This is a genomic window from Peribacillus asahii (assembly GCF_003570725.1).
In the GTDB taxonomy this organism is placed as follows: Bacteria; Bacillota; Bacilli; order Bacillales; family DSM-1321; genus Peribacillus; species Peribacillus asahii.
Genome location: NZ_QWVS01000025.1, coordinates 1 through 51,321 on the forward strand (window position 1 = coordinate 1; position 51,321 = coordinate 51,321).

At 38.1% G+C, this 51,321-nt stretch carries 52 protein-coding genes and 2 tRNA genes; 3 read left to right on the plus strand and 51 right to left on the minus strand.

Features of this window, described 5'->3' with window-relative positions:
* Nucleotides 1-319 precede the first annotated feature (319 nt).
* From lysS to spoIIE, 16 genes are all read right to left on the minus strand, one after another.
* On the minus strand, nucleotides 320-1,804 hold the full coding sequence (lysS, locus tag D1953_RS13570; protein WP_119117738.1) for a lysine--tRNA ligase: 1,485 nt from the start codon (nucleotides 1,802-1,804) through the stop codon (nucleotides 320-322).
* A gap of 210 nt (nucleotides 1,805-2,014) precedes the next feature.
* Nucleotides 2,015-3,013 (minus strand): tRNA dihydrouridine synthase DusB, encoded by a 999-nt coding sequence (gene dusB / locus D1953_RS13575; protein WP_119117739.1) that lies wholly within the window; start codon nucleotides 3,011-3,013, stop codon nucleotides 2,015-2,017.
* A gap of 5 nt (nucleotides 3,014-3,018) precedes the next feature.
* A complete protein-coding gene (locus D1953_RS13580) occupies nucleotides 3,019-3,252 on the minus strand; it encodes a helix-turn-helix domain-containing protein (protein ID WP_119117740.1) in 234 nt (77 codons plus the stop codon).
* On the minus strand, nucleotides 3,204-3,731 hold the full coding sequence (gene folK, locus D1953_RS13585; RefSeq protein WP_119117741.1) for a 2-amino-4-hydroxy-6-hydroxymethyldihydropteridine diphosphokinase: 528 nt from the start codon (nucleotides 3,729-3,731) through the stop codon (nucleotides 3,204-3,206). Before folK ends, D1953_RS13580 begins: the two co-directional genes overlap by 49 nt.
* A 2-nt stretch (nucleotides 3,732-3,733) precedes the next feature.
* Nucleotides 3,734-4,093: a dihydroneopterin aldolase gene (folB, locus tag D1953_RS13590; RefSeq protein WP_119117742.1), complete on the minus strand. Its 360-nt coding sequence runs from the start codon at nucleotides 4,091-4,093 to the stop codon at nucleotides 3,734-3,736.
* The gene (gene folP / locus D1953_RS13595; RefSeq protein WP_119117743.1) at nucleotides 4,086-4,931 is read right to left on the minus strand and encodes a dihydropteroate synthase; all 846 of its coding nucleotides are present in this window, start codon (nucleotides 4,929-4,931) and stop codon (nucleotides 4,086-4,088) included. Before folP ends, folB begins: the two co-directional genes overlap by 8 nt.
* A 133-nt stretch (nucleotides 4,932-5,064) precedes the next feature.
* Nucleotides 5,065-5,991 (minus strand): cysteine synthase A, encoded by a 927-nt coding sequence (gene cysK / locus D1953_RS13600; protein ID WP_119117744.1) that lies wholly within the window; start codon nucleotides 5,989-5,991, stop codon nucleotides 5,065-5,067.
* Nucleotides 5,992-6,108: 117 nt separating this feature from the next.
* Nucleotides 6,109-6,996, minus strand: a complete 888-nt coding sequence (locus D1953_RS13605; RefSeq protein WP_119117745.1) for a peptidyl-prolyl cis-trans isomerase — start codon at nucleotides 6,994-6,996, stop codon at nucleotides 6,109-6,111.
* A 21-nt stretch (nucleotides 6,997-7,017) separates the two neighbouring features.
* Nucleotides 7,018-7,896: an Hsp33 family molecular chaperone HslO gene (hslO, locus tag D1953_RS13610; RefSeq protein WP_119117746.1), complete on the minus strand. Its 879-nt coding sequence runs from the start codon at nucleotides 7,894-7,896 to the stop codon at nucleotides 7,018-7,020.
* Between the two features lie 26 nt (nucleotides 7,897-7,922).
* Nucleotides 7,923-8,702, minus strand: a complete 780-nt coding sequence (locus D1953_RS13615) for a type III pantothenate kinase (protein ID WP_119117747.1) — start codon at nucleotides 8,700-8,702, stop codon at nucleotides 7,923-7,925.
* 166 nt (nucleotides 8,703-8,868) lie between these two features.
* Nucleotides 8,869-10,851 carry an ATP-dependent zinc metalloprotease FtsH gene (ftsH, locus tag D1953_RS13620; RefSeq protein ID WP_119117748.1) on the minus strand — a complete coding sequence of 661 codons (1,983 nt, stop codon included), beginning with the start codon at nucleotides 10,849-10,851 and terminating at the stop codon, nucleotides 8,869-8,871.
* A gap of 105 nt (nucleotides 10,852-10,956) precedes the next feature.
* Entirely contained in the window at nucleotides 10,957-11,496 is a 540-nt protein-coding gene (gene hpt / locus D1953_RS13625) for a hypoxanthine phosphoribosyltransferase (RefSeq protein ID WP_119117788.1), read from the minus strand.
* 32 nt (nucleotides 11,497-11,528) lie between these two features.
* Nucleotides 11,529-12,923 carry a tRNA lysidine(34) synthetase TilS gene (gene tilS / locus D1953_RS13630; RefSeq protein ID WP_119117749.1) on the minus strand — a complete coding sequence of 465 codons (1,395 nt, stop codon included), beginning with the start codon at nucleotides 12,921-12,923 and terminating at the stop codon, nucleotides 11,529-11,531.
* 97 nt (nucleotides 12,924-13,020) lie between these two features.
* Nucleotides 13,021-14,001, minus strand: coding sequence for a serine/threonine protein kinase (locus D1953_RS13635; RefSeq protein WP_119117750.1), 981 nt, complete (start codon nucleotides 13,999-14,001; stop codon nucleotides 13,021-13,023).
* Entirely contained in the window at nucleotides 13,970-14,704 is a 735-nt protein-coding gene (locus D1953_RS13640; RefSeq protein ID WP_119117751.1) for a vWA domain-containing protein, read from the minus strand. The genes D1953_RS13635 and D1953_RS13640 overlap by 32 nt, the downstream gene beginning before the upstream one ends.
* A gap of 66 nt (nucleotides 14,705-14,770) precedes the next feature.
* Nucleotides 14,771-17,245: a stage II sporulation protein E gene (spoIIE, locus tag D1953_RS13645; protein WP_119117752.1), complete on the minus strand. Its 2,475-nt coding sequence runs from the start codon at nucleotides 17,243-17,245 to the stop codon at nucleotides 14,771-14,773.
* Between the two features lie 325 nt (nucleotides 17,246-17,570).
* Between spoIIE and D1953_RS13650 the strand changes: the two genes are divergently transcribed.
* Nucleotides 17,571-17,644, plus strand: a tRNA-Met gene (locus tag D1953_RS13650).
* A gap of 18 nt (nucleotides 17,645-17,662) precedes the next feature.
* A tRNA-Glu gene (locus tag D1953_RS13655) sits at nucleotides 17,663-17,734 on the plus strand.
* A gap of 189 nt (nucleotides 17,735-17,923) precedes the next feature.
* Here the strand turns inward: D1953_RS13655 and D1953_RS13660 are convergent.
* From D1953_RS13660 to metG, 26 genes are all read right to left on the minus strand, one after another.
* Entirely contained in the window at nucleotides 17,924-18,370 is a 447-nt protein-coding gene (locus tag D1953_RS13660) for a S1 domain-containing RNA-binding protein (protein ID WP_119117753.1), read from the minus strand.
* 81 nt (nucleotides 18,371-18,451) lie between these two features.
* On the minus strand, nucleotides 18,452-18,838 hold the full coding sequence (locus D1953_RS13665; protein WP_119117754.1) for an FtsB family cell division protein: 387 nt from the start codon (nucleotides 18,836-18,838) through the stop codon (nucleotides 18,452-18,454).
* Nucleotides 18,839-18,849: 11 nt separating this feature from the next.
* A complete protein-coding gene (yabQ, locus tag D1953_RS13670; protein ID WP_119117755.1) occupies nucleotides 18,850-19,482 on the minus strand; it encodes a spore cortex biosynthesis protein YabQ in 633 nt (210 codons plus the stop codon).
* On the minus strand, nucleotides 19,479-19,787 hold the full coding sequence (yabP, locus tag D1953_RS13675) for a sporulation protein YabP (protein WP_119117756.1): 309 nt from the start codon (nucleotides 19,785-19,787) through the stop codon (nucleotides 19,479-19,481). The genes yabQ and yabP overlap by 4 nt, the downstream gene beginning before the upstream one ends.
* A 72-nt stretch (nucleotides 19,788-19,859) precedes the next feature.
* Nucleotides 19,860-20,126 (minus strand): RNA-binding S4 domain-containing protein, encoded by a 267-nt coding sequence (locus D1953_RS13680; protein WP_119117789.1) that lies wholly within the window; start codon nucleotides 20,124-20,126, stop codon nucleotides 19,860-19,862.
* A 24-nt stretch (nucleotides 20,127-20,150) separates the two neighbouring features.
* Nucleotides 20,151-21,626: a bifunctional methyltransferase/pyrophosphohydrolase YabN gene (gene yabN, locus D1953_RS13685; RefSeq protein ID WP_119117757.1), complete on the minus strand. Its 1,476-nt coding sequence runs from the start codon at nucleotides 21,624-21,626 to the stop codon at nucleotides 20,151-20,153.
* A 1-nt stretch (nucleotide 21,627) separates the two neighbouring features.
* Nucleotides 21,628-23,226, minus strand: a complete 1,599-nt coding sequence (locus tag D1953_RS13690; RefSeq protein ID WP_182480609.1) for a putative polysaccharide biosynthesis protein — start codon at nucleotides 23,224-23,226, stop codon at nucleotides 21,628-21,630.
* Nucleotides 23,227-23,410: 184 nt separating this feature from the next.
* Nucleotides 23,411-23,947 carry a stage V sporulation protein T gene (gene spoVT, locus D1953_RS13695; RefSeq protein ID WP_119117759.1) on the minus strand — a complete coding sequence of 179 codons (537 nt, stop codon included), beginning with the start codon at nucleotides 23,945-23,947 and terminating at the stop codon, nucleotides 23,411-23,413.
* A 176-nt stretch (nucleotides 23,948-24,123) separates the two neighbouring features.
* Nucleotides 24,124-27,663 carry a transcription-repair coupling factor gene (gene mfd, locus D1953_RS13700; RefSeq protein ID WP_119117790.1) on the minus strand — a complete coding sequence of 1,180 codons (3,540 nt, stop codon included), beginning with the start codon at nucleotides 27,661-27,663 and terminating at the stop codon, nucleotides 24,124-24,126.
* A gap of 272 nt (nucleotides 27,664-27,935) precedes the next feature.
* Complete coding sequence (fin, locus tag D1953_RS13705; protein WP_119117760.1) at nucleotides 27,936-28,166, minus strand: anti-sigma-F factor Fin; 231 nt, start codon at nucleotides 28,164-28,166, stop codon at nucleotides 27,936-27,938.
* A gap of 90 nt (nucleotides 28,167-28,256) precedes the next feature.
* Complete coding sequence (pth, locus tag D1953_RS13710; RefSeq protein ID WP_119117761.1) at nucleotides 28,257-28,817, minus strand: aminoacyl-tRNA hydrolase; 561 nt, start codon at nucleotides 28,815-28,817, stop codon at nucleotides 28,257-28,259.
* Nucleotides 28,818-29,159: 342 nt separating this feature from the next.
* Nucleotides 29,160-29,804 (minus strand): 50S ribosomal protein L25/general stress protein Ctc, encoded by a 645-nt coding sequence (locus D1953_RS13715; protein ID WP_119117762.1) that lies wholly within the window; start codon nucleotides 29,802-29,804, stop codon nucleotides 29,160-29,162.
* 129 nt (nucleotides 29,805-29,933) lie between these two features.
* Nucleotides 29,934-30,887: a ribose-phosphate diphosphokinase gene (locus D1953_RS13720; RefSeq protein WP_119117763.1), complete on the minus strand. Its 954-nt coding sequence runs from the start codon at nucleotides 30,885-30,887 to the stop codon at nucleotides 29,934-29,936.
* A 15-nt stretch (nucleotides 30,888-30,902) separates the two neighbouring features.
* Nucleotides 30,903-32,276 (minus strand): bifunctional UDP-N-acetylglucosamine diphosphorylase/glucosamine-1-phosphate N-acetyltransferase GlmU, encoded by a 1,374-nt coding sequence (glmU, locus tag D1953_RS13725; RefSeq protein WP_119117764.1) that lies wholly within the window; start codon nucleotides 32,274-32,276, stop codon nucleotides 30,903-30,905.
* A 254-nt stretch (nucleotides 32,277-32,530) separates the two neighbouring features.
* The gene (gene spoVG, locus D1953_RS13730) at nucleotides 32,531-32,833 is read right to left on the minus strand and encodes a septation regulator SpoVG (RefSeq protein WP_119117765.1); all 303 of its coding nucleotides are present in this window, start codon (nucleotides 32,831-32,833) and stop codon (nucleotides 32,531-32,533) included.
* 144 nt (nucleotides 32,834-32,977) lie between these two features.
* Entirely contained in the window at nucleotides 32,978-33,355 is a 378-nt protein-coding gene (ridA, locus tag D1953_RS13735) for a 2-iminobutanoate/2-iminopropanoate deaminase (RefSeq protein WP_182480610.1), read from the minus strand.
* A 17-nt stretch (nucleotides 33,356-33,372) separates the two neighbouring features.
* On the minus strand, nucleotides 33,373-34,194 hold the full coding sequence (gene purR, locus D1953_RS13740) for a pur operon repressor (RefSeq protein ID WP_119117767.1): 822 nt from the start codon (nucleotides 34,192-34,194) through the stop codon (nucleotides 33,373-33,375).
* Nucleotides 34,195-34,254: 60 nt separating this feature from the next.
* The gene (gene ispE / locus D1953_RS13745) at nucleotides 34,255-35,124 is read right to left on the minus strand and encodes a 4-(cytidine 5'-diphospho)-2-C-methyl-D-erythritol kinase (protein ID WP_119117768.1); all 870 of its coding nucleotides are present in this window, start codon (nucleotides 35,122-35,124) and stop codon (nucleotides 34,255-34,257) included.
* A gap of 270 nt (nucleotides 35,125-35,394) precedes the next feature.
* A complete protein-coding gene (locus D1953_RS13750) occupies nucleotides 35,395-35,568 on the minus strand; it encodes a small, acid-soluble spore protein, alpha/beta type (protein WP_119117769.1) in 174 nt (57 codons plus the stop codon).
* 117 nt (nucleotides 35,569-35,685) lie between these two features.
* A complete protein-coding gene (veg, locus tag D1953_RS13755; RefSeq protein ID WP_119117770.1) occupies nucleotides 35,686-35,937 on the minus strand; it encodes a biofilm formation stimulator Veg in 252 nt (83 codons plus the stop codon).
* 226 nt (nucleotides 35,938-36,163) lie between these two features.
* Nucleotides 36,164-37,045: a sporulation peptidase YabG gene (gene yabG, locus D1953_RS13760; protein ID WP_119117771.1), complete on the minus strand. Its 882-nt coding sequence runs from the start codon at nucleotides 37,043-37,045 to the stop codon at nucleotides 36,164-36,166.
* Nucleotides 37,046-37,313: 268 nt separating this feature from the next.
* Nucleotides 37,314-38,192, minus strand: a complete 879-nt coding sequence (gene rsmA, locus D1953_RS13770) for a 16S rRNA (adenine(1518)-N(6)/adenine(1519)-N(6))-dimethyltransferase RsmA (protein ID WP_119117773.1) — start codon at nucleotides 38,190-38,192, stop codon at nucleotides 37,314-37,316.
* Nucleotides 38,185-38,748 (minus strand): ribonuclease M5, encoded by a 564-nt coding sequence (gene rnmV / locus D1953_RS13775; protein WP_119117774.1) that lies wholly within the window; start codon nucleotides 38,746-38,748, stop codon nucleotides 38,185-38,187. Before rnmV ends, rsmA begins: the two co-directional genes overlap by 8 nt.
* A 232-nt stretch (nucleotides 38,749-38,980) precedes the next feature.
* The gene (locus tag D1953_RS13780) at nucleotides 38,981-40,174 is read right to left on the minus strand and encodes a resuscitation-promoting factor (protein ID WP_119117775.1); all 1,194 of its coding nucleotides are present in this window, start codon (nucleotides 40,172-40,174) and stop codon (nucleotides 38,981-38,983) included.
* Between the two features lie 243 nt (nucleotides 40,175-40,417).
* A complete protein-coding gene (locus D1953_RS13785) occupies nucleotides 40,418-41,185 on the minus strand; it encodes a TatD family hydrolase (protein WP_119117776.1) in 768 nt (255 codons plus the stop codon).
* 178 nt (nucleotides 41,186-41,363) lie between these two features.
* Entirely contained in the window at nucleotides 41,364-43,334 is a 1,971-nt protein-coding gene (gene metG, locus D1953_RS13790) for a methionine--tRNA ligase (protein ID WP_119117777.1), read from the minus strand.
* A gap of 594 nt (nucleotides 43,335-43,928) precedes the next feature.
* Here metG and D1953_RS13795 point away from each other — a divergent pair.
* On the plus strand, nucleotides 43,929-44,213 hold the full coding sequence (locus D1953_RS13795) for a transition state genes transcriptional regulator AbrB (protein ID WP_119117778.1): 285 nt from the start codon (nucleotides 43,929-43,931) through the stop codon (nucleotides 44,211-44,213).
* 44 nt (nucleotides 44,214-44,257) lie between these two features.
* Here D1953_RS13795 and rsmI read toward each other — a convergent pair whose 3' ends face one another.
* From rsmI to D1953_RS13840, 9 genes are all read right to left on the minus strand, one after another.
* A complete protein-coding gene (gene rsmI, locus D1953_RS13800) occupies nucleotides 44,258-45,136 on the minus strand; it encodes a 16S rRNA (cytidine(1402)-2'-O)-methyltransferase (protein WP_119117779.1) in 879 nt (292 codons plus the stop codon).
* Between the two features lies 1 nt (nucleotide 45,137).
* Entirely contained in the window at nucleotides 45,138-45,395 is a 258-nt protein-coding gene (locus D1953_RS13805; protein WP_119117780.1) for a GIY-YIG nuclease family protein, read from the minus strand.
* Complete coding sequence (locus D1953_RS13810) at nucleotides 45,382-46,125, minus strand: tRNA1(Val) (adenine(37)-N6)-methyltransferase (protein ID WP_119117781.1); 744 nt, start codon at nucleotides 46,123-46,125, stop codon at nucleotides 45,382-45,384. Before D1953_RS13810 ends, D1953_RS13805 begins: the two co-directional genes overlap by 14 nt.
* Nucleotides 46,126-46,243: 118 nt before the next feature.
* Nucleotides 46,244-46,618: a DNA replication initiation control protein YabA gene (gene yabA / locus D1953_RS13815; RefSeq protein WP_119117782.1), complete on the minus strand. Its 375-nt coding sequence runs from the start codon at nucleotides 46,616-46,618 to the stop codon at nucleotides 46,244-46,246.
* A gap of 16 nt (nucleotides 46,619-46,634) precedes the next feature.
* Nucleotides 46,635-47,462, minus strand: a complete 828-nt coding sequence (locus D1953_RS13820; RefSeq protein ID WP_119117783.1) for a PSP1 domain-containing protein — start codon at nucleotides 47,460-47,462, stop codon at nucleotides 46,635-46,637.
* A gap of 1 nt (nucleotide 47,463) precedes the next feature.
* A complete protein-coding gene (gene holB / locus D1953_RS13825) occupies nucleotides 47,464-48,462 on the minus strand; it encodes a DNA polymerase III subunit delta' (protein WP_119117784.1) in 999 nt (332 codons plus the stop codon).
* A 109-nt stretch (nucleotides 48,463-48,571) separates the two neighbouring features.
* Nucleotides 48,572-49,210 carry a dTMP kinase gene (gene tmk / locus D1953_RS13830; RefSeq protein ID WP_119117785.1) on the minus strand — a complete coding sequence of 213 codons (639 nt, stop codon included), beginning with the start codon at nucleotides 49,208-49,210 and terminating at the stop codon, nucleotides 48,572-48,574.
* 42 nt (nucleotides 49,211-49,252) lie between these two features.
* Nucleotides 49,253-50,707 (minus strand): aminotransferase class I/II-fold pyridoxal phosphate-dependent enzyme, encoded by a 1,455-nt coding sequence (locus tag D1953_RS13835; protein WP_119117786.1) that lies wholly within the window; start codon nucleotides 50,705-50,707, stop codon nucleotides 49,253-49,255.
* Nucleotides 50,708-50,848: 141 nt separating this feature from the next.
* Entirely contained in the window at nucleotides 50,849-51,055 is a 207-nt protein-coding gene (locus D1953_RS13840; RefSeq protein WP_245980129.1) for a sigma factor G inhibitor Gin, read from the minus strand.
* Nucleotides 51,056-51,321 lie beyond the last annotated feature (266 nt).

The window sequence follows — 51,321 nt, forward strand, 5'->3', positions numbered from 1 at the left end:
AACGTTGGCGCTTTGTTTTGTTCAGTTTTCAAAGAGCAATTTCTCTGCTTCTTAGAGAAGCAACTTTTACATAATATCATTTTCACGAATCCTTGTCAACACTTTTTTAAAATTTGTTTCACTTTCTTAATCAGCGTGTGACCCGCTCGTAACAACAGATATAAATATACCACCATTGTATCTTCGTTGCAATACCTTTTTTAAAAAATTATACAACTAGTTTTTGTAACTTAACTAAAGATATTAAATAAAAAAATCGAATACGAAGAAGTCTTTTTAAAAGACTTTTCGTATTCGATTTAGTTTATCTCCTTTTCTATTAACGGTGACGCATTAATGGGAATAATAGAACGTCGCGAATCGATGGAGAATTTGTTAATAACATAACTAAACGGTCGATACCAATTCCTAAACCACCAGTAGGAGGCATACCGTATTCTAATGCTTCAACGAAATCCTCATCCATTTCATGTGCTTCATCGTTCCCTTGTTCGCGTTCTAATAATTGCGCTTCGAAACGCTGACGTTGATCAATCGGGTCATTTAGCTCTGTGAAAGCATTTGCGTGTTCACGAGCTACAATGAATAACTCAAAACGATCTGTGAAACGTGGATCCTCTGGATTTTTCTTCGCTAATGGCGAAATTTCAACTGGATGACCATAAATAAAAGTTGGCTGGATTAATTTTTCCTCTACCACTTGTTCAAAGAATTCATTTACAATATGGCCGAATTCCATCGTATCTTTTATTTCAATATTATGCTCTTTCGCTAATTGTTGAGCTTCTTCTTTCGTCATGTGCTTCCAGAAGTCTACTCCTGTATATTCTTTAACGGCATCAACCATGTGAAGTCGTTTCCACTCAGGTTTTAAATCAATTTCGTACTCACCGTATTGGACGGTTGTTGTACCTAGTACCTCTTGTGCTACATGTGCCACTAAGTTCTCTGTTAAACTCATAATGTCTTTGTAGTCTGCATACGCTTCATATAATTCAATCATTGTAAATTCAGGGTTATGTCTTGTTGACACCCCTTCGTTACGGAATACACGACCAATTTCATATACCTTCTCCATTCCGCCGACGATTAAACGTTTCAAATGAAGCTCGATCGCAATACGAAGGTGCAAAGGCATATCTAATGCATTGTGGTGTGTATTGAATGGACGAGCAGCCGCTCCACCAGCAACTGAATGCAACATTGGTGTTTCTACTTCCAAGAATCCTTGTCCATCTAGATAACGACGGATTGCTTGAATAATTTTACTGCGCAAAATAAAAGTATGCTTGCTTTCTTCATTCGTAATTAAGTCGACATAGCGTTTACGATAGCGCTCCTCAACATCCTTTAAACCATGGAATTTATCAGGAAGCGGACGAAGAGCTTTTGTTAAAAATACATACTCTTTTGCCTTGATCGAAAGCTCTCCTACATTTGTTTTAAACACAACACCTGTTACACCAACAAGATCTCCTAAATCTGTTTGTCCGAAATCTTGATACTGTTCTTCACCGACTGCATCTTTTCTTACATAGATTTGAATTTGTCCACTAATATCTTGAATATGCGCAAATCCAGCTTTTCCTTTTCCACGTTTCGTCATCACACGTCCTGCAATCGTTACGTGGATTTCTTTTTCTTCCAGCTCTTCCTTAGAAACGTCACCATACGCTTCTTTAATTTCTGCTGCTGTATGCGTACGATCAAAGCGACTGCCAAATGGATCCTTCCCACTTTCTTGCATCGCTTGCATTTTATCTCGTCTTACTTGCAATTGGTCATTTAATTCTTCATGACTCATCGAATATCATCTCCGTCTGTATTTTTCAGCATTATATAACCGTATGCGATTGATTGTTTAACATCCTTATTTATTCTTACATAAAACAAAGAAATCGAACAAGCCTTTTAACTGAAATATTTACGTTTTCAGCCCATATAAAAACTGCCAGAAAATCCGGCAGTTGAAGTTAAGCGTATTATAGGGAAACGCCGACACAAAGTCAAACGCTTACACCATTTGTATATTTTGTTCTTTCGCTTCAATCTCTTCTACAAGGCCGTATAGAAGCTTCACAACATCTTCTCGTGTATTGCATTCGTTAATCTCTTTACGTGCTTTTGCATTCCCTTGAACACCTTTTAAATACCAAGCAGCGTGCTTACGCATCTCACGTACTGCAATTTTTTCATTTTTCAAGGCAATAAGGCGGTCCATGTGGAGTACGCATACATCCATTTTTTCACGTACATTTGGCTCCGGCGTTAGTACACCTGATTCTAAGTATTTAACAGTTTGATAAATCATCCATGGATTTCCAAGTGCAGCACGGCCAATCATAACACCATCAACACCGACCTCGTCTAGCATTCTTTTAGCGTCTTGAGGCGTTACAACATCCCCATTGCCGATAACCGGAATGCTCACCGCATTTTTCACATCCCGAATAATATCCCAGTTTGCTTTTCCTTCATACATTTGAACACGTGTTCTGCCGTGTACAGCTACCGCACTGCCACCAGCACGTTCTACCGCTCTTGCATTCTCGACAGCAAAAATATGATCGTCATCCCAACCGATACGCATTTTCACCGTAACTGGTTTGCCAACTGCATCCACAACGGCTGATACCATATCATAAATTTTATTTGGGTCAAGCAACCATCTTGCTCCTGCTTCACACTTAATGATTTTAGAAACGGGGCACCCCATATTAATATCAATAATATCAGCATTTGTGTTTTTATCTACAAACTTAGCCGCTTGCACAAGTGATTCTTTTTCGCTGCCGAAAATTTGTAAGCTTAATGGGTTCTCACGTTCATCTATATACAGCATCCCCAATGTTTTTTTGTTCTTAAGATTAATCCCTTTGTCACTAATCATTTCCGCACACACAAGTCCTGCGCCAAACTCCTTTACTGTTAAACGGAAAGCAGAATTGCAGACGCCTGCCATAGGAGCTAGCACAACAGGATTACTTATTTCAACATTTCCAATCTTCAACAAACCTACTAACCTCCCTTACTTTTATTTTCCTTATCATCTAGTGGCTGCAGCTCTTCTAACGAAACACAGAGCATATCCGCCACATCTTCTAAAAAATAATCTGGTGGTACTTTGTTCCCTCTTTCTACTTCACCTAAAAAAGAAACAGACACACCTATTTCTTTCGCAAATTGTTCTTGTGTAAACCCCTTTAACTTTCGAAAAGCGCGAATACGCCGTCCCCATTTTTCCGCTTCCATAATCGTACTCCTTCTTTATCCGTTATCTGATTTAAAATATCGTGCAAAGATGCGTTTACGTTCGGAAGTTTGATGTCTGGGTCTAGCTCCAATAACGGAACTATCACAAATGCTCTTTCTTGCATCCGAGGATGTGGAACAGAAAGACTCTCTGTCTCAATATTTTCTTGATTATACAATAAAATGTCAAGGTCTAAGGTACGAGGTCCCCATCTAATTCCCCTTTTTCTTCCTAATTTTACTTCGATGTTCAAACAAGTTTGGAGCAATTTTTCAGGGCTTAAAGAAGTGGAGACTTTGATTACTGCGTTTAAAAAGCAATCCTGATCTGTATATCCTACAGGCTCTGTTTCGTACAAGGATGAAATACCAATAACATTTATCCATTCATTACCATCTAATAATTGAAGCGCTTCATGAAAAGCAGCAAGTCGATTGCCGATGTTGGACCCAATCGAAAGGTATGCGATATTCTCCATCATTATCTCCCTCTCGTAATTTCAATTGCAACCGATTTATAATGCCCTCGTATCGGCGGATTAGGCTTGATTACTTTTACCGTACAAGTTTGAATGCTAGGGAATTTGTCCAATAGCTTTGTTGAAATAGTTTCAGCAACTGCTTCAAGCAGCTTCATCGGCTCTCCTTCCATAATTCCTTGAACTACTTCAAATAATTCACCATAGTTAATAGAGTCATCTAAGCAATCCGTTTGACCTGCTTTTGCTAAGTCCGTCTCGACTACTATATCAACAATAAATCGTTGCCCAAGTTTTGTTTCTTCTGGAAACACACCGTGATATCCATAAAACTCCATTTCATTCAAATAAATTTTATCCACTGTATTCTCCTTTTCCAACAAGCGCATCCATCATCTTTGCTGTACGCGCCATTTCTTTCACATCATGCACTCGAACAAGCTGGCATCCTTGTCCAATACCGAAACAAATCGTAGCAGCAGTTCCTTCTACACGCTCTGCCGGCGGCAAATCTAGTACATGTCCAATCATAGATTTACGAGATGTAGCCAGCAAAACCGGATAACCTAATGCCACAAGCGTATCAAGGTTTCGCATCATTTCTAAGTTCAGTGTGACATCTTTAGCAAATCCAATCCCTGGATCCAAGATAATTTGTTCCTCTCTTACACCGGCTGCTTTTACAAGAGCGATGCTTTCATACAAGTCTTGCAGTGCATCACGCATAAAATGTTGATAGGTTTGCCCCTCACGATTGTGCATAAGGATAATCGGCACTTGATATTGAGATGCGACCTTTGCCATTTCAGGATCGGCCTTCGCTCCCCATATATCATTAATAATATGAGCACCTGCTTCAATCGCCGCTTTTGCAACCTTCGATTTATACGTATCAATTGAAAGCGGGACATCAATCCGTTTAGAAATCGCTTCAATAACAGGTGCAACACGTTCTATTTCTTCTTCATCCGAAATTCGCTCATAGTTCGGCCGTGTTGACTCTCCTCCGATATCGATTAAATCTGCTCCATCCTCTACCATTTGCTCCGCATGTCGCAAAGCTGCATCAATATGATGGTAGCGACCGCCATCTGAAAAAGAATCTGGTGTAACATTTAAAATGCCCATAATATACGTTTTCTTTTGATAATCAAGCGTATAAGGGCCACATTTTGTTTGCAAAGTACTTATTCCCGACATGTCTTACTCTCCCTCGTCTCGTCAAAAAATTCACATACTGAGTGTACTCACTTTCAAAGGTAAAACGCAAGTTACACAATAAAAAAAGCAAAGCCCCTAAAGGAACTTTGCTTTTTTACTATTCCTATCAAGATCATTCAAAGTTATAAAGAGGTGTACTTAAATAACGCTCTCCGTTACTTGGAATAATAGCTAGTACTTTTTTACCTTTACCTAACTCTTTAGCTACTTTAATTGCAGCACTAATTGCAGCTCCTGAAGAAATACCACCTAAGATTCCTTCTTCTTTCGCAGCACGGCGAGCATATTCAAATGCTTCTTCCGTTGTAATTTGAATAATTCCATCATATAACTCAGTATTCAAGATGCTTGGTACAAAACCTGCACCAATTCCTTGAATTTTGTGAGGGCCTGGTTTTCCACCTGATAAAACTGGAGAATCTTTCGGCTCCACTGCGTAAATCTTAATGTTTGGATATTTCTCACGTAACACTTCACCAGCACCTGTAATTGTTCCACCTGTACCAATACCAGCAATGAAAGCATCTAATCCTTCATCACCAAAAGCTTCAACAATCTCAGGACCTGTTGTTTGACGGTGAACTTCAGGGTTTGCTGTATTGTTAAATTGTTGAGGTAAGAAATAGCCATTCTCTTTTGCTAATTCTTCTGCTTTAGCAATAGCACCTTTCATACCTTCTGGTCCTGGAGTAAGAACTAATTCCGCACCATATGCACGAAGTAAGTTACGACGCTCTAAGCTCATTGTTTCTGGCATAACAAGAATTGATTTATATCCTTTAGCAGATGCAACTAATGCTAGACCAATTCCTGTATTTCCACTTGTAGGCTCAATAATCGTATCGCCCTCTTTTAATTGACCGCTTTTTTCAGCTGCCTCAACCATTGCAAGTGCAATACGATCTTTTACACTGCTTCCTGGGTTAAAATACTCTAGTTTTAAGTAAATATCTGCGATGTTTTCTTCTGGAATTCTGTTTAATTTTACAATTGGTGTTTGACCAATTAATTCAAGTACAGAATTAGCAATACGTGCCATTTCGTTCACTCCTTTAATTTTGAATACCTAGTAAGTATATTGGTTTTATTAATTTAAAATTATCAGATTGTATAGACTATTGTCAACTGTTTTCTGCTTTTTTCTAGTAATTTTTACTTATTTCGCATCATAAAGCCAGTCAACTTCCAGTTCATTCCAAAACGCTTCACTAGATACAGATGTTTGAATATGTTCCATAGCTAATTGACGACGAATCTGTTGTTTCACTTCATCATAAGAGAATTGCTCTCCTTTAATTTTTTCATGAAGATATAGAACCGCCCATCCTTCTTCAATTTGAACCGGCTGACTCCAATGATTGGTTTTCATTGATGCCGCCGTCTCAATATAGACCTTTGGCACTCGTTCATTATCTTCAGAAATGAAACCCATCGCTCCGCCTTGATTAGCTGTAAACTCATCAAGAGATTTCTCCATAGCTAACACCTGAAAAGAAACGCCCTTCGTCAGCTCTTTCACCACTTTGTCCGCTTCACTTTTTGTCGCTGTTGTTAAGTGAGAAATTCGATAAGTAGTCGGGATTCGAAATAAATCCTGATTGTCGTTATAATAGTTTTTTATTTCTGTTTCCGATATGCTGACATCTTTCGTCAAAATCTCTTCTAACAATAAGTCCGCTTTGATTTGAGCCTTCCTTTGGTCTTCAGACTGACTTTGTGATTGTTCGTAGGTCCCATATAAGGTTTTCATTATCTTATATTCGCGCTCAATTTCCTGGTCTGTAACGCTTACATCATATTTCTCAGCCATTTGTTTTACGACTTCCTCATTAACCATCTCTTTGAGCACATCTTTTCCGTACCGTTGCTCTAGCTCATTTATCCAATGCTCTCTTGAGATACCTACATCACCAATTTGAGCTACCGTTTCTCCTCCGCCGACCGTTCGAGAGTTAAACATCGGCCAAATCGCAAATACGACAATCGTAATCAGATTTAACAAAGCAAGACCAGCAACCATAGATCTTAACCGCTTCTTCGACAACTATCTTTCCCCCGTTGGCCTTTATTTTGCTTCTGCCGCTAATTCCTCAAGCTCTTCTTTAGAAAATTGATATTTTTCATTACAAAAGTGACACTGCGCTTCCGCCTTACCTTCTTCTTCAATAATGTCCTGAATTTCTGCTTTTCCTAGGCTGATTAAGGCATTTGAAATTCTCTCTCTTGAACATTGGCATTGAAATGATACTGGCATTTTCTCTAACACCTTTACATTTCCTTCTCCTAAAAGTTGGTCCAAAATTTCTTCAGGCGTTAATCCCGCTTGAATCATTTTTGAAACAGGTGGAATGCTCTGTAATCGATTTTCAATTTCTGTAATAGTTGAATCGTCTGTTCCGGGCATTAATTGAATAATAAAACCACCAGCTGTTTGAATCGAGTTATCCGGATTCACAAGAACGCCTACACCTACTGATGAAGGAACTTGCTCTGAAGTAGCAAAATAATAAGTGAAATCTTCACCAAGCTCTCCTGATACAATCGGAACTTGACCAGTAAAGTGATCACGTAATCCAATATCCTTTACAATCGTTAGCATCCCATCGGTACCAACTGCTCGTCTTACATCCAATTTGCCATGCTCATTTAAATCGAAATGAACGTGTGGATTCGTTACATAGCCACGCACTTCACCTTTTGCATTGCTATCCACTAGAATGGCACCGATTGGCCCGCCACCTTCGATTTTAATCGTGAGCTTTTCATCACCTTTTAACATAGCTCCCATCATCAAACCCGCTGTCATAGCACGACCTAATGCAGCAGAAGCAGTTGGCCATGTATAATGACGGCGCTGAGCTTCTCCCACTGTTTCTGTCGTAGAAACGGCATACGCACGCACCTGTCCATTATATCCCAATGCTTTTACTAAATAATCTTTCACTACTTTTGCCCCTTTCCTAGCTGCCTTTAATTCTTTACTTGTTCACGATTCCGCTTATAAATTAATTGAAGTCCCTTTAACGTTAAAAACGGCTCTACAATATCAATCGCCGTGGATTCATTAGCAATTAACGGCGCAAGTCCTCCTGTCGCGATAACAAGCGGCTCAATTTTACTTTGCTCCTTAATTCGAGCAACAATGCCTTCTACTTGTCCTACATAGCCATATAAAATACCAGACTGCATGGCTGAAACAGTATTTTTACCAATGACACCCTCTGGACGGCTAATTTCAATTCTTGGTAGCTTCGCTGCTTTTGAATAAAGAGCCTCCGTTGAAATATTAATCCCAGGGGCGATTGCTCCACCCATATATTGTTTGTCTTCATTAATGTAACAATAAGTTGTTGCTGTTCCAAAATCGACAATAATGAGAGGGCTTCCAAATTCGTGAATACCAGCAACAGCATTCACAATTCGATCCGCACCTACTTCACGCGGGTTTTCATATTTAATGTCTAACCCTGTCTTAATACCTGGTCCAACAACTAACGGCTTAATACCAAAATATTTCTTACACATTCTCTCTAGCGCAAACATAATAGGAGGCACAACAGAAGAAATAATCATGCCATCAAATTGATCAAAAAATAGTCCCTCATGCTGTAATAAAGATTTAATGACCATTCCATACTCATCTTCTGTCTTATGACGATTTGTCTCAATTCGCCAATGATATTTCAAAATATCATCCTCATATACCCCTAAGACTGTATTTGTATTTCCAACATCTAATACAAAAATCATCGTTCTATCCCCCTAATAAATTATTCTCCTACGTCACACTTAATCATTATTTTACACGATAATTGGAGTAAAACGAAAGTATCTTGTCATATTCTGAGAATAAGATAAGTAATTACTAAGAGAAAAAGGTATTCCATCTAGGAATACCTTTTTCTTCGTTATACAATCATAACTTATTATCTGTATCTTTTGGACCCTTTTCTAAAGAAGGAGCTTGATTCTCTTCAAAAGGTGTTGAATCTTCTTTTTTGACGTTAATCTTTACCTTTACATCATCGTCTGAAGAAAGATTTCCATTAAGGGCTACATAATCACGATCTGGTAGTTTCCCCTCATGGTACAAACTTTTAATTTGTTCTTGGTCTAGTGTTTCCAAATTAAGTAACGTTCTTGCTACTAAATCTAGCTTCTCACGATTTTCCGTAAGAATTTGCTTACATCTTTCGTAAGACTCATTAATGATTCGTTGTACTTCTAAATCAATTTCATAAGCAATCTTATCGGAGTAATTTTGTTCGTTATTAAAATCACGACCTAAAAATACTTGACCTTGAGAGCTTCCGAATTGAAGCGGACCTAACTTACTCATCCCGTACTCCATAACCATACTGCGAGCAATACCAGTAGCACGTTGGAAATCGTTATGAGCACCTGTACTTGCCTCACCAAACGTAATTTCCTCTGCTACACGTCCACCAAGCAACCCAACAATTTTATCCTTCAGCTCTGGCTCTGTCATAAAGAAACGATCTTCCTTCGGCAGCATTACCGCATACCCGCCTGCTTGACCACGTGGAACAATCGTTACTTTATGCACCACTTCTGCATCATCCAATACTAAACCAATAATTGTATGCCCTGCTTCATGCCATGCTACAATATTACGCTCTTTCTTGGAAATAACACGCGTTTTCTTAGCAGGTCCTGCAATAACGCGGTCAGATGCTTCATCTAAGTCAGACATATCAATTGTTTTCTTATTCTGACGAGCTGCCACAAGAGCCGCTTCATTTAATAAGTTTTCAAGGTCTGCTCCTGAGAATCCTGGTGTACGTTGTGCAATAGCTTTTAGATCGACACTATCTGCTAACGGTTTATTACGAGCATGTACTTTTAATACTTCTTCACGACCTTTTACATCTGGTCGACCAACCGTAATTTGACGGTCAAAACGGCCCGGTCTTAATAACGCAGGGTCAAGAATGTCTGCACGGTTTGTTGCAGCAATCATGATAATGCCTTCATTTCCGCCAAAACCATCCATTTCAACAAGCAATTGGTTAAGGGTTTGTTCACGCTCATCATGTCCGCCGCCAAGTCCTGCACCACGTTGGCGTCCAACAGCATCAATTTCGTCAATAAAGATAATACATGGCGCATTTTTCTTAGCATTTTCAAACAAATCACGCACGCGCGAAGCCCCTACCCCGACAAACATCTCAACGAAATCTGAACCACTGATAGAGAAGAATGGAACACCTGCTTCACCAGCTACTGCTTTCGCAAGTAATGTTTTACCCGTACCAGGAGGTCCCACTAAAAGCACCCCTTTTGGTATACGAGCACCTAGCTCAGCGAACTTTCGAGGGTCTTTTAAAAATTCAACCACTTCGACAAGCTCCTGCTTCTCTTCATCTGCTCCTGCTACATCATTGAAGCGGACTTTCTTCTTATCATCATTGTATAGCTTCGCTTTACTTTTCCCAAAGTTCATTACACGGCCGCCGCCGCCACCTTGAGCTTGGTTAAGTAAGAAGAAAAAGAGAATGAAGATGATAACAAATGGAATAATTCCTGTAAAGAACGTTACCCAACCACTTGTTTTTTCCGCAGGTTTTACATCAAATTTTTCAATTCCTTGCTTATCAACAATCTCACCAATTTTTGCTTGATAATATTCATTTGGTGGGATATATGTCACAAAATATTGGCCTTCTTTATACCCTTCAAGCTGCCCTATAATTTCATAAACGCCACTTTCAGGCTGCATGGTTAATGATTTTACTTTCCCATCTTCCAAGTTTTTATAAAGCTGGTCTTGGGTAATAGTCTCAGTCGGTTCATTGTTATTGTTAAAAATACTAACGATCCCAATAATGACCAAAAAGATCAATAAATAAAATATCGTATTACGAAAGATCCGATTCATACCCTACCTCCTCCCATGAGTCAAGAAACTATAGTAAATAGTATCATAGAAAATTATTCGTTTACAATATTTTAACACCGCTGTTTTTATTGGTGTTCAGCTGAATCAGCTGTTGTAAATCTCGGGCTTTAATACGCCGATATAAGGTAGATTACGGTATCTTTCTGCATAATCCAAACCATAGCCAACAACAAAGGCATCTGGCACGATAAAACCTGCATAATCTGGTTTTATATCTACTTTTCTTCCTGTAGGCTTATCTAACAATGTTACGATTCTGACCGATTTAGCTTTGCGGTATCGGAATAATTCCGCCAAGTAGCTTAACGTTAAACCGCTATCAATAATATCTTCAATAATCAAGACATCTCTGCCTTCTACAGATGCATTCAAATCTTTAACGATTTTCACTTCGCCGGAAGATATAGTCGAATTACCATAGCTTGAAACATCCATGAAATCCATTTCTAAATGGGTATCCATTCTTTTTAACAAGTCACTCATAAATGGCAGAGCTCCTTTTAACACTCCAACAGCTAATGGAAATTTATCTTGGTAGTCATTTTCAAGCTGTACTGCTAATTCCTTAATTTTACTTTGAAGTTCTTCCTCAGTTATTAACACTTTTTCAATGTCATTTTGCATGGTCATTGTTATTAATTGCCCCCTATGAAGAATTAAGCTTTCTTATATTGTAAATAAATTAAAGACGATTCATCGATTACACTTTCTGATTCTATGTAGGATTTTTTTAGACCCGGAAGCCAAATGATGTGTCCCATTCCATCGACAACAATAGGCCAATCATTTCGTTTAAAAATAGGGACCTTCTCATCAATAAAAATATCCTTTATTTTCTTTGTCCCGCATAAACCTTTGACTTTCATGCGATCCCCCGTATGTCTTGTACGGACCGTTAAAGGAAAAGTAACCATTGAGTAAGGAATAATACAAGAATCATTTCCACTTATAGCAGGGATGTCTCCTTCTATATACTGTGCTTTAATCTTATATCCATTCGGAAGAAACGTATCACCAGGAATTTGTAATAAAAGGGAATAATTCACGGTTTCCCGTTTAAAAAAACGAAAGGTACATATATGATACGATTTTTCTACAATGAGGCCCTCCGGAAGATGCAATTCAGCAGATGGTTGAGGATTCAAAAATAAAGCTAAAAGCTGATCAATATGTAGTGCTGAAAGCGATGATGGTCTATCTAAGTAGAGATAATTTAATATTAGTTGAATCGCTCTCCTTTGTAAAGGCTTAGGCATCGCAAGTATGGAATCAACCTGAATAGATGCATAACCTCTCTCTTTTTCCAGCCAAACCCCATCCATTTTTTTTAAAACCAAGTCATACAAAAAAGCTTCATCCTCGTAAATTTCTTCACTGAAACGTTGAAATTGTTCATGAACAAGCGGATTTTCTTGCTTTAAAAAAGGCAATACCTCATGTCGAAAGCGATTTCTTACATAATCGTTTTTGGCATTACTAGGATCTATCCTCGGCTGCAAAGAATGAGTTCTAGCATATCCATAAATATCTGCCTTTGTTACAGCAAGAAATGGTCGAACAATTTCCCCGTTCTTAAACGGACGTTTCAATGGAATACCCGCTCTTGCTGTTCCCGTCGCTCCCCTTGTCATACGCATCAGCATCGTTTCTACTTGATCATCCCCGTGATGACCAAGAACAAGCGTCGAACACCCGTATTTCTTCATCAATTCCGCGAAAAATTCAAAGCGTAATTTCCTTGCGGCAAGCTGCGTGCTCTCACCTGTCTGTTTCATATATGCCGGTACATCGATTCGACGCCCTTCAAATACAAGGTCCCATTCTTTACAAATCTTCTCTACAAACAAATAATCTTCATAAGACTCTTCTCCGCGGAACATGTGATCGACATGAGCCACAAAAAGGTCCCACTCCATTACCTTCTGCAATTGTTTCAGAACATGTAACAATACAAGTGAATCAGGGCCTCCTGAAACCCCTACTAATAACTTTGCATTCTTTTCTATTAACTTATGCTTATGAATAACATGAAGCACTCTATGCTGTAACATGCATTCTTCCTTCTTTGTTGACAGTTTGCCCATCTCCCTCTATGTATACGATTCAACAGGAAAATTGTTTCAATTTTTTTGTATATAATTTACTATATCATAACAATTGATCATACATGTAAAGAGCGTACAACAAAGAAATAATTGCCACAAGGACAAACGTTTCCAAAAATCTCCCTTTCTTTTTTTGTCTTGTCTTTTGCTGTAGGCGACTTACTTGTTTTGTTGATTGAGCTTTTTGCACTTTTTGCGTTTTGGGAATAGGTTGATTACTTGGCTGACTTAAAATAGTAATTAAATCTTGACGCATTTCTTCTGCTGATGTATATTTCCCAAGCAATGCTTTTTCCAACATCTTTCGATAGGGCTTCAATACTTGCTTCTGAATAATCCGCTCTTTTAATTGCATATACCCTTCCCCTTTTTTAAAAAAACGAGTTGGATAAACAGCATTAATCATAATCATTGCTACAGCAAACAAATCATATGATGGATCTGCTTTACGAGAACCTAATCCCCAGTATCCCCTATCAAAAAATTCGGTAAACTCCTTAATAGCACGTCCTATCGCTGTTGTTCCTCCTACATCGACACAACGTATTCGGTAAGCAGGCATGGAGACAATTAAATTCTCCGGTTTTAAATCCCCAAACACCCAGCCATGTTTATGTAATTCCACTAAACTTGTTAGAAGCTGCAGCATGAGCACACCAATCCAAGCTGCTCCTTTCTTCTCTATAAACTCTAAAAGTCCTTCTCCTTTAATATACTCCATTACATAAAACGGCAAAGTAGAACCTTGTCGCTGAAAATCATCCGCTTCCAAAAAATAAGGTCCAATGGCAGACCCATGGACCTTAGAAAAGGATTTAAGAGTATTCATCTCAGAAATAATGGACGTACCATTGTCACTTAGTTTTAAGGCAAATGGCTGATTTTTACTTTCAACTAAGTAGACAACTCCATTTGCACCGTATCCTAACTCCTTGATAACTGTGTACTCATTCGCATTCCATTTTCCGGTAATGCGATCACCTTTTTTAAGTTTACATTGAGTCCTCATAGTATTGTTCATCATGTGATAATAAGCCCCTTAATGAACGCTTTTTATTAAAATATGATAATGCTTCACGAATAGCTGGACCTGTTGGCGTAATCCCTCCTGTTGTTAACTTCGGGAAGATTTTTGATAATGCACTAAGCTCTGGCGTCCATTCCAGTAATTTTTCAACGTCTTTCTTTTTCCCGGGAAATACAAAAACAGAAAAGCGATTTTCACCTATTCTCGCATTCATACTGAGTGATAAGTCGAGCAGCGAATCCTTTACTGTTGGCAATTTATGTTTCATGCTGGCACTTGTATCCACAAGCACTAATACTTCAAGCTTACTCGTTTCTCCAAGTTCATCGACCACCTCCATCACTTCTCCTCGTGTATCTGGCGGTAAATCCTCAAGCTTCTTGGACTCTCCTAATATGTGCTTAAGCTCTCGATTGATCACCCCTTGTATCGTTTGAGTCATCGCTTTTTGTGTTACCATTTGAACAGTTTGTGATAATTGCTGTGCATACACAATTTGACTTACACCACCACCTGATAACGCAATATTTTCAATTTCTTTTATCCCTTTTTCATCAATGACATCATTTTCTACAACACCAATCACATTTACTGTAATTCCCCGCTCGCGAGCCAATGCTGCCATCGCTGCAGGATCTTCCCCTTGATTTGAGCAACCATCCGTAATGAGCAATATTTGACGCAATGTTCCTGCTTCCATGTGTCAGTCTCCCTTCTTTCAGTCTTTTAACATAATTGACTAAAATAGGGTTATTTATACAAACTATCACTGTGCTTTTTTACGTTTAGATGCGACCGGAATAGATGCCCACTTCGGTGTATTGTGCTTAATTTTCGCTGTCACAATCGTCATGTCATCGTCAATTACTCCTTTCGTTCGAATGACTTCTTCTAAAATTAAATCGGAAATCTCTTGTGGATCATCTGTTTTCAGCTCTTTAATTTTCCGCTTCATCCAAAATTCAATATTTTCAATATGATCTGGTCCTTCAAAAATACCATCGCTCATCATGATCAGCACATCGCCTGCTTTTAGCTGTTCTGATACTACATCTACATCAAAGTCTTCAATAATCCCCATTGGTAAGTTACTAGATTCAATTTTAATAATTTTATCTCCTCTTTTTATGAAACTTGGAATTGAACAGACTTTTAAAAATTTTGCTTTGGCATCTTGTAAATCAATCATGGCTAAATCCAGTGTTGAAAAAATTTCATCGGTCGTGCGGAGAGATAATACGGAGTTTACTGATTTAATAGCAATTTTCTCTTCAATCCCTGACTGTAAAAACTTTTGTAACAGCTTTAATGTTTCCATGCTTTCGAAGTGCGCTCTTTCTCCGTTACCCATTCCATCACTAATAGCTACTGCATATTTACCACTCCCAATCTCAAGTGTTGTATAGCTATCTCCTGAAACAAGACCGCCTCCTTTAGCCGCATGGGCAACACCCGTTTCAACTACAAACTTTTTAGCTGAACGAAAAACGACTTCGCATTCCCCAGCTGGATTCATTGCACATTGCTCTGAATGAACAACTACAGTTTCCCCCAATATATCTGATAGCATTGGTGCTATTAACTTTTCACACTCTCCTCTCCCTTGGCAATAAGGTACTCTCATTTCAATATCGACATTCCCTTGATCTAAGTTATAGATTTCAATATGGCCAATATGAAGGCCGAAATCTTGAATCGCCTCCATAATTAATTCTTCATGTTGATGATGGCTTTGCCTTTCTCTTTGAATTTCTTTAGCGAAGTCCTCCATAACTGCGGATACTCCCCGCAATTGATCTGCAACTAATCTTCTGCTCTCCCTTACCTTTCTTTTTAATTTTTGATTAGCCTCATAAAAAGTAAGCTCATGTGCAATGGCCGCAATGACTTTAGGACCTGAGCGGCAATATTTCCCCCACTCATTCGCAACTTTTTGTGGAAGCTGCCCATCATTTTCACTAAGTTGATACATAATTTCGTGCATGCCTTCATATGTTGTATTAAAGTTTTTTACCCAACATTGTTCTTTTCTAAAGCACATTTGACATGTCTTTTCAGTCACATTCCCTAAAAAGTAATCAAATTCTTTTTCTTCTTCCTCCTGTATTCCATATTCATCTATTTGTGAGAAACTGTTAGACAGAGCCTCAAACACGTGAGAAAATTGCTCGACCCTTTGAGCTGTTACATCACGAACTTTACGAGCATATTGCTGCTGTTCATCCAGATGCTCTGTCGTCCCAGGGATATGTTTAGAAATTTTATGAATTAATGAAGTAGGAGTTAAGAGAAATAACGCCACCGCAACTAATGATTCATAGAGGGTGATCATAATATTACCTGTCCCTTCACCGTATAAACCAATTAATAGCGTCGCAATTAATAAACCAATTGCAACCCCGGCTTTTTTCCCTTCCTTTAATAGGCCCCCAAGTAAACCTGCAAAAGCAAGTAAACTCATCTGATAGAGACTAGCTATACTCGCTAAACTAAATATCAAACCAGTGACGACTCCTACGGTTGAACCGATAGCCGCACCACCTGCTAGTCCAAATAAAAGTACAAGGTATCGTGAAAGAACATGGTCTAATGATATATCGTAAAGGACCCAACCTATCGTTCCTGTCATCACAGAAGCCAGCAAAATAATAATGCTAATAATTTCCTCTGTTTTTAACGTTGGTGATCTTTTTCTAATCGATAGAAGTGGAATAGACTGAATAAAGATTAACGTTAAAATCATCGCTAATCCTGCTTCAACGCCAATCATCATAAGATCGTAGAGTTGAATGGATTGAAAGATAAGATAATGTTCGGCTAAATTGACCAAAAATAAAGAAGTAAATACATACAGTGCGATTGTCTTAAATTGCCCCTCGACATCCGGCTTCCTTATTTTATGAAGGATAAGGAATAAAAAGACCGACGCAAAGATGACAAGACTGTTAGAATAATGAAGAGTGAGCGCTCCTGCAAGTAAACCAATGAGAGCTAATGGTGCATGATCTCTTCTTACTAAGAAAACAGCTGCGAAAAATGGTAGTGCAAATGGAGCTAGTTGTGACAGAATTAAGGCTCTTCCTAAAAGAAAGCCAATAATAGCTACTGGAATTCCTTTATTTGAAAATAAATCTTCCATTTTAACCTGTAGCCTTTGAAACCAATTAATAGCCCCTGTCTTCACATTCTTCAGTTGAACTTCACCTAAAGGTTCTATTAAGCTTCGATTCACTTTTTCCATTACACACACTCCTATCCTTCTTAGTGTGTTTTATTATAAAGAGTGCTTGTTCAATTTTTTGTCATAATTTTAAAAGTGGCTATAAAAAATGTTCGACGGAATTCTTCTCGAATATCCACATGTATACAGGTTTTTAAAAGCGTATGGGCCCTTTCCAAACATTCACATCCATTTCCTATTCAAAATCCCCCTCTTTTTAGCTGATTTTCGCAAAAAATCATTAGTATATTTTCCCTAATGCTAGAAAACGACAAAAGGTTAATTTTTTATTGACAATTTTATAAGGCGATTGTAAGATATATCTTGTGCTCAAAAAGAGTATCATGGCGGTGTAGCTCAGCTGGCTAGAGCGTACGGTTCATACCCGTGAGGTCGGGGGTTCGATCCCCTCCGCCGCTATCTTTCATTTTTTAAAAAGGCCCCTTGGTCAAGCGGTTAAGACACCGCCCTTTCACGGCGGTAACACGGGTTCGAATCCCGTAGGGGTCATCGTCAAAAATGCCTTAGGCTCATTCTCTACTATTAATAGAAGAAAGCCTAAGGCATTTTTTATAGCTTTATAAAACAGACTTATAGAAAGTTTGACCATAAAAAAACAAGCCCTTTAAGGCTTGCCTTTATATAAAATATGAAATGGTTTCACAGGATCATTGCTAGAATATGATTTTCAGCAGCAGTCTATCCGCGTCTTCCTCCTCTGCCTCCCCGTTTTGTTTCGGTATTGCGTTTGAGGGAAGCTAAGCGGTCTTCACTATCTTTTAAGAACTTTGCCATTTTTGTCTCAAAAGTTTCCTTTGGACGGAAACTATCTTTAGAACGAAAATCCTTAGAACGGTCATTTCCTCTATTTTGGCGCGGACGTTGTGAATAAGATGATTGTCCTTCTGGACGATCTTTTGCTTTCTTAATAGATAAGCCGATTTTACCATCTTTCTCAACATTAATGACCTTTACCTCTACAGCATCGCCTACTTTAAGATGATCATTAATATCTTTTACATAGTTATCAGCTACTTCACTGATATGGACAAGTCCCGTTGCACCTTCAGGTAATTCTACGAACGCACCAAAATTTGTAATGCCTGTTACTTTACCTTGTAACTTGCTGCCTACTTCGATTGACATAAAAAAAATGTTCCTCCTTAGAAATGTTCAAAATCGCTTCACTATCTATTATAATACGAAAGGAAAAAAACAGTGTCAATATTAGTCACTGTCTTCATTATTTTTTGGTAAATTAAAAATAATTTCTCCCTCTTCTGATAAGAAGTAATCCCGTCTTACGATTTTCGCTATATACTCATCATCATTCAACTTTACAATTTCCTCTTTAAGTACCTTTTCTTCCTTCTTAAGCGTCGCTAATTCGTTATCGATTTTTTCCTTCTGTTGCGCTTTTTCATTCAATGCAGCATTTTGAGATACGATAGTCACTACAGCAAAAATGAAAAAAATGAACAAGCAGATTCCATATAACGTTAATCGCCGCCTTAACCCGCGCTTCTTTTTCTTCATGGACTGAGCTTTTTTTTCTTGTTGGGCAACATACTCATTTTCCATTTTTGTTACGTTTATTTTGCGGAGGCCCTTCATTCCCTTCCACCTCAATCTTTTTCTTTTCTCCACCTATTAAAGAATGTCTTTATTACATTCTTGCATTTCATTAAAATTCCTGTCAATTTTTTATAAAACTTTACGACCTTTTTTGTAACAGTATCCGGCAGCATCTTCCACAGTTTTATCAAAATCCACTGAAGCGGTTTGAAAATGATCCGTAAAATAAGGAAAATAAACTTACCCAACCACTTTAGACAAACAAATATCATTTTGAAAATGCCTATACACAGGGTGAAAATTGTGACTACTATCCATTTTATCGGAAGGAATAGTAAATAGTGAAATGCCTTTAATGTAAATTCGTATAATTTAATTACGATAGTAATAAGCATTTCTAATCCGCGTTGATACATATTTTTAAATAAGGCTTGGTAAGCAGAAAAGCCGCATAATAAAGCAAGAAATAAATAAAAGCGAAATTCCCCTTCATTCACTAAAAACAGAACATAAAAAATGAGTAACCCTTGGATCACCCAAAATAATACATCGTGAATAAATACAATCCAGCGCTTTCGTTCAGCACGCTTTAAAAATCGGCTATACGTATCGAGGGCAGCTCCAAAAAAACTGCCCATTCCTACCATTACTAGTAACGTATAAAATTGCGTCGTTAACGTCATTTGAACAACTTGCCAAAGAAGCCTTTAGCTTTCTCCCCTGAATGTTCATCCAAGTAAACAAGGTCAAAAATCTTCCCTTTAATTGAGACAATACCTTTATCGACGTCTAAATTTTTCATTTGTAAATTTTGCCCGCGGATCGAGAGAAATCCCATCGATGTTTCAAGCAAAAATTCTTCATTATCAAAACTTTCTACTTGCTTCACACCTGTAATATCTAGTAAGCGTCGACCTCTCATCGTCACATCATGTTCTGGTACAGTTCCTTTAGAATAGCTCGAGTTCGGGTCTACATATTGACTCATTCTCATCCCTCACAATAACACTAGTTTTCTAAAATGTATGTAGGGATGAAGAGAAATAGAACAAGCCTCCTTTTACTGTTCACTTCCTAGCTTTTCTTCCTTTACGACTGTATACATTTCGGCAGCCGCTTCCTTCTTTGTTGTCTCTTGAATTTTATCAATGCGAACCGTAACAAGTTTTTGTCCAAAGCGAACCGTCAGCTCATCTCCTTCTTTTACATTCGAGCTCGCCTTCGCTTGTACGCCATTAATAGAAATACGGCCTTGATCGGCCACCTCCTTAGCTAACGTACGGCGCTTAATTAAACGTGATACTTTTAGAAACTTATCTAATCTCATTGACATCGCAGATTCCTCCTTCTCTTACAATCCTTTTTTCTTTGCCTCATTCCAAAAATGATCAAGCTCAGCCAATGTATAATCTGAAAACTTTTTCTTATCTTGGCGAACACGATCCTCAATATAAGTAAAACGACGGTAGAACTTTTGATTTGCTCGGTATACAGCTTCTTCAGGCTCGATTTTATAAAAGCGCGCCACATTTACGAGTGCAAAAAAGACATCGCCCAGTTCATCTTGAATGTGGGTAATATTTGGTGTTTGGTGTTTTATTTCCGCCTCCACTTCTTCTATTTCTTCACGAACTTTCTGCCACGCTTCCGTTGCCTCATCCCAATCAAATCCAACTTTTGCTGCTCGCTTTTGATACGCTTCTGCACGCATTAAATTTGGCAAGGATTTCTCTACATCTGCCAGTAAAGAAACAAACTCTTCTGCTTGTTCTCCCTTCTCTTCTTCCTTAATTTTTTGCCAATTAACAACAACTTCTTCTTCCCCGCTTACTTGAATATCACCAAATACATGTGGATGGCGACGAATCATTTTTGCAGAAATACTTTCGACAACATCATCAACCGTAAACATGCCTTCATCTTCTCCAATTTGTGCATGAAGCATTACTTGCAGAAGAACATCTCCTAATTCTCCAATCATTGCCTCATCATCTTGCTCATCAATAGCATCAATTAGTTCATAGGCCTCTTCGATTAAATATTTCTTTAAACTCTCGTGTGTTTGCTTCTGATCCCACGGACAGCCATTCGGCCCTCTAAGCTTAGCAATAATTTGACGCAGCTTAGAAAACTCACGATATTGCAATTCGTCCTCTTTAACCGGTGGTACATATACACTCGTTAAATTACTTAACTCCATTTGACGGTCAAGCTCATATAACGGGACTTTCATCACTTTTTCCTGTGTACTCCCTGCAGCTGTCACGATATATACATTATAATCATCCGGAAGCTTCTCCATCAGTGTCAGCTTCACTTCGGAAGCAGTAAACATATCGTATACTTGTCCAATAATCATATGTTGAGTAATCTGCAATTCATCCCGATGAAGGGCCGTTCCATCCAGCAATTGAAATCCTTCAATAGGATCTATTTTTACTGCCTGAAACAACGCATCTAAAAAGCTTTGTCCCCCTTCTACCTGAATGGTAATGCCGCGCTCCGGTCCTTTTTCTAATAGTAATTGCACGGTTTTTTCTGCAACCATTGGATGTCCTGGTACCGCATATAAAATAGGTTGAGTAGAAGCCTTTTGTAAAAGCATTTCGGATATTTCCTCATAAACAGCTTCAAATCCATCATGCTTTTCATAAACGGCATCAAAGCTAATAAACTCCACTCCTTCAGCTGTTAACTCTTTAATAACGGGATGATCCATTGTTCGAACCAAGCATGTCTTTTCCTGCTTAAGCTTCTTATAGATCCCGAGTGGGAGCTGATTTAAATCCCCCGCGCCCAGACCAATGATTGTAATCATATTTGTCATGTTATTCATTACTCCTATTCCATTTATTCAATCGCTCTAATTGATTACCAAATGGCAAAAGCGTCAATTCGTCTTGTTTAAACAAGCCTGTACGTAAGATAATAACACCAAAAACAAGGGCACCACCAACAACACCAAACAGCGCTTGAATTGTAGCTATCATTCTTGTTTCACTTGGAACAATCCAATCCGCTGCCATATTAAATCCCCATAATGTAAATGCCATACATCCAACACTAAGCATAACAATTCCTATATCTTTTCCTATCCATAATGATTGTTTCACATCATTTTTTAAGACGCAAGAAAAACCAATTGTCATTCCTAATAAGGAAAGGACAGTTGCCAAAGCGGCTCCATTTATATAATAATGCGGAATCAGCCACATATCTAAGAACCACTTTCCGACAACTCCTGCTGCCACAATGAATATAGGGGCTATATAGTGTCCTAAGCTTTGAATGACAGCAGCCATGGTCATAATAAGGGATGAAAGTACAATCGATACAGAAAAAATAGCAAGTGTCACTGAACCAAGACTATCAGTATATAACATCTTATTCACGGGTTTAATTAGACAAATTAGCCCTACTGTTGCAGCTGAGCCAATCATCAGGCTTACTCGCAATGATAATCGGATTTTTGAAAGCAGCTCCTGCTCATCTTGATTCTTACCATACCTCGCAATCAATGGAACAAGTGCTAATGAGAGAGAGTTTGCTACAACCGTCCCTAATTGAAGCAGCGGTTGACCGCGATCATATATCCCCTTCCACTCTTTTGCTGTCATCTCAGCAATTCCTGCTTGCCTTAGTAAAGCATATAAATGCAGTGAATCCACCAACTGAAGGAAAACGAGGATTAAACTAGATATACAAAAGGCCAAGCCTTGAAATATTAATACTTTCATAATCAGCGGAAACTGTTGAAACTGAAGTGCATTAAACTGAACTCTTTTCCTTTTTTTATATCGCACAAAAAAAATCAGTAAAAGAGTAAGCCCCATCAGTCCCCCTGTGATTGAACCGAAAACGGCTCCTGCTCCTGCATCATACAAGGAATACCCTTGGTGAATTAAGACGGGTGTAAAAACAAGAATAGTAAGCACACGAACAAACTGCTCAGCAACTTGTGAACTTGCTGTTGGGAGCATCTCATGATTCCCTTGAAAATACCCGCGAAAGACAGCGGCTAAAGGCATCAATAAGTAGGAAAGAGAGAGAATCTTCAGTAGTTCAGCTAAATGAGGATCTGCCATTTTACTTGCTAACCAATCCGCTCCTAAAAAAAGACTCGTGGAACTCACGAGTGCGATTACACCTAGCATAAGAAAAGAGGCAGCCACTATATCCCTTTGAGCAAACTTTCCTTCAGCAATAAGCTTTGAAATAACAAGGGGAAACCCGAGTGTCGACAACGTAAGCACAATTCCGTAAAACGGATATACTTGCTGGTATATGTAAAAGCCGATATCCCCTACAATATTTTGGTAAGGTATTCGATAAGCTGCGCTTAATACCTTTACCATAATAGCCGCAATACTTAAAATAAATGCACCGCGAAAGAACTCTTTCGATGCTGAATACGGCTTATTCACCATGCTAATACCCCACTTCATTTCTATGTGGTTGTTATTATAGCATATTTTAGCAATCAAAAAGCAGCTCCAGCCAAGCAACTCGCTTAACTTAGACATTTGTATGCTTTCATACTCTACAGAAAAAGGACAGCTCTATATCGCTGTCCCTTCTCCCTATTTAATCAATAGTCTGTCTACTCTTATTTTATTGCTCCATTTGACGTGCAAGGAAGCTAGCCGCCGTCTCAACAGATTTCTGCTCCACATCGCCTACTGCCGTTTCTTTAGCAAGAATCAAAACAGCACCGATTGGGTCACCGTTCGCAATAATTGGAGCTACTGCATATGATTGCACTTCTTCATGAATGCCATCGACGAACGAAATTTGACCTTTTGGAGAAGCAATTGTAGAATTGCGATCCTCCATAATCTTCTCAACTAGTTCACTGACACTTTTATTTAGATACTCTTTCTTAGAACCACCTGCTACAGCGATGTATGTATCACGGTCGCATATTAATACAGGGTTCCCTAAACTATCATATAGCGCTTCCGCATATTCTTTAGCAAAGTCACTTAATTCACTAATCGGCGAATATTTTTTCAAAATTACTTCTCCGTCGCGATCGACGAAGATTTCCAAAGGATCTCCTTCACGAATACGCAAAGTTCTTCGGATTTCTTTCGGAATTACGACTCTTCCTAAATCATCAATTCGGCGAACAATACCTGTTGCTTTCATCTTATGTTGCCTCACTTTCATCTAAATTGATTTGGATGTATATCTTAGTAACCATTGTGCGGAGCGCTATAGCACTAGTATTTTACTAATGGAAAGTTCTATACATATTGAAGAAATATTTCTTTCCTATATAGATTATTCTAAATGAGTAACTAAGACAGAGTCGGTCGTTCCGATTAATTTTTTTCCGCTGTTTGTACCTCTTGTTTGGCCTGCTGGAGTCCCTCCACAAGCTCAAATAACACCTTAAACCATTTAGATTGCTCGATACCTTTCGTATGAACAGCAAGCTTTAAGCATTTCCCTTCCATACCTAAGCTAATCATTCTACTATGTTTCGCGGTAAGTTCGCTCACTTGTTTTAAATTAACTTTTTGTGTATCGTTTTCTGAAAATAAGATGGTAATAACCTGTTTTAATTGTTTAATGCTTTCAATACCAGCTTTCATCGCATAAACTTTCATTTCAGCCATTAAAAATAAATAATGAACTTCTTCTGAATATTCACCAAAACGGTCTCTCATTTCCTCTTGCAGCTCTTTCACTTCTTCAATTGAAGTAATACCTCTAAATCGTTTATACATCTCGATTTTTTGATGGCCATCAGCAATATACGCATCTGGTATATAAGCATCCACTTCAATATCCATATCCAATGATACTTTCTCTTCTGCCGGTTGCTCATTACGTTTTGCTTCTACCGCTTCTTTTAACATTTGCGAATACAAATCAAAACCGACTGAATCAATAAATCCATGCTGTTGGGCTCCAAGCAAGTTCCCCGCTCCACGAATGGATAAGTCGCGCATCGCAATCTTGAATCCGGAACCAAGTTCAGTAAACTCTTTAATCGATTGCAGACGTTTTTCAGCTACTTCTGTCAGCACTTTATCTTTTCGGTACGTAAAAAAAGCATACGCCACTCGATTTGAACGCCCAACTCGACCGCGAAGCTGATACAGTTGGGAAAGACCCATTCGATCTGCATCATACACAATTAACGTATTTACGTTCGGAATATCAACACCGGTTTCAATGATCGTCGTACTTACTAATACGTCGTATTCTCCTTCTAAGAAACCAAACATCACGGCTTCCAATTCCTGCTCTGACATTTGGCCATGCGCAAATGTCACACGAGCATCGGGAACGAGCATAGCAATTTCCTCTGCTTTACGTGCGATATCTTCCACACGATTATAGAGGAAGTAGACTTGGCCATCTCGAGCCAGCTCTCGCTCAATTGCCTCCTTCACCAATCCTCCGTTATATTCCATCACATAGGTTTGAATAGGGAAACGATTTTCAGGCGGTGTTTCAATAACCGATAAATCTCGAACTCCAAGCATCGACATATGAAGGGTACGCGGAATAGGTGTTGCTGTTAACGTTAGCACATCTATATTGGTTTTCAATTGCTTGATTTTTTCTTTATGTGTCACTCCAAAGCGTTGTTCTTCATCAATAATCAAAAGACCTAAATCATGATATTGAATATCCTTTGATAAAATGCGATGTGTACCGACAACGATATCAATAGTGCCTGTCTTTAACCCTTTCACGGTTTCCGTTTGTTGCTTTCTCGTTCGAAAACGACTCATCAAACCTATGGAAATCGGAAAATCCTGAAAACGCTCTCGTAATGTTTCATAATGCTGTTGAGCTAAAATCGTTGTTGGAACAAGAAAGGCTACCTGTTTTCCATCTGCAATCGCTTTAAAAGCAGCACGAATAGCCACTTCTGTCTTCCCGTACCCTACATCGCCGCAAAGCAAACGGTCCATCGGTCTTTCCCGCTCCATATCTTTCTTAATTTCAGCGATCGACCGCAACTGATCTTCCGTTTCATTGTATAAAAAGGATAATTCAAATTCTCTTTGCATATCTCCATCTGGTGAGAATGCGAACCCTTTTGCCGCTTCTCGCTCGGCATACAATTTAATTAAGTCATCTGCAATATTTTGCACAGAGGAGTGAACCTTACTTTTCACTCGTTTCCACTCTGTTCCACCCAGTTTGTAAAGCTTTGGTTCTTTCCCTTCCGAACCGACATACTTCTGAACAAGGTCAATTTGATCAACAGGTACATACAACTTATCGTCTGCTTGATAACGGATATGGAGGTAGTCTTTATGAACGCCATTAATAACTAATGTTTCAATCCCTAAATACTTCCCAATTCCATGATTCACATGAACGACATAGTCGCCTACTTTTAACTCAGAATAACTTTTAATTCGTTCTGCGTTCGATAATTTCTGCCTGCGACTCGATTTTTTTGCCCTTTTATTAAATAGCTCCGTTTCTGTAATAATCACGATTTTTTCCATCGTCATTTCAAAACCACTATTTAAACTACCACGTAGGATTTGAACTTGGCCTGGCTGTAAATGACTAGAATCCTTTAATTCAGCAGCTTCGATGTCGTAATCTGCCAGCACCCCCTGAATCTTCTTCATGCGGTCCTCATCCTGACCAAGAATCACAACGGTGTACTGTCCTTTTTTCCAATGCTCAACCTCTGCTTTAAATACATTCATTTGTCCATAAAAGTTCTGCATTTGCTTACAAGCCACGTTCACAATATTCTGTGGGTTTGTATGGGGTACATGGCGTAAAAACAATGATAAATAAATAAATGGATAAGAAGAATGCGTAATTAAACTCGGCAGGTCATGAGCTAGCTTCACATCATGAACAATTTTCCCCTCACCTAATAAATCGGTGTACCACTGGGCTTCTTCTTTCTCTAATGATTCATTAATTTCTTGAATCCGACTGATTTCATCCAAAAGAACAATTCCATCGCCGGGAAGGTAATCTATTAAACTAGCCGGTTTATCGTACGCTAAACTGAAATACTTAAAAATTTGATCCGGCTTCTGTCCTTGTTTTAATTGCTCTAATTCATGCCCCACTGTCTCAGCAAGCTGTTCCTTCACTTTATCATCTTTAAACTTTTTCAAACTCTTGCTTAAGTTGCTTTCAAGCTTTGTGATCATATTGTTAAGATGCTCATCTTCCAGTAAAGCTTCACTTACTGGTCCAACGGTCACTCGAGAAAGCTTTTCAATAGAACGTTGGTCATCAGAAGAAAATGTTCGAATCGACGTAATTTCTGTATCAAATAATTCAATTCGAATTGGATTCATTTCGGTAATCGGATACAAATCTATAATCCCACCGCGAATACTGCATTCACCTGGTGAAGAAACCATCTCCGTACGACTATATCCCATAGTAATTAATTTATGTAATGTTTCCTCCAGCTCAATATCAGCCCCCACTTGAAAGGACAACTGATACTTCTTCCATATCTCTTTTGGTGAAAGGAACTTACGGATACCAGGAATCGGGACAATAACAACACCTTTCTTCCCTTGCGACCAAAAATTCAATGCCTCTACTCGCTGAGCCCTTAATTCGGGGCTGGCAACACTCAAATCTGCTGCGATTAACTCATTTGCAGGAAACACATAAAGCTCTTCTTCCGGAATAAAATTCAATAAATCCTCTTGAAATTTTTGCGCTTGTAGAAGATTATGTGTCACTAACAAAATGGACTTATTCGTTTTCTCATAGATAGATGCGACAAGCATCGACCTTGATGAACCAGTTAAACCAGAAACCAATTGTTCCTTTAATCCTTCATCAATACCCGCTATTAACGAATGGACATTATCGTGTTTGGAGAACAAATTTTGTAATCCATTCACCATCTTTGCCCCTCCTCCCTATAAAATAAAAATTATACTTTTTTCTACTCAATCATTTACCCTGTTTATTTTGTTATAGAAAGCCTTTCAGTTTTAGCCTATTTCATGGAGCAGAGCTAAAACGTGCCAAATATAAAGTCACTAACAAAGCTTCACACAGTCAATATACTAACTGAAAGAATCCTTTATATGATGCTATTGATTTTTTTGCAATATTAGTAAATGAAAACAAACGGAAAAATGCTTTGGAATTTATCCAAAGCTCCTCCCGCTTAATGAATAATATAATCGTTTTGATATAACTCTGGATTTCTTTGCAATGATTCGTAACAATCTTCGCAAATGGATTTAACCTTAATGTTTCCAGAGGAGTCATAAACGATCATCTCTTGCCTTTCTTCATCACTCAGCTGGTTAAACCCTAACTGTGCCGCTTGTACCTGCTGTTCTTCAATAGTGCCCAGCTTGATTCCACAATGACGGCAATGATAATGGAGAGCCATATAGTAACCCCCTATACTGTATTGCCATTAGTATGAACAGAAATAAGGGATTTTTATTCATTAAGCAAGAAAGATATTTTTCCTCATACATTATTGATTATATACATTCATTACTTGTAAAAAGGGCGTCGTTAACCAAGCTTCGCATGCATTAGCACTTTTTTCAACGGTGTTCATAACATCGGGCCATTCCTCAGACGTAAATTTCCCCAATACATAATCTGAAATAGCCATTGGTACAGAAGGCCGACCAATACCAATTCGAATTCGATTAAAGTTTTGTGTACCAAGATGAGCAATAGTTGATTTAATCCCATTATGCCCACCAGCACTTCCCTTTTGACGCAGACGAACTTTCCCAGGAGGTAAGTCCAAATCATCATATAGCACGACAACATCATCCACTTCTACTTTAAAGAAACTCATAACAGCTGAAATAGATTCACCAGATAAATTCATATATGTCAACGGTTTAAGCAGAATTACCTTCTCGTTATTGATTACACCCATCCCATATATTCCTTTATGTTTTGCTTGATTTAAAGGAATAGACCATTTATCAGATAATGCATCTATTACTTCAAACCCGACATTATGTCGCGTTTTTTCATATTGTTTTCCAGGGTTACCTAGACCTACGATTAACTTCATTTTTCACACTCCGTTACAACTAAGTTTCATGGAGTCACCTTTTATTATATACATTTTTGGAAACATTAGTAAAAATAGTATCTCATATCTCTAGAGGAATGCAAGCTTCACAAGACCTAAAAGGATATATCTCTCCCCTTTTATATAACAAGATTATATGAAGCTATTGATTATTTACCTTATCTTTCATAATAGGCTATGTAAAACATTAATGTGAATCCAAACGCTGCATCACAGTATAACAAAGCCTTCATATAAAAAAGCGCAACCCATAATGTGTTACGCCTATTATACCATGTTTATTTTTTTATCTAAAATAAAGAAAGAAAGCCGACATAATCTCTACGCTTGAGATTCTGGAGAAGCGGCTGTTTCACGCCCTTCCTCATTCGTCGGTATGCCGCTTTCTTGTTGTTCACCTGTACTAATTTCTCGTTCTTGGCGAGGAGCTAAGACAGAGGCCACTACTTCGTCACCACTATGATTAAGTGTTACACCTTGTTTCATATTTAAATCAGAAATATACAGTGTTTCATTCACTTCAAGTTCTGTCACGTCAACATCAATCGACTCTGGAATGTTACCTGGCGTTGCAGTAACGGTTACTTCATGGAGAGACTGCTGAAGTACTCCGCCATCTTTTACACCAATTGATTGACCAACGAGATTAACTCGTACATTTGCTTGTACTTCCTCCGACATATCAACGATTAGAAAATCAGCATGATACATCTCGTGTTTTAACGGATCAGATTGATATTCTGAAAGCATGACTTGATATTCTTCACCTTGGCACTGTAATGAAATAATGCCATTTCGGCCAATTTCCTTCAATGTTTTTTTCAAATCCGCATAATTCACGGAAATTGCTTGACTGCCATTCTCGCTTCCGTAAACTACTGCCGGTATTTCTCCATTTTCACGCAATTCTCTTAATGTAGATTGTTTGAAGTCTGTCCGCTCTTTTGCTACTAGTACATGGCTCATCTTCATCTTCACCTTCCCAGTTTTATAAAAATTCAAGCTAGTCTACATCATCTTTCCCCTTATGTATCCAATTTATGCATAAAAAAACAGTAAGCGAAGCCGCTCACTGTTTTTTACACCTATCTATCATCAATCAAACAATGTACTTACTGATTGCTCTTCATGAACACGAATAATTGCTTCAGCAATTAAAGGTGCTACAGATAACTCAGTAATTTTTTCGATTTTCTTTTCTTCCGGAAGGGAAATAGAGTTTGTTACAACTAGTTCTTTAATCGTTGAATTTTGGATACGTTCAATAGCAGGACCTGAAAGAACTGGATGTGAACAGCATGCATATACTTCTTTCGCACCGCTCTCTACTAATGCATTTGCAGCAAGTGTAATTGTACCCGCTGTATCGATAATGTCATCGATTAAGATCGCTGTTTTCCCTTCAATATTACCAATGATGTTCATAACTTCTGCTACGTTCGGTCTTGGACGACGTTTATCAATAATAGCAATTGGTGCTTTTAAACGATCTGCCATTTTACGAGCACGTGTTACACCACCATGGTCTGGTGAAACAATTACGATATCTTCTAATTCTTTTCCACCAAAGTAATCAGCTAAAAGTGGCACAGCTACTAAGTGATCAATTGGAATATCGAAGAAACCTTGAATTTGCGGTGCATGAAGATCTAACGTCACAACACGGTGTGCTCCAGCTGTTTCTAAAAGGTTTGCAACTAATTTCGCTGTAATTGGCTCACGAGAACGAGCTTTACGATCTTGACGCGCATATCCATAGTAAGGCATAACAATATTAATAGTCTTTGCTGACGCACGTTTTAAAGCATCGATCATAATTAAAAGTTCCATTAAGTTCTCATTAACTGGCTGGCTAGTAGATTGAATAACGAAAACGTCACAACCACGGATACTTTCTTCAATGTTAATTTGAATTTCACCATCACTAAAACTTGTTACCGTACACTTACCAAGCTCTACTCCAATAGCATCAGCAATTTCTTGAGCTAACCCAACATTCGAATTCAATGAAAACACTTTTAAATTAGGATCTAAATACTGGTTTGACATGATGACCTCCATAGGTTAATTATTAGAATTTAAGTTTTTCACATAATCTTCTTTGTTAATCTGACGAGCGCGGGCAATAGACAATGCTTCACCTGGTACGTCTTCTGTAATCGTTGAACCAGCTGCCACATAGGCACCCTTCCCAACCGTTACAGGTGCTACAAGGTTTGAATTACAACCAATAAATACATCATCTTCAATTTTCGTCAAATGCTTCTTCTTACCATCATAATTGACCGTAATCGAACCACATCCGATATTGACGCCTTTTCCTACCTCTGCATCGCCAATATAGCTTAAATGAGATGCTTTGCTTTCTGCACCGAAAACTGTCTTTTTAATTTCAACAAAATTACCGATTTTAACGGAATCATGGATTTCAGATTGTGGTCGAATATGAGCAAACGGACCAATGTTCACATTGCTTCCAATGCTGCTAGAATGAGCAACAGATTGATGAATATGCGTTCCCTTGCCAATTTCGCAATCTTTAATTTCCGAATGCGGTCCAATCACACAATCTTCTCCAATCACTGTTTGACCCGCAATCGTTACACCTGGGTAAATCGTTGTATCTTGACCAATACTAACACCGGATTCAATATACGTTGTTGCAGGATCGATAATCGTCACTCCATTACGCATATGGGTTTCATTAATTCGCTTACGCATAATCTGCTCTGCCTGTGACAAAGCAAGACGATCATTCACACCTAAGGTCTCTTCGAAATCTTTTGTTTGGAATGCAGTTACAGTCTCTTGTGCAGATTTCAAAATTTCAATAACATCAGGCAAGTAGTATTCATTCTGCACGTTGTCATTTGAAACTTGCTGTAACGCTTGGAATAACGCCTGATTGTCAAAGCAATACGTACCTGTATTAATTTCTTTTACAGCACGTTCCTCTTCCGACGCATCCTTATGTTCGACAATTTTTTCGACAAGTCCATTGGCATTGCGAATAATTCGACCATATCCATCAGGGTTCTCTGCGTAGGCTGTTAAAACCGTCGCCTTTGCTCCTGTTTCTTCATGCAAAGTAACAAGTGCCTCCATCGTTTCCGCTTTGATTAAAGGCGTGTCTCCGCAAATGACAAGAGTTGTTCCTTCTTGCTTAGCTAAAACGCTTTCAGCCTGCATCACTGCATGCGCTGTTCCAAGCTGCTCAGCCTGCAAAGCATATTGACATACATCACCAAGTTGTTTTTGAACTTGCTCGGCACCGTGTCCAATAATAGTTACGATCTCTTCTATTTGAAGTTGATTGACTTGTTCAACAACATGCTGTACCATTGGTTTTCCGCAGACTGGGTGCAAAACCTTGTATAGTTTTGATTTCATTCTTGTACCTTGTCCCGCGGCCAATATTATTGCATACCGATTCCTCATAACAGGCCTCCATTTTAACCTTTTTATCCATTAAAAATATTATCTTAAATAGCGACTCATTTCAAGGTAACAATTAAAAGTACCTTTTATTATCAATTTTGGGGGAGATAAATTATTGGTATTTTTCAAATAAATAGGAGTTATTTGAATAGTAGGGGGATAAATGGAGGTCCATGCCGATGACTGTAATTTATATACATATAAAAAGAGCCTTACTAAGTAGTAGGCTCCTAGATGCAAATTTTATTGATTTGTTAAGCTAAAGAAGCGCCAGCTCCTGCTTCCTCTAATTCTGTTTCAAGTTCTCCTAAACGGTGATATTCTGTTAAGACAGCTTCTTGAATTTTACCGCGTGTAGAGGAATTAATTGGATGAGCAATATCACGGAACTCTCCATCTGGAGTACGTTTACTTGGCATTGCAACAAATAAACCATTGTTTCCGTCAATCACACGAATATCATGAACAACAAATTCATTATCCAATGTAATTGATGCAATTGCTCTCATGCGTCCATCCGTGTTTACACGGCGTAATCTTACGTCAGTTACTTCCATTAAGTTCACCATCCCTATTTGTTGTTATGAAACTTTAAATAAGTAATTCAACAAAAAAAGGCGAACTCCTTCTAAGAATTGTAAGTTTTTTAGAAAATTTAGAATTTACTTATATATTTTTCTAATTATTAAAGAAAGCTTGTCTTATTTGACGAGCGCAACTACTTCAATTTCAACTAATGCATCTTTTGGAAGGCGAGCTACTTCTACACAAGAGCGGGCTGGCTTATGTGTTGAAAAATACTCTCCGTACACTTCATTAATTGCTCCAAAATCATTCATATCTTTAATAAAAACTGTAGCTTTAATAACTGTTTCAAATGACGCTCCAGCTTCTTTTAAAACGGCTTGTAAGTTGCTGAACACCTGATGAGTCTGTTCCTTTACATCGCCTGTTACCATCTCTCCAGCCGGAGTAAGTGGAATTTGGCCCGAGCTGTAAAACACATTATTAACAATAATTCCTTGTGAGTATGGACCAATAGCTGCTGGTGCTTCATTTGTATGTACTGCTTTCATAATTCATTTCCCCCTTTAATTTAACTGTTTAAAAAATAATTCCCGCGGCTTACATTAATTTTTTTATCTCTTTCATCAACCTCTGACAATCTAATTAATGATATATAATCTTCAATCAGACGTTCCTCATTATGTTCAGACTCAACAAGTACAGCAATACCTGCTACCGTTGCTTTAAATTCTTCCAGCAAGCTTACCATGCCCTTCATGGTTCCGCCAGCTTTCATGAAATCATCTACAATTAACACATTAGAACCTTCCACTAAGCTTCTTTTTGAAAGAACCATCGTTTGGATTCGCTTAGAGGAACCAGAAACGTAGTTAATGCTCACCGTCGAACCTTCCGTTACTTTATTGTTTCTTCTAACAATCACAACGGGAACATTCAAATAATTCGCAACCGCATAAGCAAGCGAAATTCCTTTTGTAGCCATCGTCATAATAACAGAAACATTCGCTTTCGCATATCTAGCCGCAATAATGCGCCCCACTTTATTTACCGTTTGCGGATCGCCTAGAATATCTGTCATATATAGGTAGCCGCCTGGAAGTAATCGCTCCGGACTTGCAATCGTCTCACACAGCTCGTCAATAAAGGTAGCTGCATCCTCTTCTTTGATAGATACCATGTATTTCACACCGCCCGCAGCACCTGGAATGGTCGTTAATGAGCCAATGCCTCGCTGTTCAAACGTTTCTTTAATAATCGTTAAATCTTCGCTTATAGAAGACTTCGCTGACTGATATCTTTCAGAGAAAAAAGTTAGTGAAACGAGTTCTCCTGGATGCTCTAATAAATAATTAGTCATATCGACAAGTCTTTCACTGCGACGAAATTTCACAAAAACACCCCCGTTCTATTTCCGAATATTCTATAGTAACTATAACACTAATGTACGTATTTATTCAAGGCGGTTCTGAGTTCCAAGCAAACGAACAGCGTATACCTGATCACAAAAGCCGCGCAAACCATTATAAATTCTTTGCATACGAGAATCATGCTCCACTAGCCCAAAAACTGTCGGACCACTTCCACTCATTAGTACAGCATCTGCTCCAAACGTTTTCATCTGATTTTTAATGTTTGCTACTTCTGGATAAAGCGGTAACGTCACTTGTTCTAATACATTCCCTAAACCACTGCATACTTTTTGGTAATCATTATTTTCAATCGCTGCAATCATTCCGTACACATCTGGATGCTCCATATCAGAAAGCTGTAAGCGTTTATAAACATCTGCTGTCGAAACACCAAGCGTTGGTTTAGCTAAAATAACCCAACAATTCGGAGGCGGTGGTAAATGAGTAATTTTCTCACCTCGACCCTTTGCCAGCGCCGTGCCTCCATATACACAAAAAGAGACATCAGAACCAATTTCTGCGCCAATCTCCGCTAATTCATCTAATGAGAGACCAAGCCTCCATAATCTATTCAATCCTCTTAATGTAGCAGCTGCATCACTACTTCCTCCAGCAAGTCCAGCTGCAACCGGAATATTCTTTTCAATGGTAATCGAAACGCCTTTATTCACATCGTACCGTTCTTTTAATATATGTGCAGCCTGATAAGCTAAATTGCGATGATCGTCTGGCACAAAACGATTATGAGATAGAATTCTGATACTTTTTCCAGGGATCTCTTTCAATTCAATTCTATCGGCAAGATCCACCGTTGTCATAATCATTTCTACTTCATGATAGCCATCAGGTCGCTTAAAAAGCACATCAAGCGCCAAATTTATTTTAGCTGGTGCCTTCTCCATGAGCTTCACTATTTCCACCTACTTTAACGTTCTTAAAAGTTCTTGTCCTATTCTATCATATCTGAATCTATTCTAAAGGTTTTTTCCGTGTAATTTCAATGAAATGAAATTTAAGTATTTCTTCAAAGAACCTAAAGGAAAAGCGGACTTGCCTAAAGAAAGAACCAAACTCTATTATTCACAATGTAAACATAAATGATTATGCTTATACATGGAATAAGAGTTTGGTTCTGATTAGATGTGTAGATAGCATGAAGTCGTATAGTCAGACTAAGATTGTTATTGTCCCATCATTTGACGCTGCGCTTTTTCAATGGCGAGTTTCACCATGTTTCCTGCATCACGAGCTCGAATACCGCCCCAGCCTTCTTTCTGAACAACATCGTAAAAACCAAGTTCCTTTGCCAGTTCTTCCTTTAAACCTTCTGACATAATCCCTTTTCTTCTACTCAATTGAAACAGCTCCTTTTACATGCTACTACATCTATAGTCTGCACATGAAACTTTATTATCATGAGCTTTTTATAAAAACTAAAAAGCAGCAAACATAGCGTTTACTGCTTACTCTAATTACATTTCTTGTTGTTTGTTTAAAAACGTTAATTGTACGGTTTCCGTTAATACATCCGCATAGCTGTAAGATACTCTTTCAAACGCATTTTCCTCTTGGTCAAGCTCAATTACAAAAACAGCCGGGTAAGTTTCCGCCAACGTTCCAAAACGTTCTACAGTCTTTCTTCTTCCACCATTCGCCTTTAAAAGCAACCTCTTTCCTAGGTTTGAATCAAGTGCCGTTTTAATATCAGCTAAAGTTTTTGGCATTTTCGGTCCACCTCACTAAGTATAGTATATCACATTCTGGGTTGAAACGCAAATAAAATATTAAATTATATCAGCACTTAAAAATGTTTGTCAATAATTTTTATTATAAAATCCATTAAAAATATTGGCTAACCATAGTATGGCACTATTATTGAAATATTATGTAAAGCTGTTACAACTGTTTTGCTCTACATGAAAATAAGCTACATCTGTATGAGAATGCAGCTTATTTTTCTTCTTGAATGGGTTTAAACGGCAAACCTGTTCGCAGAACCCCTCTTGTTTCAATGCCACCTAACCCTTTTTCCCCCGTTAATGTATTACGCAGTACATCCCATACATGTATATACTCACGAAATGGTGTAAAACTAATCTTCCCTACTATATAAACAGGATCTAAAGCATGGATATTAACCCGCGAAGGAGAACTTGCAAAATTGGCCCCCGCTTGAATGATAGATTCAAAATGGGACTGACAAGCTCCTGCAAAAATAATAAGATGATCTAAGCTTGCTACTTTTTTGCGCGCTTCACGAACTGTCTCGACAAATTCCTTCGAATGGCGATAGGCCTGTAGATCCGTTATACTGCCTTTCGATTTCGAATAAGAATCATGCCCTGTAATAACGAGAATATCAGGTCGATAATGATCCAATAAGCCGCCGATTTTATATGGCATCTCTTTCTCATTACAAAATACACCGTTTACAGGAATATGAAATTTTGCATATAAGTCCAAACACTTGCGTAAATAAGATGCATCTCCATCAACATGAAGCACCTTGCCTGGTATTTGGAAATAATCCCCATCGTATCGATATCCGTTACTCGATTCGTAACCGCTCTTTTGCTGCTGCAATTCTAAATCTTGTATAAGTAGACGATTGGATTGCTCTTGTAGCTCTTTTGTTGCACGCTGGCGTTCATTTCGCTCTTCTTCTTGAATCTTTACTAAATCTTCGAAAGGAGCATCTGCAATTAGCCGAAACTCTTCCCCATATAAAATAGCTTGCTTCTTCCCATTTACCTCTCGAATATCGATGACGCGAAATAATATATCGCTCTCATATGAAATTCGTCCAACAATATCATTAATCTGCACAGTCATGGTCTCACCCCATGAGAAAGATTCCTTTAAGTTAGGTGCTTTTATCTTTCTACAGTATGCAAAAACACAGCTCATGGTGAATATAAAAACAGAAGCCCTCCAACATGCCATGCCACACAAGCCCACAGGCACACGAGATCATAGTTTCACATGGAACAAGTCTAAAACCCTTCGACTAACAAAAAGCAGCAAAGTGCAGAAAAAGAAGCCATCTATCGCTAGACAATTAAAAAAAGCTAGAGGGCATCCCCTAGCTGATTTTCTATCTTTATTTAAATGTCCCTAATAAAGCATCACTCAAACGCCCGAATTCTTCAATCGTTAACGTTTCGCCCCGTCTTGTTGGATCAATACCTGTTTCTTCAAGGGCCTCAATAATTTGCTCTTTCTTCTCCTTACCACTTGGAAGCTGACTGGATAAATTATTTAAAATGGTTTTTCTTCTTTGGGCAAAGCTTGCACGTGTCACCTGAAATAAAAACTCTTCATCTTTTACTTCCACGATCGGCTTTTCTCTTTTCGTCAATCGAATGACTGCAGAATCTACATTCGGCTGTGGCATAAAGACTGTTTTGGGAACAATCATCACCGTTTCAGCTTCCGTATAGTATTGGATAGCGATAGACAAAGAACCATACTCTTTCGTACCCGGTTTCGCCGCGATCCGGTCTGCCACTTCTTTTTGCAGCATACAGACAATCCCTCGAATCGGTAAACGATCAGCTAATAACTTTAAAATGATTGGCGTTGTCACATAATAAGGGAGGTTCGCTACAACCATTAAATCACGTATACCTGCAAACTCTTCCGAAATCACTTGCTGAACATCGGCTTTTAAAATATCCTGATGAATAATCTTCACATTCTGATAGGGTGACAATGTATCTGCTAAAATAGGCAGTAGTCGCTGGTCAATCTCAAACGCTGTCACTTTTTTACTTCTTTTAGCAAGCTGTTCCGTTAAAGCTCCAATTCCTGGTCCGATTTCAATAGCACCGCTTTCTTCTGTCAGCTCTGCAAAGTCTACAATTCGATGTAAAATATTCGTATCAATTAAAAAGTTCTGCCCTAAACTCTTCTTAAAAGAAAAACCATACTTCTTTAAGATTTCTTTTGTTCTAATAGGTGTTGCAATGTCTTTATTCATTCTTTTCCTCCTGATTTATCCGAACCATTGCCTCAATAAACGCTTTCTTCGAAATTTGAAACATGTTCAAACGTTTATATAACTGCTTACCATTTGTATGGCCAATGCGTAACAGTACGCCAAGTCTTTCTCTTCTATCCTTCGCACCTGCCCCGCCAATTAAACCTGCATCAACAAGGTCCTGCTGTGAAATTTCTTCGGGAGCCTCTTCATCCATTAATTGAGCATCCTTCAACGCATTGCGAATCGCCTCGGGAGATGCATGCTCCACACCAATACCGCGTCCAGATTTCGGCAATCCTTCCTGTTTCGTAATAAAAGCATGCTTACAGCCCTTCACTTGCTCCGAAATTGTATTTCTAATTTTTTGACCAGGAAAGTCTGGGTCAGTAAAAATAATCACTCCTCGTGTTTGCTGAGCAAGCCGAACTTGTTCAATAACGGATTCATTCACGGCTGAACCATTTGTCTCAATCGTATCGGCATTCACTGCGCGCTTAATGGCCACAGTGTCATCTTTTCCTTCCACTACGATAATTTCCTTAATTTTTTTCATTTCTTCCTCCATATCACGAAACCTTTTTATGTTTTCACTCGTCCATGCAGTATAGGATACCAAAATATATTCTTACTTGATACGTATCACCTTGTTAATTAAGGCCCTTGCACTTGTCTTATTATAAAGCAAAAGAGATTTTAAACATATTGTGAATCTAAAAACCCATGCATCATACGTCTAGAAAGACAAATAAAAAACAGGAGATACATCATCTCCTGCTAAAAGTCTTCTAATCGATTATACGAACCTTTACCCTCTTGACGCCCCAACGGTAAGCTTCAGATTTAGAAGGGATAAACACATCAATTCTATTTCCTTTAATCGCTCCACCTTTGTCGGCTGCAACAGCATAGCCATATCCTTCAACATGAACTTTAGAACCAAGCGGAATAACATTAGGATCAACAGCAATCACCTTGGCATGTGGATTACTCTTTAAATTCATTCCCGTCGCTGTCACGCCGGAACAACCATTACAGCTTGCTGTGTAAGCGGTTGATGAAACATATATTTCTTTTCCGCCTGATGAACTACTAACATTACTTGCATAAGTAGCAGTGGGAGTAGGTGCTTTCGTTCCTACTGCGACTACCTGATCCTGCTTTTCTTTTATAACCTTTTCAGCAATAACTTTTCGTTTCACTTCTTTACCGTTTTCTTTTATGACTTCATACTGTGTTGAAATTTGACCCTTTTTCCCTTCTGTCAGGATTTTTTCTTTTCCTTCTGAAAGCGAATCATCTTCTTTTTTCACAATGTCATATTCGATTGGTGATTCCACTACATCGGTGACTTTTTCAACTCGAGTGACGTTTATTGTATTCTTTGCTTGAACCTTTTCCGATAATTTCGGCTCAACTCTATCTAATTCATTGAGCTTCACGCCTTGTTGCGTCAAAAAGTCAACGACCGTAGTCGAAGTTGACCACACTTGCTTTTTCTTACCTCCCACCACTAAAGTGAGTGGAAAAGCTTTTTCAACGGAAATTTCCATGTTTTCTTTAATAGGGGTCTTTTTGGCAGGACTCAATTTATCATGTTGTGTCACTTTAATGTCTTGTTCCTTTAACAACTCACCTACTGTATCAGTTGTTGTCCATACTTTTGTTTCCTTACCATCCTGAAGTAATGCTACTTGTTGAGCAGGTTTCCAGACGACTTGTACGTCCTCTTTTAACTGACTGTTTTTCGAGGGCGATATGTAGTCTTCAGCTTTGGCCTGAATCTCTAACTCTTTTAATATCTCAGCTACAGTAGCAGCATGTGTGCGCACTACTTGCTCTTGCCCATCAATGATGACAGTAACCGTCTGCTTTGTACCTTGATAAAACAGGATTCCAACCACTATCGTAAGTACAAGTACACTACAAATAGCATTGGTTGTTCGCTTTATCCCAAAAGACTTGGGAACTAAGTTCTTCATAGTTTCTAAAAAAATGAAAAACTCCTCCTTCCTCTCGGTGATTATAAAGACATACTCAGCAAGATGTCAAAACACCTATTTTTTCATTGCCAGGGAATTATTTCCTATTATGACTAGTGTCTATGAAATTGAAAAGGGTGAATTCTCGACAACATTAATCATTGATAGACATGAGATTTGTAGAATTTTTGAGAATTCACAAGAAATAGACCAGTATTCAGTAAATATTGACGAAGAAAATTGTCAATTTATGCCGAATAATTTTTTGGCATTTTCGGTTGTAATGCGTGCAACTTCCTCTACTGAGACTTGTTTAATATCTGCAATTTGCTCAGCTACTAGTTTCACATAAGCCGGTTCATTTCTCTTTCCCCTAAAAGGATGCGGAGCTAAGTACGGACAATCCGTTTCAATAAGCAAGCGATCTAATGGAACCTCTGCTGCAACTTCCTTCGGTTTTTTGGCATTTTTAAACGTAACCGGCCCACCGAGGGAAATATAAAAGTTCATCTCTAAACATTCCTTTGCCGTTTCTACACTGCCACTAAAGCAATGCATAATACCACCTACAAGAGATGCTTCCTCTTCTCTTAAAATGGTTATAATATCTGCTGTTGCTTCTCGATTATGAATAATAATTGGTAGTTTCACTCTTCTAGCCAAACGAATTTGCTTTCGAAACACCTCCATTTGGATTTCTTTTGGTGACTTATCCCAGTAATAGTCTAGTCCCATTTCTCCAATTGCTACGACCTTTGGATGTGCTGCTAGTGATTCGATCCACTCTAAATCAGCATTAGTCATATCAATTGCATCAACAGGATGCCATCCTACAGCCGCATATAAGAAATCATATGTTTCTACTAACTCCATTGCCTTTGTAATCGTTGGGCGATCAAACCCTACGACAATCATGTTAGCGACTCCCGCTTCTTGTGCTCTCTTAATTACTTCTGTCAAATCTTCTTCAAACTGTTCTGCGTTCAGATGTACATGCGTATCAAATAGCATTTCTATCTTCCTCTCTATCATTAGTTTATTACGAAATACAGTGCTTATGTTTCACAATTCGATTACAAATATGTAACAAAAAAATCTAATTTGGTAAAAATATACATAAAAAAAGGCATAAAAAAGTTTCACATGAAACATTTTTATGCTTTTTTCTCTATCTTTAAATACCTATTTTTTATTTTACTTTAGAGCCGTTCGGAAGCGCTGCATCAACAGTTGCAACGGATAATACACCTTCATTACTTCCTGCTAGAATCATTCCCTGTGATAATTCACCGCGCAATTTTACCGGTTTCAAATTTGTAACACAAATGACTTTTTTGCCCACTAATTCTTCCGGTTTATAATATTGAGCAATGCCTGATACCACTTGGCGTCTTTCATAGCCCAAATCTAGTTGTAATTTTAAAAGTTTATCAGCCTTTTTCACTGGTTCTACTTCTAGCACTTGTGCTACTCTAAGCTCTACCTTCATGAAATCATCAATCGTAATTTCATCGACTTCTGGAATTTCGATTTCTTTCGGCTCTTCCTTTGGTTCTTCTTTTGGAGCTCCGCCCTGCATTTGTTCTTTAATATATTGAACTTCCTCTTCCATTTCTAATCGAGGAAAAATGGGTTCTGCTTTAACTACCTTTGTTTGAGCTGGAATTTGTCCAAAAGCACTCAAGCTATCCCATGTTTTTAGCATCTCATCCGTAATATTTAATTGTGCAAAGATTTTTTCTGGTGTCTGCGTTAAAAACGGCTTTAGTAAAATAGCAACTCGACGCAATGTTTCAGCTAAATGAACCATTACACTTCCTAGCTCATCGCGCTTTTCTTCCTCTTTTGCAAGTACCCATGGCTGTGTTTCATCAATAAATTTATTCGTTCTGCTCACAAGCTGCCAAATAGACGTCAAAGCAACCGAGAATTCCATATTTTCCATAGCCTCTTCATATTTCTTTACAGTTTCCCTATTCATCTCTAATAAAGACTGTTGGAATTCACCTTTTGAATCTACATAAGCTGGAATTTCTCCATCAAAATATTTATTAATCATGGCAACCGTACGATTAAGTAGATTTCCAAGATCATTCGCTAAATCAAAATTAATACGTTCAATAAAGCCTTCTGGAGTAAATACTCCATCTGAACCAAATGGTACTTCACGCAGTAAATAATAGCGTAACGCATCTAACCCATAACGATCAATTAATGTGACAGGATCGACCACATTTCCTTTTGACTTTGACATCTTGCCATCCTTCATTAATAACCAACCATGTGCAAACACTTTGTTCGGTAATGGTAAATCCAGTGCCATCAACATAATTGGCCAATAAATAGTATGGAAGCGTACGATTTCTTTTCCAACAAGATGAACATTAGCCGGCCAATATTTCGTATACTTTGATTCATCTTTAGACCCATAACCTAAAGCGGTAATATAATTCGTTAAGGCATCAATCCATACATACACAACGTGCTTCGGATTACCTGGTACTTTAATCCCCCAATCAAAAGTCGTACGCGAAACAGCCAAATCCTCTAAACCTGGCTTAATGAAGTTATTAATCATTTCATTCTTACGAGATTCCGGCTGAATAAACTGTGGATTTTCTTCATAAAATTGCAGCAAACGGTCTGCATACTTACTCATTCTAAAGAAATATGATTCCTCTTTTACCTTTTCAACTGGTCTGTTGCAATCCGGACACTTTCCATCATTTTCTTCAACTTGACGCTCTGTAAAGAATGATTCACAAGGTGTACAATATAGTCCCTCATATTCATCTAAATAAATATCTCCCTGATCGAGCAGCTGCTTAAAAATCTTGGCAACAACTTCTTTATGACGCTCTTCTGTTGTTCTAATAAAGTCATTGTAAGAAATATCGAGTTTTTTCCATAGATCTTTAATACCTGAAACGATATTATCGACATATTGCTGCGGTGTTATCCCTTGTTCTTCTGCCTTTCGTTGAATCTTTTGACCATGTTCATCGGTCCCTGTTAAGTACATGACATCGAATCCACGCAATCTTTTATAGCGAGCCATTGCATCGCCTGCCACAGTTGTATAAGCATGACCTATATGTAAATTTCCACTTGGATAATAAATAGGCGTCGTAATATAAAATGTCTTTTGGTTATCCTTCATATTCTTTTCCTTCCTCCTCAACTTTTGCAAATCTAGTTCTATAACTATCACTAAACTGCATGAAACCGCTACCCCTATTTTAACGCTATCTGTCCATCTATGCGACTAGAAAACATAAACTCCTCTTTAAAAAAGAAACAATGCCATTCATTTTATCATCATTGCCTCATTTATAAATAAAATATACCTGCGTCAAACAATACATATCAGATAGAATCTACCTTTTTACAAAAATATACAAAAAAGCAACCTGAATTGAACATTTCATTGGAATTATATTGAATTTATGAGTATAATGAACATTGGCGGATGTCGATTGCCGTACACCCGTGTCGAATTCTGTTGACCATTATCAAACGTTCAATTTCCTTTTAAAATTTTTTCGGTAAATACTGGAATAAAAAGGATAAAAACCGCAATAAACCCTTGATATATGGGCATTTGGCCGTTCCAAAAATACAGGAATAATAAAAAATAAAATCATTGACGTATTTGGGAATGGCTGGTATTATAGGTTTATAAGAAGTTTGTCGAATATTGACGAATAAAAAAATAGATAATAGATTATAAATTTGAGAGGAGATTTTATTAGTTATGAAATCTACAGGAATCGTTCGTAAAGTTGATGAATTAGGTCGTGTGGTAATTCCGATTGAGCTTCGCCGTACATTAGGTATTGCAGAAAAAGACGCTTTAGAAATTTACGTAGATGATGAGCGCATCATCCTAAAAAAATATAAACCAAACATGACTTGCCAAGTAACTGGTGAAGTATCTGACGATAACTTAACACTTGCAGGCGGTAAATTAGTTCTTAGCCGTGAGGGTGCTGAAATTCTTATTAAAGAAATTCAAAATAGTTTCGAAGCTTCTAAATAAGATACAAAAAAGCTGCTAGATTCATCTAGCAGCCTTTTTTATATTTACTCTTCAATATGATAGGCTTGATACACTTCCCTCTTTTGCAGCCCACGATCTTTTGCCACTTGCTTAATAGCTTCCTTCGACTGAAGCCCTTTCGCTTCCACATAGTAATCTACATGTTTAACTAGATCCATTGAACTCCACCAAACGATTTCTTCCTCTTCTGTGGCAGGCATAGCCCCTTCTATAATTAAACAAAACTCACCACGTACTTCAGACTCATTTGCCCATGCTAGTGCCTCGCTAATCGTTCCACGAATAAATTCTTCAAATTTCTTCGTCAACTCACGGCATAAAACAATATTTCGGTCTCCTAATATATCAAGCATCTGCTTTAATGTTTCTTTTAAACGATGAGGGGATTCATACATAACCCATGTAGCTTCTATCTTCTTTAATCTCTGAAGCTCCTCCTTCTTCTGTTTAGCCCCCCTTTGCAAAAATCCATAAAAATAAAAGGGCTGCGGTACTAAACCTGAAGCAATTAAAGCCGTTAAAGCTGCATTTGCCCCTGGGAGCGGAATAACCTTTAATTGCTCAGCAATTGCATCTTTTACTAGTTCATAACCTGGATCTGAAATCGTTGGCATCCCTGCATCGCTGACTAAAGCAATTACCTGTCCGTTACGAAGTCGATCCAGCATATGTCTGCCGCTATTCTCTTTATTATGCTCATGATAGCTTACAATTGGTGTTGTAATCTGAAAATAATTGCATAGCTTTTTCGTATTTCTTGTATCCTCTGCTGCAATAACATCTGCTTCCTTTAAAATACGTAAAGCTCGAAAGCTCATATCTTCTAAATTACCAATAGGAGTTGGTACTAAATACAAGGCCGGCTCGAGACCTTCTCTTTCAAAACTTTTCTGTTGCCACATACTACTCCTCCTTTTTCATCCATTTCTGTTTATTCTGCCGTGATAGCTGTTTGAAACGATATTCAGCTTGCATAGCCTCCCTTTTCGTATCAAAGGTTTCATAATAAATAAGTGAAACAGGCGTTCTTCCACGCGTATATTTGGCCCCTTTTCCTTGATTATGAAGATTTACACGACGTTCTAGATGATTTGTATAACCTGCATAATAGCTTGTATCTGCGCATTCTAATACATAAAAATAATGCTTACTGCTCTCCATATAAAATCCTTCTAATGTCTGGATTATATTCATTTTGTTCATTATACACAACAAGCGGTGGTAACACCTTTAAGTCTGGGTTCCCATCTTTAATGCCCTCAATTAAAATCGTATTCGCTTCTTTGTTTTGTTTAGGATAGACAAACTGAAGCCGCTTCGGCTCAATGCGATATTGCCTCATTAGACTTAATATATCCATTAATCGCCCTGGACGATGAACAAAAGCAGCCTTTCCGCCTTGGCGTAACAATTGACTGCTTACTCGAATGACGTCTTCAAGGTTACACATAATCTCATGACGAGCAATTGCATAATGTTCATTTTTATTGATTTCCTCTTGAGAAGGCGTTGGAAAATACGGCGGATTACACGTCACTACATCGTATTTGCTATACCCAATCTCCTTCACTATCTCTTTCAAGTCACCATGAATCATCTCAATTTGCTGAGATAGCTCATTATAGTTTACACTTCTACGCGCCATATCACAAAGCCGCTCTTGAATTTCAACACCTATAATTGACCCTTTTGTCCGAGTACTCAATAACAACGGGATAATCCCATTTCCTGAACATAAATCAACTAGTTTCCCTTTTTGAATCGGTACATTCACAAACTTCGACAATAGCACGGCATCTAATGAAAAGGCAAACACAGAAGGACTTTGAATAATTCTTAAATCCTCTGCTAATAAATAATCAAGTCGCTCATCTTCTCTAAGTTGCACCATAGATTGTTTCCTCCTAGCCATTTTTCATCGTACAAAAAAGGTCTGACTCATGCTTACATGTCAGACCCCGAATTACTATATATTATCATGTAAAAGAGACAAATAAATGCTCCCTAGACTATTTTTTATTTAAAAAGGATAGACAGAAGAGACAATCTCCTTCTTTACGTAAACTACCAAAATGAAGATTACAAATATGAAAACCTTCTTGATAAATGCGAGCTAAGTTATCATATCCTTCACCGATATCTATAGTCTTTTCCTCACTATTTATCGATTTCACTTTCACCTTGCTGGCTCCTTTTTTAGCAGCCTTTGGTGGCACTTCAATTAAATCTAATCTACGTCGCAAGTGGTCATTCTCCAGCTTTAATGATTGATTATCTTCCAATACTTCGGCAAGATGTTCTTTCAGTTCTCCAAGCTGTTTGTACAGTTGACCGATTTGGGTTTCCATACTCGTAACCGATTCAAAAATCTCTTTCTTATCCACGCTACCCACCACCTTACTAATCTGTGGCTTGAATAGAAACGGCTCCCTCGTTTAGAATCTCATCTAAAGTATATTCTAATACTCTGTCTTGTTCGATTAATTCAACTTGAAGTACACGTTCTAGAATGTTAAGCCCAACTACCTTGCCTTTACCGTTTGGAGTTTTAATAATTTCCCCTAAATCAGGAAGCATTTCTTTTGCGCTTTCGTATTCATCATTTTCATATTTTAAGCAACACATCAGACGTCCACATAAGCCTGATATTTTTGTTGGATTTAACGATAGATTTTGGTCTTTCGCCATTTTAATGGAGACAGGCTCAAAGTCACCAAGAAATGTAGAACAGCAAAGCATCCTGCCACATGGTCCGATTCCGCCTAGCATTTTAGCTTCATCGCGTACACCAATTTGGCGAAGTTCAATTCTAGTTCGAAAAATAGCAGCCAAGTCTTTCACTAAATCACGAAAATCAACACGTCCATCTGCTGTAAAAAAGAAAACAACTTTATTTCGATCAAATGTATACTCAACATCAACAAGCTTCATATCCAGCTTATGTTCTTCTACCTTTTGACAGCAAATATCGTAGGCCTCTTTAGCAGCCGCTTTGTTCTCCTCTACAATTAACCGATCTTTTTTATCCGCAATCCTTAACACTTTTTTCAAAGGCAGGACAACATCATTTTCTCCTACTTGCTTCCGGGCTGTTACAACCTTGCCGAATTCCACACCACGAACGGTTTCCACTATGACAAAGTCGTCCTTAGGAATATCGATTTCACCCGGATCAAAATAGTATATTTTGCCCGCTTTTTTAAAACGGACGCCTACAACATCATACAAATCATGATCCCTCCTGCAAATTCAGCACGAGCTGTTCCATTAACAGCTGTGGATTTGTATTGGACGACAACTTTCGTTTCGTATCCAAAATAGTGCCCATACAATCTGCAAGACGCCTTTGTGAGAGCTGAAGAGCATGAGAGGCAAGCTCTTCTTCCTGATTTTGAAACACGACGAAGTTCCGCTTGTCCAATTGAATATATAGTAAATCCTTATAAATCAAAAGTAGTAAATCAAGCCCTTTATCTAGTTGCTCTCGTTCCTTAAAGTGAGAAAACCAATCCGTTTGTAAAAATAACAATGCCTTCATCCGGTTTTGTTTTAACACTTCATATAATTTTACCACTATTTTTTGAGCTTGTACAAACCATTCATCGTGGCTCAGTGCTAAACCTTCTTCTACATTTTGAGTAATTTGGGAAATGACGGAGGCAATTTGCGGTTGAAGATTGTGCTCTATCAATTTTTGTTTCACATTCTCAGGAGAAAGCGGCTGAAAGGTTAATACTTGACATCGCGAAATAATCGTTGGTAATATCCTTTGAACTTGCTCAGTCATTAAGATGGCAACCGTATCATCCGATGGTTCTTCTAGAAATTTCAATAAGCTATTAGCCGCGCCTACGGACATTTTATCAGCATCAGCAATCATATAGATTTTCCGATTTGCTTCTACACTTTTTTTCGAAAATTCCTCTTGCAGCTGTTTAATTTGCTCCTTTTTAATCGATAAGCCATCTCGCTCGATATAATGAACATCCGGATGATTTCCACTCATGATGCGCTTGCAATTTCTACACTCTTCACATGGCTCATAACCAGCAATAGGAGCTTCACACAACAAGCTTTTAGCAAAAACATGGCTCACTTCATGTTTACCTATCCCTTTTTCTCCTTCGAACAAGTAAGCATGTGCCACTCGTTTTTTTACTAAACTATTTTGCAACATCCTCATAATCTGCGGCTGTACTTGTTTTGCTTCCTGCCATGTTTTATTCAAAATGATCAACTCACTTAAATATTATAAATTCATGTATCAAATACAAACTGTATTATTTTCTCATTATATCAATTATTGGAAGGAAGGATAATAACAAACCGTTGTCCTATCATCCTTTTTTATGCAAAAATTCTACAATACTTTGCTTGGCCTGTTCAAATACGACCTCTAGCGATTGACTCGCATCAATTAATACAAATCTCTCCTTCCATCGATTCATTACAAGCTGATAGCCTTCACGTACTTTTTTATGAAAATCGATTGTTTCCAAGTCTAAACGATTGACTTCCCGATGATTATTCGCTTGAATTCGCTTTAATCCTTCCTCCGGTTCAATATCAAAATACAGCGTTATATCTGGCATAACATCAGCAATAGCAAATGTATTAATACTATAAATTTCTTCGATCTCTAAGCCGCGTGCATGCCCTTGATAAGCAAGCGAGCTATCAATAAAACGATCACATAGTACAATCATTCCCTGCTCTAATGCAGGAATAATTCTCTCAACTAGATGCTGACGCCTTGCTGCAGCATACAATAAAGCTTCCGTTCGTGAATCCATCGCTGTATTCTCTTTATTTAAAATCACTTCTCGAATTTGTTCTGCAATTGGAATTCCGCCTGGCTCCCTAGTTACAACAACACGATGCCCTTCCTTTTCTAAAGCAGCTCCTAAAAGTTGCAATATTGTTGTTTTTCCAGCACCTTCAGGCCCTTCTAATGTAATAAATACTCCACGATTCATCGCTTATCCCACCGTTCATTATTTTACTGCTAGTATATCATTTTAACGGACAGACTTAGATTCGTAAACGATAAGCTCACCACTCATCAATGCTTGTCCACCATGAAAACGGGATTTATGTGCTAATAAGTGCTTTAAAGTTGCCACTTTTTCAGCTGTAATCATTTCCCCAGGCATAATAAAAGGAATCCCTGGAGGATATGGAATGACCATTTCTGCTGAAACTTGGCCAATTGCTTCATTTAATAAAACTTGTCTTGTTTTCATTTGCTTCATATCTGAATAAGATACGACTAGTGTTGTTATGATCGCTTCTTCTTTCCATTGAATCATAGGAGAAGTACTATTTTGTCCCTTTTTCCCTTTTAACGTTCCTTGTATTTGTTCAATGGTTTGTCGTAAAGGATAAAACTGTTCCTTTTTTAATAATGGCAATACGAGTAAGACATTACGGGGATCTGCCAATTCAGAATAAATACCTGCCTCTTCAAGTAAAGCTTGTACTTCATAACCACTTAGTCCCTGTGTTGATCGAATACTTACCTTTAACGGGTCAGCTACAACACCTTTAGGCGGTTCTAACAATTCAATTTCTTTAACAGCAGATAGCTGGTCCTTAAAGTCAGCTATTCTCTTGATAAGGAATTGATAATCATCCTCTGTAAAAGCAGCCAAATATGCTCGCGCTAAATCAAGCGATCCCATTATTGGATAAGATGGGCTGCTTGACTGTAGCATTTGTAAATACCATTCAATTCGCTCTCTATTAACTAAGGTAGTATTTACATGTAAATACGAGCCCATTGTCATCGCGGGTAACGTTTTATGAGCCGAGTGGACCACTACATCTGCTCCTGCTTCAATTGCACTTTGTGGAAATTGATTATTGGCAGAGAAATGAGCTCCATGTGCTTCATCGACTAATACTGGAATTCCTTTATCATGAGCTACTGTTATAATGGAGGATAACTCCTGACTGAGACCATAATAATTAGGAGAAGTCAAAATAATCGCCTTTGTCTCAGGATACAAGTTCAAAGCCTCTGTAATTAGTTGAACATCAAGTCCTCCAGCAACTTCCCACTCTTTATAAATCGTTGGCTGTAAAAATACCGGTTTAACATTAGCTAACATAAGGCCATGGAGAATAGATTTATGACAATTACGTTGAACAAGTACAGTATCTCCCTCTTCACATGTTCCCATAATCATCGCTATATTTCCTACAGTCGAACCATTTACAAGAAAATAACTATTCTGCACACCATAGAGGCTAGCTAATAGCTGCTCAGCTTCTTTAATTGGGCCTTCTGGTGCATGCAAATCATCTAACCCTGATAGCTCAGTTGCATCTATTTGAAGTAAAGACTCATACAACTTTCTGCCTTGCTTCATAAATATTTGCCCGTTTTTATGTCCTGGTACATGATAGGAAACTTTATTCTCTTTATGAAAAGCTGCTAAAGCGCTAAATAACGGTGTCTGTAATTGATTCATGTATCTCTTCCCTCAATCTATGGATTCATATTCTTATTTTACCAAATAAAAATTTCTTTCTCTCCCCACAGATATACTTTTATACATAATAAAAAGCCAAGGGGACCGTTTCCTTGACTCTCTGATTCTCTAAATATATTCTTACGAAAAGATTTCAGGATGAGTAATTTTTTTTAATTGCTTGAGATAATATTTATACCGCTCATCCTTCGTATCCGTTGTAATGATCTCACGCTCACATTCCTCGCAAATAAATGATGTATATATATGAATACCTGATGTTTTTCTACATTCACAAACCACGCATGTTTCCCCTGCCGTTTTTTCGGTTGTTGTTGTTTCCAACATCTCCACCTCCATACCTGCATTCTCTCCAAAAACTTTTTTTCTTATACCTACTATTAAATAGTTTAAGAGAACTGGGATAACTGCTCATAACAATGTATGATAAAGATATTCGATACGTGTATGTCTCTTTGAAAGTTTATAAAGCATATGCTGATTAAAGGAAAATCCCCATTGATTTCTTTGTACTAAAACATAAAAAAGATCAGCTTCTCAGCTGATCTTTTGGCTTGCCTGGCGACGTCCTACTCTCACAGGGGGAAACCCCC

Excerpts from the sequence above, each read along its gene's own strand:
- lysS (WP_119117738.1), bottom strand. The coding sequence starts at position 1,804 with ATGAGTCATGAAGAATTAAATGACCAATTGCAAGTAAGACGAGATAAA.
- D1953_RS13580 (WP_119117740.1), bottom strand. The coding sequence starts at position 3,252 with ATGGAAGCGGAAAAATGGGGACGGCGTATTCGCGCTTTTCGAAAGTTA.
- folK (WP_119117741.1), bottom strand. The coding sequence starts at position 3,731 with ATGGAGAATATCGCATACCTTTCGATTGGGTCCAACATCGGCAATCGA.
- folP (WP_119117743.1), bottom strand. The coding sequence starts at position 4,931 with ATGTCGGGAATAAGTACTTTGCAAACAAAATGTGGCCCTTATACGCTT.
- cysK (WP_119117744.1), bottom strand. The coding sequence starts at position 5,991 with ATGGCACGTATTGCTAATTCTGTACTTGAATTAATTGGTCAAACACCA.
- D1953_RS13615 (WP_119117747.1), bottom strand. The coding sequence starts at position 8,702 with ATGATTTTTGTATTAGATGTTGGAAATACAAATACAGTCTTAGGGGTA.
- ftsH (WP_119117748.1), bottom strand. The coding sequence starts at position 10,851 with ATGAATCGGATCTTTCGTAATACGATATTTTATTTATTGATCTTTTTG.
- hpt (WP_119117788.1), bottom strand. The coding sequence starts at position 11,496 with ATGCAAAATGACATTGAAAAAGTGTTAATAACTGAGGAAGAACTTCAA.
- tilS (WP_119117749.1), bottom strand. The coding sequence starts at position 12,923 with ATGTTACAGCATAGAGTGCTTCATGTTATTCATAAGCATAAGTTAATA.
- D1953_RS13635 (WP_119117750.1), bottom strand. The coding sequence starts at position 14,001 with ATGATGAACAATACTATGAGGACTCAATGTAAACTTAAAAAAGGTGAT.
- D1953_RS13640 (WP_119117751.1), bottom strand. The coding sequence starts at position 14,704 with ATGGAAGCAGGAACATTGCGTCAAATATTGCTCATTACGGATGGTTGC.
- spoIIE (WP_119117752.1), bottom strand. The coding sequence starts at position 17,245 with ATGGAAAAAGTGAATCGAAGCTTAATAGAACCTTTAGGTGAAGTTCAA.
- D1953_RS13660 (WP_119117753.1), bottom strand. The coding sequence starts at position 18,370 with ATGTCAATCGAAGTAGGCAGCAAGTTACAAGGTAAAGTAACAGGCATT.
- D1953_RS13665 (WP_119117754.1), bottom strand. The coding sequence starts at position 18,838 with ATGAAGGGCCTCCGCAAAATAAACGTAACAAAAATGGAAAATGAGTAT.
- yabQ (WP_119117755.1), bottom strand. The coding sequence starts at position 19,482 with ATGACGTTAACGACGCAATTTTATACGTTACTAGTAATGGTAGGAATG.
- yabP (WP_119117756.1), bottom strand. The coding sequence starts at position 19,787 with ATGAGTCAATATGTAGACCCGAACTCGAGCTATTCTAAAGGAACTGTA.
- D1953_RS13680 (WP_119117789.1), bottom strand. The coding sequence starts at position 20,126 with ATGAGATTAGATAAGTTTCTAAAAGTATCACGTTTAATTAAGCGCCGT.
- yabN (WP_119117757.1), bottom strand. The coding sequence starts at position 21,626 with ATGACAAATATGATTACAATCATTGGTCTGGGCGCGGGGGATTTAAAT.
- D1953_RS13690 (WP_182480609.1), bottom strand. The coding sequence starts at position 23,226 with ATGGTGAATAAGCCGTATTCAGCATCGAAAGAGTTCTTTCGCGGTGCA.
- spoVT (WP_119117759.1), bottom strand. The coding sequence starts at position 23,947 with ATGAAAGCAACAGGTATTGTTCGCCGAATTGATGATTTAGGAAGAGTC.
- fin (WP_119117760.1), bottom strand. The coding sequence starts at position 28,166 with ATGGCTCTCCATTATCATTGCCGTCATTGTGGAATCAAGCTGGGCACT.
- pth (WP_119117761.1), bottom strand. The coding sequence starts at position 28,817 with ATGAAGTTAATCGTAGGTCTAGGTAACCCTGGAAAACAATATGAAAAA.
- D1953_RS13715 (WP_119117762.1), bottom strand. The coding sequence starts at position 29,804 with ATGAGCCATGTACTAGTAGCAAAAGAGCGGACAGACTTCAAACAATCT.
- D1953_RS13720 (WP_119117763.1), bottom strand. The coding sequence starts at position 30,887 with ATGTCAAACCAGTATTTAGATCCTAATTTAAAAGTGTTTTCATTGAAT.
- glmU (WP_119117764.1), bottom strand. The coding sequence starts at position 32,276 with ATGAGGAATCGGTATGCAATAATATTGGCCGCGGGACAAGGTACAAGA.
- spoVG (WP_119117765.1), bottom strand. The coding sequence starts at position 32,833 with ATGGAAGTAACTGACGTAAGATTACGCCGTGTAAACACGGATGGACGC.
- veg (WP_119117770.1), bottom strand. The coding sequence starts at position 35,937 with ATGCCAAAAACTTTAGCTGATATTAAAACGGCACTTGATTCAAACCTA.
- yabG (WP_119117771.1), bottom strand. The coding sequence starts at position 37,045 with ATGACTGTGCAGATTAATGATATTGTTGGACGAATTTCATATGAGAGC.
- rsmA (WP_119117773.1), bottom strand. The coding sequence starts at position 38,192 with ATGAATAAAGACATTGCAACACCTATTAGAACAAAAGAAATCTTAAAG.
- rnmV (WP_119117774.1), bottom strand. The coding sequence starts at position 38,748 with ATGAAAAAAATTAAGGAAATTATCGTAGTGGAAGGAAAAGATGACACT.
- D1953_RS13780 (WP_119117775.1), bottom strand. The coding sequence starts at position 40,174 with ATGAAGAACTTAGTTCCCAAGTCTTTTGGGATAAAGCGAACAACCAAT.
- D1953_RS13785 (WP_119117776.1), bottom strand. The coding sequence starts at position 41,185 with ATGCTATTTGATACGCATGTACATCTGAACGCAGAACAGTTTGAAGAA.
- metG (WP_119117777.1), bottom strand. The coding sequence starts at position 43,334 with ATGAAGGATAACCAAAAGACATTTTATATTACGACGCCTATTTATTAT.
- D1953_RS13795 (WP_119117778.1), top strand. The coding sequence starts at position 43,929 with ATGAAATCTACAGGAATCGTTCGTAAAGTTGATGAATTAGGTCGTGTG.
- rsmI (WP_119117779.1), bottom strand. The coding sequence starts at position 45,136 with ATGTGGCAACAGAAAAGTTTTGAAAGAGAAGGTCTCGAGCCGGCCTTG.
- D1953_RS13805 (WP_119117780.1), bottom strand. The coding sequence starts at position 45,395 with ATGGAGAGCAGTAAGCATTATTTTTATGTATTAGAATGCGCAGATACA.
- D1953_RS13810 (WP_119117781.1), bottom strand. The coding sequence starts at position 46,125 with ATGGTGCAACTTAGAGAAGATGAGCGACTTGATTATTTATTAGCAGAG.
- tmk (WP_119117785.1), bottom strand. The coding sequence starts at position 49,210 with ATGAATCGTGGAGTATTTATTACATTAGAAGGGCCTGAAGGTGCTGGA.
- D1953_RS13835 (WP_119117786.1), bottom strand. The coding sequence starts at position 50,707 with ATGAATCAATTACAGACACCGTTATTTAGCGCTTTAGCAGCTTTTCAT.
- D1953_RS13840 (WP_245980129.1), bottom strand. The coding sequence starts at position 51,055 with ATGTTGGAAACAACAACAACCGAAAAAACGGCAGGGGAAACATGCGTG.